Origin of the sequence: Halomonas sp. MES3-P3E, from assembly GCF_002836035.1 — a bacterium.
In the GTDB taxonomy this organism is placed as follows: Bacteria; Pseudomonadota; Gammaproteobacteria; order Pseudomonadales; family Halomonadaceae; genus Vreelandella; species Vreelandella arctica.
In genome coordinates, this window is sequence record NZ_PJBT01000190.1 from 1 (window position 1) to 57,671 (window position 57,671).

Consider the following 57,671-nt stretch of genomic DNA (forward strand, 5'->3'; position numbering starts at 1 on the left):
TTAGTGTTTAACTTTGCAGAAAAGTTTATGGAGCAAGGAGTTAAAAAGAAAGTTGCTAGGCTTGAAGCCCGTGTCGACTGGCTTTTCCCACGTATTCGTCCTGAAGAGCAATTAATAGAAATTGCTGCGCATGGAAAAGAATCTCGGGAGGTGCTTCAAGGTTTAGCCGAAAAGATAGGCGAAAAAATGCAGGAATCGCTGATTCAGGTTACGCAAAGCATCCAATCTGGCCTTGAACAAAGCCTTGAAAAGATCATGGCACCTGCAATCAATAAGCTGGTGGATGAAACCTCTGAAGGTAATCAAAAAGCACTGGAAGATCTAATAGGCAAGTTTATGGAAAGCTTCGGCCACCAAGGTGCTCAGCAGCGCCAAGCAATGGATTCTGCTTCAGCTAAAGTGAACGAGTCGATTGCCGATATGAGCACCGCTATGCAAGCTATGGTAAATCGTTTAGATTCTACGCAAACTAGCATGGTACAACAGCAATCCCAGTTTACCGACCAGCTAGAGCAGAAGCTAGCCAGTTTAGTTGCCGGAATGGAAGCTCAAAGCCAGAAAGTAGCGCAGGCAACACAAGGTCAGCTTGAACAGTTAAGCCAAAGCTTTTCAGAGCGCGACACTAAAGTACAAGCCGCTGAATTAGAACGTAATAAGTTGATTTCTGAGCAAAGCGAAGCGGTGAAAACGACGACAGAAGCCTTGGTTTCAGAAGTGCAAAAAACCTATGGTCAGCAAACAGAAACCGTTGCTGAGCTGTTGTCGCAAAGTCGCGAATTATACAAACAGGTTCACTTGTCGATGGATGCCAGTGATAAAGCCAGTACTGGTATGCTTGAAGCTGCTAAAGAACTAAAAGGCACGGCAAATACAATGAATGTGTTTGCCACTCAAATCCGAGATGCGGGCAACCAGTTGTCTGGCTCTGTTGAAAAAGCTGCTTCTACCACTGCTGGCTTGGCAAAACAAAATCAGGAAACCGCTGATCGTTTGAATACGCTACGTGATGAGCTGAACGGCAGCGTTACTCAATTCAATAGTTTAGCGGATAAGATTCAACAAATGTTTGACCAGTCTGCCTCTGTGTTTGATGAGCTTAGACGCCAGCAGAATGAGTACCTGACTGACCAAAAAAGTAATGTAGATAACTTGAGTGATAAAGTTGCGGTCCTGCTAAGTGACTATGCAGAACAAGCTAATGCCCAGACCTCAGAGCACTTAAAAGCTTGGTCTGAGGGCACGACCAAGTATGCTGCGCAAATGAACGAAGCCTACAAACAACTGGCTAGTATTGTTGAAAGTATCGAAGATGCAGCTGCAGGGGTTCGTTAATGGATGGGGGGCGGGGTCGGCGTAGTGCCAAGGTAGACGAGGAAAACCCATATTGGATGTCATTTTCCGACTTGATGTCTGGTTTGCTTGTGATTTTTATCTTGGCGGCAGTAGCTTTGATCATTGAGTTAACCCAAAAAACTATTGATGTAGATGAAGGTATCGAAGAACTGAAAAAAGCGGAGCAAGCACGTGAAGATATCCTGAATGAAGTTCGTCAAGAGCTTTCTGAGCAAGACATCGAAGTATTAATAGCAGATAACGATACTGTGATCCGCATCCCAGAATCGACGCTCTCATTTGAATCGGGTGAAGAAAGAATTCCCGCTGATCAACGTGTGCAAAATTCGGTTCGTCAAATTGGTTTGGTTTTGCACCAAGCCATTACTCGTGACGACCGCTTGCAGTACCTCGACACAGTATTTATTGAAGGCCATACAGATAGTGACGCCATATTTTATCGTGGCAAAGGAAACTGGGGCTTATCTACTGACCGAGCTATCTCTATTTGGAATACATGGTTAGTTGGATTGGAGGTGCTCCCAGCCTACTCCGAATTAGAAAACATCTACGGCCAAAGACTTTTCAGTGTCAGTGGCTATGCTGCCAGCCGCCGAGTGCAAGAATTGGAAGAGACCCCAAGGCAAAAAGCAGAAAATAGACGCATTGATATTCGCTTTACTGTGAAGCCACCATCGATTGCTGACTTAGAGCGCATTAAGCCTAATAGTTCTAAGGAATAATTATGATGAAGCGCTTGGAATTCAAAATTAATACTAACCGATCGGTTGAGCAGCTAGAAAAACTGATTCGGACGACTACTGATTTAAAACACCTTGCTAATCGAGTGGGCACTGGTAGCCACAGGTACCTAAAAGCGTTGAAGGAGCTAACTGAGGCCGCTCGCTATAAGCGTCCTTTACAGCATGAGATCACTAACAGAGTTTTGCTTCGGGCATTGCCCGCGGTATTGCGTGATTATCCTGATGTTCTAACTAAAGAAGTATTAGAAAAAGTAGATGCATTAGCACATAAACCTAGTTTCGCTTTGTTAGAAGCATTAACACAGTTCTTCTTCATGCGTTATTATGAAGCAATAAAAATTCCATCACTTACTGATTGGCTGAAAAAAAACAGGCAGCAGCGCGGTATTCAACAACCATATGACGAATTTTTGTTTTCTTCTTCTGGTGCAAAATGGGCGGCAACTTCGGCTATTGAAGCTGATATAGAATTAAACGCACGCTTAAAAGCTTTACGGTTAGATTTGCACGCAACTGGTGATTTTAAACAAGCATCACAAAATATTTATTATTTAGAGCAATTGAAAAAAATCGACGTAAACAGAGATCATAATTTACTGAAAGAAATTGTTAAGCCTTCAGTCGTAGAGGCACCTTATGCTGGGGGGGCTTTGCTGGGGCATGAAATTTTGTCAATTGTAATCGACCGTGCGAACGCCAATGCTCCTCATCAAGCTTGGCAAGATGTGGTGATCAAAATTGCTGGTGACCCGCGAGTATCTCCTTCGAGCTCCCGCTACCAAAAGTGGTGGCAACACATTGATAATAAATTGATAGCCAAAGTTCGAAGTTGGTTGTCGAAGTATGAACTGCGCTTATTTCTAGAAGCATTAAATGACTTCAAGGAATCAACAAACAATACAGAATTAATGAGAATGTACCCAGCACGTAAGAAGTTTATGGAAGGACTTCTCGACAAAGAATTAGTACTGCATACACGTTTATTTTTAAGCCGGCGGGCTGACCAATATCTCAAGAAAAACTATGAGCAAAGTGCATTGACGCAATATGAGGTAATTGATCAGCAGGATAAGTCATTAATTTATATTCAATTGGATGGTGCCCATCTAATAGAGGGTAGCCATAGCTGTTATTTATGGATTTATAAGAATTTAATTAGTACCGCCTGTGTCTATAACTACTCTCGTAAAAAATTTGCATACTTCGAATTAACGCAGGCACTAGCTGCACAGCAGGTTAGGGAGGGAATGCCTAAACCCGCTAATATTACCCATAGCCCCAATAGCTGGCAGCGACATGCTGTAGCAGAACTAAGAAATTGTGGTGTTGATATTGTATTAAAAGATGTAATAGATGCTCGTGAGTATGATATTCAGCGGCGACTGTATGGAGTGAGTTAATGGCGTTATTAGACCACATTAAAAAGATTATGGGCAATACGCCAAAAGATAAGTCTTTTAAGTGGGAGCTTAATCCCGGCGTTGTTTCATTTTATCTTCCAAAAAATGTTTTTGTAAAAATAAGTGAGCAGTCGGAAGTAGTTCTTTTACAATTCTCAACGCTAAAAATTCTTTTAGAACAAGGGCAAGCTGAGCTATTGCCAAATGGATTTGATGTGGCAAATGAAGTGGTTGCAGCATTTGATGAAAGCTCGCGCACTTTACTCAATTTACCAAGTAAGTGGCGAGGTGAGATTGTAGCTGATATTGCAGGCAATACTCGAGAGGATAAGTTTTCTGTAAAGATAAAAGTGAGCTCACCAACAGGTAAACTTACTAATTACTATGAAATTGATGGTCCACTTATTTGTTTTGGTGACACGCAGAAATACCTGTTAGGACCTAGTGAATACAAAGTATTTTCTGCGCAAAGTCGCTTCAAAGATCAAGGTGCATCTCAAGAATCGAAACTTCGTTACATTTATGCTATTCAACAAGCGCATTACGAATCCGAGTTGTGTACATATGAGCTTGGTCACTTTAATAAGCTTAAAATTACTGTTCCGGATAAAATTACAGTTACAATCGATCAACATTCAAATGGTAGTTTGATATTGACACCAGGTATGCAGCAAGATGCTACGCCTGAGCAGTTAAACCGAACCTTGGGCCAGTTGCTAAGACCAGAAGCTAAAAGCCTTCGCGTGGGGAATGAGATTGTTTTGTTCAATGAAGAAAAATTAGCTGCTGTGCAAGAGATCATTCGTAACCGAATCGTAAAACCTAAAGATGTCGAAGACTTCTTAAAATACCCTACTAAATATCTTGATGCGACCCTTGTTGACCTTGACCTCGGTTTTTCAGCCAGAGTTCATGGGGTAACTGGATATTTACAGGCATATTTTGGCGATACTGATGAGTCCGGAGTCAGTTGGTTTGGTAGCTCTGATAGTACTATGACTCCCGAAGTGTTTGCCGCAGCTGATAAATTTATTAAAGACCCAGAAACTTTAGCGTCTGTTACTGAAAAGATAAATGATGCAATTAAAACTGGTGCAACCAGTTTTGAACATGATCATAAGCTATACGATATTTCCGATAAAGAGGCGACACTATTTTCATTAAAAACATTGCATGAGCGTGCAGAGGAACAAGGTTATAGTGGTGACGACGATAAACTAGGTGTCAGTGAAGAACGTGAAGAATCTATTCAGCTGGTTGTAGATGTTGACCTTAATGACGAAACCTTAGAAATTAAATCAGCTTCAATAGAAACTATACTTGAGAAAGTGCTGTATCCAGGTGACTTGGATTGGAAGAATTTTCTGCGAAATCCGTTTGTGCACCAGGAGTTTGCTGTGCGATGGGGACTTGGTTTGATTAACCAAGCGCTGGATACCTCTAATGAAGTGGCGGGGGCGCTATTCGCTGATGATATGGGGTTGGGCAAAACCTTCTCTGCGTTGGCTACTACTTATTTTTACTATGAGCAATGTAAGCATCAGGAGCGAACGCTAAAGCCTACCTTAATTGTTGCGCCACTTAGCTTGTTAGATAACTGGAAAGTAGAAGTAGGAAAAACATTTAATCAGAGCCCTTTCAGTGATATTGTTGTTTTGCAATCTGATGCCGAGATGAACCACTACCGAGAGGGTGGCATAGAGATTGTTAAAGTTTCCTCAGCAGATATGACCGCAGAACCTAAGTACTCATTAAAAGTGGGTAAAAACTTTGGTTCTAAACGTCTGGATATGCCGGGTAGGTTAGTTATTACCACTTATCAAACTCTTCGCGATTATCAGTTTTCAATGTGCCGTATCGACTGGGGCATGGTTGTATTCGATGAAGCGCAAAATATTAAGAATCCTAATGCATTGCAAACACGTGCAGCCAAGGGTCTAAAGGCTGATTTTAAGATGGTCACTACGGGTACACCCGTTGAGAACAGCTTGAAGGACTTTTGGTGCCTGATGGATACCGCTTGTCCAGGGTTGCTGGGTAGTTACCAAGAATTCCGTGAAACCTATGTGGCTCCAATTACTCAATCTGCGGGCGACGAAATTGATGCAAAGCGGGCTGAGTATGGTCGAATGCTGCGTAAAAAAGTTGGTGCGCTAATGTTGCGTCGCACCAAAGAAGATAATTTAGATGGTTTACCGTCTAAACGTTTATATGCTGGCTTAAAAGATACCAGTTGGAAATATATGGCTGAGCTTGAAAGTACTTTACACGGGCATCAGTTAGAAGTTTACGATTCGTTATTAAATCAGCAGATTAATGACAATGATGCCCATGCGCTGAGTACTATTCAGCAACTTAGAAATTGTTCGCTGCACCCTGATTTGGTGGGAGCAGGTAATATAGATGCAAATGTTACGGACTCACTTAAACAGTCGGCTAAGCTGGCATCACTGCTAGTAATAATTGACCAAATTAAGGGGCGAAATGAAAAGTGCATCATCTTTCTAGTAAATAAAAAACTGCAATGCTATTTAAGCGTGGCACTAGGTAAGTACTATGAACTTGGCCTAGTAGACGTGATTAACGGTGATACAAAGGCTGTAGCTAAAACATCTCAAACACAAACGCGCTCAAGCATCATTGAGGAATTTGAAGCTAAGCAAGGCTTTAACCTCATTATTATGTCACCGGTGGCAGCTGGTGTTGGATTGACAGTGGTGGGTGCAAATAACGTAATACATCTTGAGCGACACTGGAATCCAGCGAAAGAAGCGCAAGCAACGGATCGGGTTTACCGTATTGGCCAAAAACGCGATGTAAACGTATATGTACCTGTTGCGCTACATCCGGAGTTTGAATCATTTGATGCTAATTTACACAGTTTACTAAGCAAAAAAGTATTGCTGAAAAATGCGGTAGTTACCCCTGAGGAAGTAGTCCCACAGCCTGCTGGTATTTCAACCTTGCCGTTGGAAACTATTATTACCCCCGCTATAGTTAAACGCTTGACGTGGCAGCAGTTTGAAGCGCTAGCAGTGTTGCTAATAGCTAAAAAAATTGGAGCACAACGTTATTACCTCACATCCAATGGTAGCGACCATGGCGCCGATGGTGTGGCGATAGCAGGGGAGGTTATGCACTTAGTACAAGCTAAACATGTATCGGGTAGCTACAATGGGTATTCCGCTATACAGGAAGTATATTCGGCCACTAAAGTTTATGAGAAACTATTTGCACCTAGTGCTGGCACTCAACTTTATTTTATTAGTAATAGTCGAAGGTTAGTGAAAAAATGCCGTAAATTAGCATTAGACTACAATGTAGAGGTTATTGCAGCTAATGATTTTGAAGAACTGCTAGTCCAGAACACTATAAAAATTAATGATTTGCTGTTGTTGGAGAAGAGGGGTCGTGTGAAAGCGTAGGGTATCTATGCTCTCTGTCATATACAAGGCTGCTCAGCAATACTCGAACGAATCGGCCTGTCGTTCCCAGGAATCAGGAAGTAGCTGAGCCATTTTGCTTGGAAATGTGAATTAATATATCAATATATGAAAAATATCCATTTACGCATTGCAGTCGCAATCCTAATCCCAATGTTTTTTGGTTGCACTCATAATCTCCTGCTTTCTAAATATAGAAATTGTGGGTCCAGTAGGGCTTGAACCTACGGCCAAGGGATTATGAGTCCCTTGGTCGGCGGTAAACAAATTATTCGATTTTCTCCCTTCGCGTTTACTATCTTCCTATTTGTGCTTAACGACTAACTGCAAGAGCCTTCGCCCGCCGACTTTTATACAAACTCTTAATAGTCGGCTAAAAAATCGTTTAACTGAGTTAGGTAAGTAAGTGCTTACCGCCCAGGCTGTACATTAATGAAGTGCACATCAAACGCTTATCACATTTAGATCAAAGCGGTTATTGTGATTGTGAATAAAAATTCGTATCATTCGCTTTATCATAATGAAAACTTTCCTCTTACCGCTGAGGCTCTTCATGCTCCGTACTCCGATGTCTTTCCCCGTCACGCCGCTTTCTGCTGCTATGCGGCGTTCGCTTGTTCTGTCGCTGGGCGGCATGCTGAGCGTTGTTCCGCTCACGGTGCTTGCTCAAGAAGAAGCCACTTCCAACGACACCGTGGTAGTGACTGCCACGGCGCTAAAGGTGGACACGCCGCTGGTAGAAACGCCGCGTCCGGTTTCAAGCGTTGACCGTGAAGAGTTGGAAACCCGCAACGTTCAGCAGTTAGATGAAACGTTCCGCTATCGTGCGGGCGTACTTTCTGGCCACTATGGTAGTGATAACAACACCGATTGGCTCAAGGTGCGTGGCTTTGATCAGTCTACCTATCAAGATGGTCTGCGCATTTACCGGGAAGGGTTTTATCAGTGGCTACCCGAGCCTTATGGGTTGGAGCGTATTGAAGTCTTCAAAGGGCCGTCATCGATTCTCTACGGTGAGGCGCCTCCTGGTGGCTTGATCAATGCGGTGAGCAAACGTCCTACCGAAACGCCCCAAGGGGAAGTCAATTTGCAGCTTGGCAACCGCAACCATCGCCAAGTTGGGATTGATACCAGCGGGCCGCTGGGTGAATCAGACGATGTACGCTATCGCTTAGTGGGTATGTACAAAGAGCGTGATGGCGATTTAAACGCGACGGATAACGAGCGTTATTACTTTGCGCCTAGCCTAGCGGTTGATTTTAGCGAAGACACCACCGTTACTTTTTTAGCCAGTGTGCAAAAGGATGACGGCGTACCGGTCAACGGTTTTAAGCTACCTTACGGCACCGTCCAAAACACACCTTTCGGGCGTATTGATCCGCAAACCAATTTGAGCGAGCCAGGGTACGATAAGGACACACGTACCCAATGGGGGCTGGGTTATGAGCTACAACATAACATTAATGACACCTGGGCGTTTGAACAAGATTTACGCTACAGCGAGTTAGATTTAGAGCTGCGCAGCAGCTATGCGCTGTCTATGGTCGATGATCGCCGCGCCTCACGCGGGTTGGTATATCGTGATGGCTCTATCGATAGCTGGACTGTCGATAACCGCATGGTGGGTACTTGGTACGGTGATCGTACCGAGAATACGCTGCTGCTAGGGGTTGATTACCAGAACCTAAGCCTGAGTGGTCAGGAAGGGGACGATTACGCATTCGGTGATCCGATCGATATTTTCGACCCAGTTTATGGTAACTACACACCAATTGCTCAAGATGATCTGTTGAGTCGGGAAATCGATAAAGAGCAAACTGGTTTATATGCCCAAAACCAACTGCGCATAGATGACCGTTGGGTGCTGCTGGGTGGTGTGCGTTACGACCAGGCCGAAACGGATAATAGCAACCTAACGGCGGGCACGACCCAGCGTTCAGACGATGACCAGGTATCTTGGTCAGGTGGCGCAATGTACCTGGGTGAAAACGGTGTTAACCCCTATATCAGCTATACCGAGTCGTTCGACCCAGTGGGTCGCGTTGACAGTGATGGCGAGCTTTACGACCCCCGTGAAGGGCGGCAGTGGGAAGCCGGTGTGAAGGTGGCTCCCTTTGGCTGGGATGGCTATGTAACGGCTGCCGTTTTTGATTTGCAAGAAAGCAACACGCTGGTGAACTCACCGGCAGGCTTCCAGGTACAAGAAGGGGAGCGCACCTCTCAAGGTTTCGAGCTGGAAGGTGTTGGCTATGTGACCGATAACCTTCGAGTGACAGCGGCATACACCTACAACGATTCGCGCTTGGAAGAAGATGAACGCGCGCCGTTGATTCCGCGTCACCAAGCTTCCACCTGGTTAGACTACGCCTTTACCGGCGGTGCGTTAAATGGCGTTACCCTGGGCGGTGGCGTGCGTTATGTGGGCAGTACCGTTGATACCAGTGTCGCAGATAACACAGAAGTGGATAGCTATACCCTGGTGGATGCCATGGTGGGTTACGAATTTGCCGATGGCTGGGAAGCTCAGGTCAACGTTAATAACCTCACCGATAAAGAGTATGTCGCAAGCTGTGAATACTGGTGCTACTACGGCGAATCCCGCAGTGTGATCGGCAGTGTGAAATATAGCTGGTAAGACAATTATCCGATGCTAAGCCCTAAGCCCGGCGACTCGCCGGGCTTTTTTGTGCCTGCAGTAAAATCACCAACCATGGCTAACTGCAAACATCGCTACTGAATAAGCGCTTCTGTTTCAGTAGCGTGCTGGCGCCGTTTTCGCGGTACACAAATTGGTATACCGCTTTCAGAGTCGTGGATCACGTGGGCATCCAGGTCAAAAACGCGCTTAAGGTTAGCAGCGGTAAACACCTCAGTGGGTGCGCCGCTGGTGACGATTTGGCCATCACACATCATTACTAAATGGTCAGCGTAGGCGGCGGCCAGGTTCAGGTCGTGGAGCACTAGTAGAAGTGTACGGCCATGTTCGTGGGCGAGACTTGAAAGGAGTTCCAGTAGGTCAACCTGTACCTTTAGATCCAGAAAAGTGGTCGGTTCATCAAGCAGAATCAGGTCGGTTTGTTGCGCCAGCACCATAGCAATCCAGCAGCGTTGGCGCTGCCCACCGGAAAGCGCATCCACGCTGCGCTCGGCAAAATCAGTGACGTTGGTAAACGCCATCGCTTCACGAATGGCATTGGCGTCCTGCTGCGCATTTTTCTGCCACAACCCCTGATGTGGAAAGCGGCCCATTCCCACTAACTGCCTTACGCTCAGCCCCTCCGGCGCCACTGGCCCTTGGGGAAGAATACCCAGACGTTTTGCGACCTCCCGCGTATTACTGCGATGGATATCTTTGCCATCCAGGTACACGTGCCCGCTACTCGGCGAAAGCGTGCGGGCTAGGGTTTTAAGTAGTGTCGATTTACCGCTTCCGTTGGGCCCCAAGAGAACCGTGAGTTTGCCTTCCGCAATAGCGATATCCACACCGTTCAATACCTGCCGGGCGTCATAGCCAGCATGCAGTGCTTCGCCCGTTAGGCGGGGCGGCGGGGTTGGTGGGTATGGCATGAGGCGCTCATAGGGGTTATCGAAACAGCTAGCACCGTAAGGCAAAACATTCTCATTTTCAATAATTACTGCTAGCTAATCGATAACCATTCCCTGCTGGAAGTGGTCTAGAGAATTTCGTTATATCGAACGGTTTGTTCCATGGCAGTAGATCTTGCTGTTATTATATGCATAATATAATAATTATCATTTAGATCTGCATTACGTTTTGAAGGGGGCGTCCACTTAAACGCAGGGGATAAAAAGAAGATGTACATTAAGAAACACTCGGTATTTTGGCCCACGTTGACGCTTGCCGGTTTAGTGACTGCTAGCCAAGCCTATGGGCAGGCACCCGCAATCACTAATCCAGAGTCGCAAAGTAGCCGTGGGGACGCTAATCAAACCATGGTCGTCACTGCTTCACGCACCAATGCCACAAAAGAAGATTCACCTCAAACGGTGCGCATAATCAGCGAGGAAGAGATCAATCAGCAGCTGCAAATTTCCAGCGATTCCTCGCAGATATTAAGCAATCTGTTGCCTTCCTATTCACCCAGCCGTCAAAAGATGAGCGGTAGCGGTGAAACCCTACGGGGTCGAACACCGCTGATTCTTATCGACGGTATTCCACAATCAAATCCGCTACGGCCCACTGGTCGTGAAGCGCACGCTATCGATTTTTCGATGGTCGAGCAGATTGAAGTCATTCAGGGGGCGAACGCCACCAACGGGGTAGGGGCTGCGGGTGGCGTTATCAATTTGATTACCAAACGCCCAGAGCCCGGCTCGCTCAACCAGCATGCTGAGGTAAAGGTGACGACTCCCACCAGCGAGCTGGACAGCGATACATTAAGCTACGAAACCAATTATGGGGTGAGTGGCAACAGCGGCAATATTGATTATCTATTCTCAATGAGTTTTGAGGATCAAGGTCTTTTCCTGGATGGCAATAGCGACCCTGTGGGCGTTGATAACACTCAGGGTGACCTGATGGATTCACGCTCTTATGACTTTTTGGGCAAGGTGGCCTATTGGCTTGATGATGATCAACGTCTTCAATTAACGCTCAATCATTACGATATTGAAAATCATAATAACTATGTCAGCGTAACGGGGGATCGTGCCAATGGTGTGGTGACGACGTCTGAACGTGGTTCACCCGAAGGTGACGCGCCCTATAACCGCGTTTGGACCACTGGGCTAAGCTACGATCATTACGACCTTGCCGGAATGCGTTTAAGTGCCCAGGCGTTTTACCAGGATTATGAAGCGCTGTTTGGTGCCACCAACTCGGCAACTTTCCAAGATCCCACCATTGCGCCAGTAGGGACTTTTTATGACCAAACGATGGCGGCGACCAGCAAGTTTGGCACCAAGGTGTCTCTAACCAAAGATGATCTGTTGGATGATCGGCTTAAACTGACCGCTGGCTTTGATACGCTGCTTGATGAAACAGAGCAGTACTTATATCAGTCAAGCCGGACCTATGTGCCTTCCACTGAATATACTGATCTTTCACCCTTCCTCCAGGCAGACTTTCGTCCGGTTGATTCGTTGCTGCTTTCTGCTGGTGTGCGTTATGAGTATGCCAAGCTGGATATCGGTGATTATCAGACCGTAGCGGCAAACAATGGCGTTAACGTTGAGGGAGGCGATCCCAGTTTCAATGAAACGCTTTATAACCTGGGGGCTGTGTGGAGTCCCGTTGATAATTGGAGCCTGTTTGCCAATTACTCTGAGGGGTTCTCGATTCCCGATGTGGGCCGTGCATTGAGGGGCATCAGTACTCCAGGGCAGTCGGTCAATAACATCGAGAATCTAAGCCCTATCGTGACCGATAATGTCGAGACAGGTGTGCGTTTTGAAAACGGGCGCTTAGCCGCTGAGCTTAGCTATTATGAGTCGTCTTCTGACTTTGGTAGCCGCTTAACAGAAGTGGATGATGTCTTCTATATGCAGCGCCAGGAGACCGAAATCAAAGGCTTTGAGGCCGCGGTAGATTATCAGTTTACCGATCAACATGCTGGTCGCTTAGCCTATTCACGCATGGAAGGGCGCTACGATAGCGACGATAACGGTAGCCTGGATTCTAAGCTATCTGGATTGGATGTATCGCCGGATCGCCTGGTAGCCAGTTGGTCGGCTAATTGGACCGATGAGCTCTCAACCTTTGTGCAGGCTAACTACGCCTTCGATGAAACCTTTGATGAGACGAATCGCGAGTTTGATGGCTATTTATTGATGGACGCGGCGGTGGGCTATCAACTGCCTGTCGGTCAGGTGAATGTTGGGGTGGCCAACTTATTAGATGAACAGTACGTCACTTACTACTCGCAAAGTGCCCTGGTGAATGACGAGCGCTACTTCGCTGGTCGAGGCAGAACAGTCACCTTTGGGTATCGCGTCGATTTCTAATCTTTGTAGCGCGCCCTATGCAGTAAATAAACGAAGAAGGGCGCGCCTATCCCAGCGACAAAGATACCCGCAGGTAAATCTTTGGGTAGAAACGCTACTCGTCCCAGCAGGTCAGCATTTAGCACTATCAATGCACCGACCAGCGCAGAGGCGGGTACTAGCCGCGCCAGATTACGCCCCACTAGCTTGGCAGCCAAGTGCGGTGCAATTAATCCCACAAAGCTGATGCCGCCCGCAAAGGCAACGGCGGCCCCTGCCAGTACAACACTGCAAGCCAGCAATACTAATCGGCTACGCAGAAGCGGTACCCCAAGCCCTTCAGCAACGTTATCGCCCAGTGCCATGGCATCCGCATGGCGGGCGAAAATCAAGCAGATAGGCGCCGCTACCAATACCCACGGCAACAGGCCTTTTACATCGTTCCACTGCGCAGCATATAGGCTGCCGGTTAGCCAAACATAGGCCGTCATGGCGGCGGCGTCATCGCTAATCACGATTAACAGTGTGGTGCCCGCTCCCATGGCTGCCGCAAGGCCGATACCGACGAGCACCATGCGCGATGGGCTGATGCCATCTTTCCACGCTAAGCTGACCACCAGAAGCGCCGACGCCAATGCGCCAGTCATGGCGGCAATGGGTAACCAGTGAATGCTCACCGTCGCGCTTAACAGCGATAGAAACAGCACTGCCGCCAGTGCAGCACCGCTGGTGATGCCAATGACATCCGGGGACGCCAGCGGGTTACGCACAATGCTTTGTAGAATAGCCCCCGCTATCGCCAAAGCAGCGCCAACCACCAGCGCTAGCGCAATGCGGGGTAGCCGCAGCTCCCAAATGATAAACGCGATATCACTGTTTTGCGGAGCGGCCAGCGCACGCAATACCTGAAACGGTGTGGTGGGAAAACTTCCCAAACAGAGCGATAGACCAGCACTAACTAAAAGTAGAAGGCTTAACAGAAGCAGCTTGGGAATAAAGCGTAGGCGGGGCGCTGAATTGGTAAGGGTCAATGCTGCTACCGGTCTCATTGGCTGGTCATCTTGCGTCGTGCTAGATAAATAAAGAAGGGCGTACCAATCAGCGCTGTCATTACCCCCACCGGTATTTCTTGCGGCGGGATGATAAACCGCGAGGCCACATCGGCTAATAGCAGTAAACAGGCACCTAGCAGAGCGCAGGCAGGGAGTAGCCAGCGATGGTCAATACCAAACAGCCCACGCGCCATATGGGGCACAATCAGTCCCACAAAACCAATCATACCTGCCAGCGCCACAGAGCTACCTGCCAGAACAATCACCACTATGCCCAGCAGTAGCTTAATCGTTGTAGCCTGCATGCCAAGCCCGGTAACCATGTCATCCCCCAGTAAAAGCGCGTTGGCATGACGCACCAAAAACGCACTGAGCAGAAGCGCTCCACCAAAAAGGGGCAATAAAGGTAGGATTAACGCGAGGTCACGTCCAGATACGGAGCCTGCCAGCCAGTAAAGAACGCTTTCAAAACTCTGCTGATCAATAACTAAAAGCCCTTGGCTGAAGGATACAAACATGGCTGTGACGGCAACGCCTGCCAACACAACACGTAATGGCGAGAGTTCACCATGGCGGCCACGGCTAAGGAGCACGACGAGTATGGCGGCCACCAGTGCGCCCAAAAGCGCCGCCCACACGTAGTGGGCAGGGGTATGCAGGGGGAGCAGCGACACGGCGACCACCACAAAAAACATCGCGCCAGCGTTAATCCCCAAAATACCTGGCGAGGCAAGGGGGTTGCGCGTCATCGTTTGCATTAACGCACCGGCAATAGCCAAGCTAGCGCCCACCAAGGCGGCAATCAGCGCTCGCGGCAGGCGTTCGGTGAGCAGGATAATATGGGCTATCTTGCTTGGGTCGTAGTGATTAAATGCTGACAGCAACGATGACCAAGCAATATCGGTCGTGCCCAGCATGATGCTGGCAAGAAAAGCACCGAGCGCTGCCAAACCTCCTAGTAGAAGCCCCGCCATTTTAGCGCTCGCGCTGTTTAGCATATGCCTTGATCCACTTGGCGATAGGCATCAAGGGAACACGCGTCGCGGTTAGCCACTATGGTCTCATCAAGCCCATAATGACTGTAGAGATCATCCAGCATGGCGTTAGCCGCGAGGATGCCGCCCCCCATCATCCAACTGACTGGGTCGACTTCAAACACGCGCCCGCTTTGCACGGCGGCAAGCTGCTGCCAAAGGGGGTGAGCCGTCCAGTGCTGGTAATTATCCACAATGGCTGGGTCGTTCGGCTCAAGCAGCACGAAGATGACATCGGCATCCAGTACGGGAATGTTCTCGGTACTGGAAAGCTTCATTCCCCAACTCTGGCTTTGTAGTGTTTCCGGCTGTTCGAAACCCAGTTCAGTTAAAATTGAGCCCGCAAAGCCGCTGGTATAAATGCGCACGTGGTCGCTTTTAAACCGAACGACGGCTACTTTTTGCGGCCAATGATGGCCAAGCTCTGTAGCAATTTGCTGGCGAAAATCGGCAGCTCGGGCCTCCCAGCGCTGGAGTAACTCGCGGGCCTCTGCTGTGTGGTCAGTGGCTTTCGCCAAAAGCGTCAGCGTGGTTTTAAAATCAAATACGCTATTGGCCGAAACGGTCGGAGCAATGGCGGTGAGTAGCGGTGCTATGCGCGCGTGGCGAAAATCGCTGGCCATCACCAGGTCCGGTTGAAGCCAGGCAATTTTTTCCAGGTTGGGCTGGGTTTCGAGCCCAACGTGCTCGACCCCCTCAAGCGGAGCTCGCAAGTAACGGTAGGTAGGTTTTTCAAGCCATGAATCAACCACGCCGACAGGTGTCAGTCCGAGCGCCACAGCGCTATCGGTAGCCCCCTGGTATAGCGTCACTATGCGCGGTGATGTGGTGAAAAAAGTGGGGTTATTTTGGGAAGGAAGCGCTTGGCCCCAACTGGGCACCGCATTTAAAAAAAGTAGCGCGATCATGGCCGTCAGTAGCACACGTATTAATACGTTAAGGTGATAGGTGTGTGCTTTAAACATTGATGTCACTTTACGATTAACATAGGTTGCAGAGCCAAGATGATGGCATGACGCAAAAGCTAATGCAAAGCATTATCAAATGTAAGCTATCACCTGCACTAGCCCAAAAACGGCTACCCCAGCCGCCACTGGCCAGCCCAATGAGCGTAATTTCCACCATACCAATAGTGTCACAGAGAGTCCGACAGCCGTTGCGAACCAGGAGATCGCGCTTGGGTTGACCGGCATGATGGAGACACCCAGTACCGCCGCAATCATCAGCGGGCCAAGAATGCCGAGCCACTGGGGCATGTTATTAATCCCGGTCGCGCTGTTTAAACGGCGTTGCATCCAGAGGAAAGGCACTACGCGCATGAGTAGCGTCCCCAATGCCGAAACCACAACGGCTAGCCAGAGTGCAGTGCTCATGGGTTACACCTTCTCGTTTGAAACTTCACCATATAGAAACAGATCGCGCCGCAGGCGGCTGCGAGCGGAATGGCCACGTTGCTCCAACCGTAAAAGGTAAACAGCAGCGCGGCGATAATGGTGCAGCTCAGCGCCAGCGCCCAGCGTTTGTCGGTAAAGCGCGGCGCGACCATGGTCAGAAACAGCGCGGGCAGGGCGAAGGGCATCACTTCACCGAGCAGTGGCCAGCGGGCGGTTAACGTTTCCCCTGCCGTTGCGCCGACCATGGTGCCGACAATCCACACCCCCCAAGCCAGCAGCGAGGCGCCGACAAACCAGCCAAAACGCTCAGGGGCAGGCAACTGAGGCAGCCGCGTAAGCGCCAGGGCAAACACCTGGTCTGTCAGGCCATGCATCAGCCAGGGCCAGTGGCGGCTGCGCGGTAATAAGGCTGCTAGGTTCGGCCCGTAAACCACATGGCGTACGTTTATGAGTAGTGTCATCGCTACCACCAGCCAAAGCGGAGAGCCCGCCGCCACCATGCCTACGAACAAAAACTGTGAGGCGCCGGCGTAAATCAGCGCTGAAATAGCGGCGGCTTCCCACATGCTAAACCCCGCCTGGGTGGCGACTACTCCAAACGAGAGTGAAACAGGAACATAGCCGCCCAGCAGAGGAATGGCTTCCCGCACGCCTTTGAAGGCGTTGCGGATTGGGGAGTGGTTGGCAGGCTGGTTCATGGCGTGTCGCCTTTTATGCCGTAGGTGATGGTCATCATCAAGGTGGCTTCTGCTTCTTGGGTACGATAAAGATGCGGCTGGTCAGCGGCGAAGGTGATCGTATCCCCTGGCCCAAGCTGGGTAGTGTCGCCTGCTGGCCCCGCTTCAAGCGAGCCGCTAATCAACGTCAGCGACTCGCGAGTGCCAGCGGTATGGGCCTCGGCATGGCGCAGGGTGTGGGGCGCGCAGCGCATCCAATAGGCGTCCACTTGGGGAGTATCTTTACCCTGATCAATTAAACGCACCTGCACGCCATCTTCGCCTAGCGGTACGGTAATGGGCGCCACTAATGTACCGAAAGGGACGTTGAGCTGCACCGCCAACCGCCAAATAGTATCCAGCGTTGGATTACCGTTCCCTTGCTCCAGGCGGCACAAATTGGATTTGGCAATGCCCGCGTCATTGGCTAACTGCGAAAGTGACCAACCCCGGGCTAATCGCAGTGACTGTAAATGTTGACCTAAGGTGCTTAGGGAGAGCTGATCCATAATGGGGTGTCCGGCTGTTCTTTATATAGAACGTTCTATATAAAGAACGTTAGCCTGTCAACGGTGGTAGCGAAAGCTTTCAGTGGCACTCTTTATGCACCTACTTTCTGCATGAACTTTTTTGATGGCCTTTTTTGATGAACTTTAAGTTGTCTGCTACGAGGAAACGCAATGCGTTCATTGGCAATGCTCAAACCGGTTAAATCGATACTGCAGAGCGTGGCGTTGTTGCTGCTGGGCAATGGCTTATTGAATACGCTGCTAACGCTGCGGGGGACTGATGAAGGCTTTTCCAGCGCAGTGCTGGGGTTGATTATGTCCGGTTACTTTGTCGGCTTTATTTGCGGCACCTGGGTGAGCGGGCGATTGATCCGCCGTATGGGTCACATCCGTACCTTTGGCTTCTGTGCCTCTATTTGTGCATCGGTAGCGCTGTTGCACCTTATTTTTGTTAGCCCTTGGGTATGGTTACCGTTGCGAGTGGTCTATGGGCTTTCGTTTATTACCTTAATCACCGTGATTGAGAGCTGGCTGAATAGCCAAGCCGCCAGCCATGAGCGGGGGCGTATTTTCGCGGTTTATATGGTGGTTAACTTGGGCGCTTTAGCCACTGCTCAGCAGTTACTGCGGCTCTCCTCACCGCAAGGCTTTTTGCTTTTCGTGGTCATCGCTATTTTGATCAGTTGGGCGCTGCTACCGATTACCCTGACACGCCGCGTGCAGCCTAAAATCCCTGAGCGCCCTAAAAGCAGCTTAAGGGCGCTTTTGAGCTTTGCACCGTTGGCCGTGGCTTCAGCGGCATTATCGGGGCTCGCCATGGGGGCTTTTTGGTCGATGACCCCGGTCTATGCGACACAGCTGGGGTTTGATATTGGCGGCGTTGGGCTGGTGATGAGCGTGGCAATTATTGGCGGTGCGTTGCTGCAAATCCCGATTGGGCGTTTCTCTGATAAGCATGACCGCCCTCGGGTGATGACCTGGGTGGTGCTCTTGGCGGCGCTGATCGCAGCGGGTATGCCCTTTGCGCCCAGCCATGAAGTGCTGCTGGGGCTCTATTTTATCTGGGGTGGCCTGGCGTTTTCGCTCTATCCGCTGGCGGTGGCCCAGTTGATCGACCAACTGCACCCGGATGAAATTGTTTCCGGCTCGGCGGATATGCTGGTGATGCATGGCGCTGGCTGTGCAGTGGCACCGATTGCGGCGGGTTCACTAATGACGGCGGTGGGGAGCCAAGGCCTGCCAATCTATATCGCCTGCGTATTTGCACTATTGGGGTTGTACGCCATTTATCGTCGTCGCCACGTGACGGCATTGATTACCCACACCGCGCATTTTGAGCCGATGGTACAAAGCAGTGCAGGGGCATTAGAAATGATCTTCGATGATACTCAGCGTGATCTATTCGATGATCCGAGTTTTTATGAAGAGGATGAGCGTGAGCGATTGGCTGGGCTTTTTAAGCCATCCAATAGTTAATGTGGGCAGCGACCGGGAGTGGCTATTATAAAAACCACTCCCGCTAGTGGGCATTTATGAACGCTTCGACTCTTGTGACTGGCAGGCGGCAGCGGTGAAGAGTACATCCGTAGAGGAGTTGAGTGCGGTTTCGGTAGAGTCCTGCACCACGCTAATCACAAAGCCAATCGCCACTGCCTGCATGGCTACTTCGGTGGGAATGCCAAACAGGTTGGCAGCCATGGGAATCAGCATCAGTGAGCCGCCCGCTACGCCTGAAACGCCGCAGGCCGCCAGCGCTGAAACCACGCACAGCAGCAGCGCCGTGGCGAAATCAACATTAATCCCCAGGGTATGAGTCGTGGCCAGGGTGATCACCGTAATCGTAATGGCCGCCCCGCACATATTGATCGTTGCGCCCAGTGGAATCGAAATAGAGTAGGTGTCAGGGTCGAGCTTCAGGCGACGGCAAAGTTCTAGGTTGACCGGAATATTTGCTGCTGAACTGCGGGTGAAAAAGGCGGTAATCGCGCTCCCCCGCAGGCACGTAAATACCAGTGGATAAGGGTTTTGTCGGGTAGCGACGTACACCAGTAGCGGATTGCTCACCAGCGCGACAAACAGCATGCAGCCCACGATTACACCTAACAGCTGTGCGTAGTTGAGCAGTGCTTCAACGCCAGACTCTGCCAGCGTGCCTGCCACCAAACCCAGGATGCCCAGCGGTGCTAAACGAATGACCAGGGTAACGATGCGGGTAATTGCTGCGGATAAATCGCTCAATGCCTGGCGGGTGGTGTCGCTGGCTTGGCGCAGCGTTAAACCCAGGCCGATGGCCCAGGCCAAAATAGCGATAAAGTTAGCCTCCATCAATGCACTAACGGGGTTGGCCACGGCGTTCAACAGCAGATCGCGCAGGACGCTAAAGATATCCCCAGGTGGGGTGCCTTCCACTTCACCTGCATTCAATGAAAGCTCTGTAGGAAAAAGAAAACTGGCCGCCACCGCAATGAATGCGACGATCAACGTGCCAACCACATACAGCACCAGCACAGGGCGCATGTGGGTAGGTTGACCTTTTTGATGAGCAGAGATGGCTGCCGCCACCAGTACAAACACCAAAATAGGTGCCACTGCCTGTAAAGCGGCAATAAATAGCTGGCCCAGTAAAGACACATCGCTGGCAACGCCCGGTGCAAACAGGGCGAGCAATACCCCGGCCACGATACCGATTAAAATCTGCGGGATAAGGCCCAGCCGTATGAGCGGCTGGAAAACTGCGTGGGCGGTGGCGAACATTGCGCAACTCTCAGGTAGTGAAAAGGAGGGCATTACGGCGATGGGCCACTAACGCACCTGAAAGGGGCGGTATTCTATCAGTTGCTTGTATGCTGCGGGCGGCTGTTTAGAAGACTCGCAGGCTATATACTGAAAATGTCGCCGAGTGTTTAAACTCAGCGGTGTTTTACTCGTAACTTGCTGTTTACCTAAAAAAGTCCAAGGAACTTCCCAATGCGTATTAGAACGGTGTTGGTTGCACTCGTGGCGCTAATAGCGTCATCACTGGCGGTAGCGGCAGATTACTATGTGGATATCACGAATCGAACCGGCTATACCATTTACTACATGTACGTGAGCCCGGGGAGCTCAAAAAGTTGGGAAGAGGATGTGTTGGGCAGTGATGTGTTGATGAACGGCGATACTCAACGGGTGACGTTAACCGGGTATACCAACCCCTATTTCGATATCCGCCTCGTCGATGAAGATAATGACAGCTACACCTTCTTGAACGTGGATGTCTCAACTGAAGACATTATCGTGACGCTGGATCATCTCGATTAACGCCTGCTGATGTAGATCAAAATGCCCCTGCCGAGAACGCGGCCAGGGGCATTGATAAAAGCTAAATTAGCGGGTCAAGCCGCAACAACGCGAACTTGTGCCGGTGCTGTTTTGGGTGCTTTGCGCATTGGTTCGTCATTCTCCGCGAGCAGTTCACTCCCGGTCATCTCTGACGTCATTTCAGCTTTCATTTCTGTATGGCCACGCTGCGTTAAGGCTAGAACGTCAGGGGAGGTGCCCCACTTGAGCAGCATCTCATCCAGCAGTTGTTCGGCTTTTTCAGCTTGGCCCCAGCGGTTAAGCAGTTGGGCAATCGCGTAGTCGCACTCGGGAGTGTCGAACAGATCATCCTTGATATCTTGAATGGCGATTTGAAGGCCCGCCAGGGAAAGGTCGTTTAACGTTTCGCTATGCATATCACGGCTCCGTGTGATTGCGACAGCGGTTAACCTGAGGTAACCGCCTGAATTTGAATGGTACCTGTCGGTACGCAACTGAGCTTAATATAGCCGTGAGTGAGAAGCAAATGAGAAAAGCCTGCGGAAAAAGACTACTTTTCGTCGACTGTGTTTGGCTTGATAAACACCTCTAACTGGTGCTGTTTACCATCCAGCGGAATGCGCACTTCGCCTTGCTGGCGTGTCAGTTGCCGGCCATCAAGCTGTGCGCTGGGCGCCTCATCGGTAGTGGTGATCTTAACCGCATAGTGCGTGCCAGCAATGGCCAGCATTGCACTAAATCCTGCCCAATCGTGGGGAAGGCAGGGAGCGATCACCAGCCAGCTCCCTTCCCGGCGGATGCCCAAGATGCCTTCAACCCCCGCGCGGTACATCCAACCTGCCGAGCCCGTGTACCATGTCCAGCCGCCGCGCCCGGTATGTGGCGCAACGGAGTAAACATCAGCGGCGACCACATAAGGCTCGACATGATAGCGAACCACTTCTTCAGCCGTGCGGGCATGATTGATGGGGTTCAGCAGCGAGAAAAGCGCGTGCGCCTTACCGCCTTCGCCTAACTTGGCAAATGCCAGTATCGCCCACATGGCAGCATGGCTATATTGGCCGCCGTTTTCGCGCATACCCGGTGGGTAGCCGCCGATATAACCAGGATCGCGCTGGGGTTGGTCAAAGGGAGGCCAGAACAGTAGCGCAAGTTGCTTATCGTGCAGGATGAGTTCGCGCTCTAGCGAACGCATGGCGAGCGCTGCCCGGTGGGGTTCTGCTGCGCCTGAAAGCACCGCCCATGACTGAGCAATCGAATCTATTCGGCACGCCTCGCTCTCTTTACTGCCCAGCCAATGACCGTCATCGTAGGTGGCCCGCCGATACCATTGGCCGTCCCATCCACTGCTTTCCAGCGCACTACGAAGCGAGATCGCATGGGCCCGCCACCGCTCGGTACGTGTTGTTTCCTGCTCATCCGAAGGGGAGGCACTAGATAGCGACTGTTCACGCTGTTCTGCAAAGGGTAAAAACAGCTCCAGAGTATGCACCAGTAGCCAACCGAGCCAGACACTCTCACCTTTACCTGCCTCGCCAACACGGTTCATGCCGTCGTTCCAATCGCCGCCACCGATCAATGGCAAGCCGTGCTCGCCGGTCAGCGTTAAGCTTTGGTCCAAGCCTCGGGCGCAGTGCTCAAAGAGTGACGCCGTTTCCCCGGCAATCATGGGCTGAAAAAAGCAGTCGTGCTCATCAGGTGCCAATAACGCGCCTTCAAGAAAGCTGACGGGCTCGTCCAACACCGCTACGTCATGGGAGGTGGCTATATAACGAGCGCAGGCATAGGCGAGCCACACCCGATCATCGGATATGTGCGTACGCACCCCTTGGCCGGAGTGGGGCAGCCACCAGTGCTGGACATCCCCTTCGACAAACTGGCGAGAAGCCGCACGTAACAAATGTTGACGGGTGGTGTCTGGGCTGGTGAACGTCAACGCCATGCCGTCTTGCAACTGGTCGCGGAAACCATAGGCGCCACTGGCCTGGTAGAACCCTGAGCGCGCAGTGATCCGGCAGGCAATGGTTTGGTAAAGCAGCCAGCCGTTAAGCATGATATCCATGGCGCGGTCGGGCGTTGTCACCTGCACGGCATTGAGCTGCGTTTGCCAGTGTGCGTTTATCGTGGCCAGTTCAGCGTCAATATCGGCTTCTCTATAGCGGGCAATGAGCGTCTGGGCTTCGGCCATTGAGCTTGCTTGACCCAGCAGGACGATCATCTCAACGCTTTCATCTGCAGCGAGCGTTACGCTGCGCTGTAGTGCGGCACAGGGATCCAGTCCCGCACCGTGAGTACCGGAAAGCGGCGTATTGCTGCGTAACCCCAAGGGCGCAGCCAAGCTACTCCCGTGGCCGATGAATTCGCACCGATCGGCTGTCCAATGGGTGGGTTGAGCACCGATATCCAGAAACGCCACCCGGCCAGGGAAGGCGATATTCCAAGGGTTTTCTACCATTAGCGCGCCACTTTCAGCGTCGGGTCGTGAGATAAGAAACGGCGCTGATCCACTGCGCGAAGTGCCCAATACCCACTCGGCATAGGCCGTCACGGAAAGCTTGCGGGGACGCCCTGAGTGATTGCTAAGGCGTAGCCGCGATACTCTAAGCGGGGCATCTAACGGCACCAAGTGCAGTAGCTCAAGGCCGATACCATCTGACTGATGCTCAAACTGGCTGTAGCCGAAGCCGTGCCGGGCTATATAGCGACCATGATCGCGCAGGGGGTGTGCGGTCGCGGTGAAGAGCGCCAGCGACTCTTCATCACGAATATAAATCACATCGCCGCTGGGGTCTGCCACTGGGTCGTTAGACCACGGAGTAAGCTGATTTTCACGGCTATTGTCTGCCCATACATAGCCCGCGCCCTCCGCCGATACTTGAAAACCAAAGCCTGGGTTGGCAATCACGTTAATCCACGGTGCAGGCGTAGCGTTGCCTGCATCAAGTACGGTCACATACTCACGGCCTTGCTCAGCAAAGCCCCCCAGCCCATTGAAAAACTCAAGCGCTGGAAGGGGGGGCAGGGCAGTCTCACTGGGTTTTGTGGGAGTGTGCTTGGGCAGATGGCGTCTGATAAAAGAGCGTGATGGCAAAGAGCGCTGTTCGGGCAGCGTAAGGGCTAATTGGTTAGCAAGGTTGCCACGATGTGCCATGAACGCAACGCATGCAATCGACTGCAGCTGTGTTCGCATTTCCAGGCTCATTAGGTCCGCGCGCAGCGAAATAACAGCGCCCTGAATATGATCTTTTTTAAACCGCGGTTGGGTTTGGCTGCTGAGAATGGCCGTTTCAATTGCTTGCTGCAGATCCTGAACATAAGAGGCGCCTCGCTCATTAATAATCACCACATCGACGCCTAACCGTTTCATGCGCCAGTACTCATGGGCGCGCAATAGTTGGCGTACCTGGGCAATGTCATCGAGGGTGTCGATACGCATCAAAATAATCGGTAGATCACCGGAGATGCCGTGTTGCCATAGCCGTGACTGCGGCCCTGCGCCGCGCTCGATGGCATCGGCTGGCGCTCTGAAGCGTGGGTCTGGATATAAGATAGGCGCGGCTAGACGCTGAAAATCGGCCGCCTCTTCAGGCTGAATACCCAAGTGGCGAAGCTGAACCTGCGCCTGTGTCCAGGCGAGTGTTTTGGCACGCTCAAAAGCGCTACGGTCATGGTGCTTATCGATTAGATCCATCAATGCTTCGCGGGTTGAGGCTACTACCGTCCAGAAAGCGATGCGGGTGGCCTTGCCGGGGGCGACCCGCAGTCGGTAGCGCAATGCAAACACGGGATCCAGTACGCTACCCACGGTGCCCGATAAGCGTTGGTCTTTGTTCAGCGCTGCAGCGTTCAGCGTACGCCTTCCGCGGCCCAAGAACCTAGCTCGGTCAGTCTCGTACTGCAGCTCACCCACGGTTTCGCCTTCTACCACGGCAAAGTAGGCCACCCAAACCTGGTCTTCGTCAGGCGAGCGCCGTCGCCTTGTCGCAATCAGCGCGTTGAACGCTTCTAAGTATTCGGTCACCACGAACATTTTGGCGAAGGCAGGGTGCGCATTGTCGGCACTGGGTGTGGTCAACACTAATTCAGAGTAGGAGGTAATATCGATATCACGGGCATGCCGGCTGCTATTGGTGAGCGAGAGGTGGCGCACTTCACAATCATCTTCCCCTGACACCAATACCTCCATGTGACTGGTGATATCGTCGTGGCGATGCATATAGCGAGCGTAATCCTCGGCGAATATCACATGATTGTGGTCATCGGTAGCGTCGGGCGAATGTCCGACAGTCTGGCCGGTTGCCGTCCATACGCCGGGGAGCTGGGTGTCGCGTAGAAAAATAAAGCTACCCAGATGGTCACGGGTGGCGTCGGGCTGCCATCGACTAATCGCAATATTGCGCCACCGACTGTAGCCACCGCCGGTAGCCGTTAACATCACGGAATAACAGCCGTTAGAGAGCAAGTGGGTCACGGGCGGGCCACTGGCTATCGTTGCTGCACGGCGAATGGTTTGTGCCTCGTTAATAATCTGGCTGGCGTTTGACTTCACCTCTTCCGCGCGGGGGTGAACAATTGCCACATCGCGCGGCACACGCTCTTGCAGCAGTAGCTCACTGGCTTGAATCATCGGCTCACGGTGAAAGCGCGCGCGCATTTGACCATGGTGCAGGGTATTCGCGATAGCGACGATCGTCATGCCCTGATGGTGGGCCATAAAGCTGCGTACTATGACCACGCTTTCCCCCGCAGGCAGACGCGAGCGGGTAAAGTCGAGCGCTTCATAAAATCCGTAGCGGCCTAGCGCGCCCATTTCCGCTAAGCGCTCAAAGTTACGGCAAGCGCCGTTGGGGTCGACCATCGTGGCTAGACCGGTGGCGTAAGGGGCAATCACCAGATCCGCAGAGAGCCCCCGCTTGAGTCCTAAGCCAGGCACGCCAAAATTGGAGTACTGATAGGTGAACTCCATATCACGGGCGTTATAGGCGGATTCGGAGATACCCCACGGAGCAGAGAGCTGTGTGGCATAGATCTCTTGACGCTTCACGACGAGCCGGTTGGTTTGTTCAAGCAGGCTTCCGCCCGGAGCGCGCATCACTAGGGACGGCATGAGGTACTCAAACATCGAACCCGACCAGGAGATCAGAGCCGAGCCAAAGGAAAGCGGCGTTGCCGCCCGGCCCAACCTAAACCAGTGACGAGTAGGGATGTCCCCTTTGGCAATGGCGAACAGGCTGGCGAGCCGCGCCTCAGACGCCAGCAGGTCATAGCAACTGGTATCCAGGCAGTTGTCGTCAAGGGAGTAACCAATCGACAGCAGTTGGCGTTCGCTGTTGAGTAGAAAGGCGAAATCCATGTTCATCGCCAGGCGTCGCGCTGACGCTGCGATCTGTTGCAAGCGCAGTGAGGGCTCAATCTCGTTTGCGCTTGCCTGACTATCGCGGTCATCGCGGTGTTGGGCCACTGAAGAGTGCAATGCTTCGACCCAAAACAGGACATCTTCGCTGTACGTGTCGGTCTTTTCATTCAGCGCTGCGCGGACCAGGCTCAGGGCTTTATGGGTGAGCTCAGCGATATCGGCCAGGCACTCCGAGGACATCAATGCCCCGTTTAACTGCGCGTCGATAGCTTTAAACTGCAAGGCCAGCTGAACCGTTAACTTCTCTGACAGTGTTGAAGCGTGTTGGAGTGCCTGACACGCAAGGTTCAGCGTGTCGGCAATACCCACACGGGGATCCGCTAAACAGCGTTCCGCCTGCCAGCTCTCGCAGGCATTGGCGATAACGATAAGATGTCCTGCCAGATTGCCGCTATCCACCGTGGAGACATAGCGGGGGTCGAGCGGGCGCAAATCGTGGGTGGCGTACCAATTATAGAAGTGCCCCCTGTAGCGCGGCAGTCCTTGCATGACCTCAAGGGTAGCCTCAAGACGTTCCAGGGCAGCTTGAGTGCCCACCCAGCCAAAATCACGCGCTGCCAAGGTCGAAAGTAGGTAAAGCCCCATGTTGGTCGGCGAGGTGCGCTGGGCAAGCACGGGTTGAGGATCTTCCTGAAAATTATCGGGCGGCAAACGGTTGTCTGTGGCGGTCACGAACGTTTCGAAATAGCGCCAGGTTCTCCGTGCAATCAGCCGTAGCTCGCGTGCCTCGTCCACCGAAATGGTCGGCTGGACAACAGCGCTTTTGCTGCTGCTTAACCATGACGCCACGGCCGGTGCGGCCAACCAAAGTAGCGCCATCGGTAGCGCAATGGGCCAGGCGCTAGTGGCTGTCCAGAGCGTACCGATCGTCACCGCTAGACCCAACGCAGTGCCGGGAGCCATCCGCTGGTAGAACCCTATAACGGATAGCGCAGGGCTTTTCATCGACTGAGCGGCAGACGTCCACTCAAGCAGTCGACGATGGGTAAGCAAAACTCGAACCAAGGTTCGGGCAATGGCGTCCAGCATGCGCCACGCTTGGTCGGGTAAAAAGATGACCAGCAGCAGAATTTGCACGCTGCCTAGCTTCAGCTCATCAAACCAGAGGTGGTAATGGTGGCGCAGTTTAGTTGTGGCCCGGAAGGGGATAAGCGAGGTGGCTAGGGATAATAGAACCGGCGCTCCCACCACGGCTAAGAGCAACAGCGTACTGGCGATGGCCATACTGAGCGGGAACTGCCAACTGACCGCCAGGCTGGCGAGTACTAAGGGTGGCAATACTGAGCGGCGTAAATTGCCGAGCATTTTCATGCGCCCCGTTAGTGGCAGCGCGGGCGCAAGTAGCCAGGGCAGCAACTGCCAATCGCCGCGGGTCCAGCGGTGTTGACGCTTGGCGGCCACGTCATAGCGGGCGGGAAAATCCTCAATCACTTCGATATCGGAGGCGAGCCCCGCTCGGGCAAACACCCCTTCAAATAAGTCGTGGCTGAGCAGGCTGTTTTCAGGCACTCGGTCCGCCAACGATGCTTCAAATGCATCCACGGCATAGATCCCTTTGCCCGCGAATGAGCCTTCTCCGATCAAATCCTGATAAAGGTCTGAAATAGCGGCGGCGTAAGGGTCCAGCCCGCCAGGCGCAGAGAATACCCGCTGATAGATAGAGCCTTCCCCACCGGTAGGCAATGACGGTGTGACGCGAGGCTGCAAAATGGCGTAACCCTGCACCACGCGACGTTGCTGTTCATCCATCAGCGGCTGGTTCAGCGGATGTGCCATCTTGCCTACCAACCGGCTGGCTGCGCCTCTGGGAAGGCGAGTGTCGGCATCCAGGGTAATGACATAGCGAACATCCCCAGGCAGCGGGGGTGGATCGATAAAGGTGGTGTCCTGCGCGCCGCGTAGCAAGCGGTTTAGCTCATGGAGCTTGCCACGCTTACGCTCCCAGCCCATCCAGGTGTTTTCACTGGGGTTAAATATCCGACGACGGTGCAGCAGAAAGAAGCGTTTATCGCTGCCCAGCGCGTGTTGACCGGAGGCTTGTGAATCGCCTGGGGTTTGTAAACCGCCTGGAGCGTGTAGACGGTAACGTTCATTTAACTGCTCAATGGCGGCGTGGGCGGCCGAGAGAAGCGCTGCCTCATGGGGTAATTCCGCTTGGGGAGCATCAACGCCGTCAAGAAGAAGGACGTAGGAAAGGGCACCCTCGCCACTCGATAAGTGGTGCACTTCAAGCCGTTCGATCTGTTCCTGTAAGTCATCTTCACTGGTCAGCAGCGTAGGAACGGCAATCAGCGTGCGTAGATGGTTTGGTATTCCCTTGGCAAGGTCGAGACTGGGCAGCGGCTGGGCATCGATGCAATAGATGATCAGACGGTTAACGATCAGCGTCGCCACTTCAATAATCGGTAGAAAGCCAAATAAGCCCAGCAACATTAGCCAAGGTAAAGGCACCTCGCCTATTTCAAGCGGCAATGAAAGCAGTAGCACGGCCGCCAACGTCATCAAGCTAAGCGTCACTACCGCCATCATTACGATATAGCTGCGAATGCCGTGGTGAATAAGCGTTCGACGCAGGCGCTGACGAAGGGTAGGCGTAAATCCCAGCGTTTGTTCAAGGGTGGTGCGGCCTGAGCCGATTAGAAAGTAGCCGGGGTCGCCCATACGGGCCGCTTCAACCGGGTTACCGTTGCTGGCGAAAGCATGTCGACATAGCGAAAGCACGGTATCCACCACTTCAAGCTCGGCACGCCGTGATCCACGGGCGAGTTGTTCTACCGCACTGCGGTACTGGTTGCGGGTGGGGAAATCCAATTGCGCAAAATGGCTGTGCTGATTCAAGCGCTCGTCCACCAGGCTGACGCCTTCAAACAGCTCTGCCCAGTCGATGCTGGAGACAAAACGCATGCTGGTAATGATATTGCGGACGGTAACGTTTGCGGCGCCTTGGCGCTGCTGTGCGTGTTGAACCATCTCGTCAATGGTTTCACCCTGGAAGCTAAGCTGTTCATCAAGCCAGCCGACCAGAGGGCTGCTACGTGGGTCTAAGCCACGTAAGCGCTTTGCCAATTGGGCGGTGAAGGGCTCAGCCAGTGGCCCTTGGTGAAAATTTAGCGTGTTGGTCTCTACGCTAAAGGTGTGGCGCTCTAGCGCTGATTGCTGATCGGCGGGTTTTAGCCATTTAGCGGCTAAAGCATCCGCTTCATCCCTTGCCGTTTGCTCACTGATAATTTGGTCAGCAAGGCGCCGAAGGTTCTCAATCAGTACAATGCGCAGGGTAATAGCAACGGCCCAAAGCTCACCAATGGTAAGCGGCTGAACGCGTTGATAGGCCATAATAAAAGTTTGCAGATTATCCAGGTCAACATGGCTATCGGTATGTGCCACAAATGCCCAGGCAATGCCGAGCACCCTTGGGTAACCGGCAAAAGGGCCTTTGGCTAATTTGGGTAACTGGCGATAATAACCGGGAGGAAGGTCGCTGCGAATCTCACGAATTTGGGCTTCAACCAGGTGGTAATTATCGAGCAGCCAAGCGGCCGCAGGGACAATGTCGCGACCTTCGGCCAGCGCAGCGGCACTGGCTCGGTAAACACTCAACAGAGTTTTCGCGTTATCGTTGAGTCGCCGCGTTAACGACACTACCTTGGGTGGGCTGCTGGTCACCGTCTGGGCTAGCGCCAGACTGCCTGCGTGCTGCTCAAGTCGTTCCGGGCTGAAGAGCTCTTCTCTTACGGGAATAGTCGAGTCCCACAGCGCTGCAAACGCATGGTGCGGACGCACAAAACGGAGAAATTGATTCACAGATTCCATCCTGGTGAAAGTGCGCTTTTATGGCCGCACAAACGATGCTTCCTTACCAGAACAATGGTCGTGCAGAGGGTTGGCGTCCGTGCGCTAGCGCACATTGCGTGTTTTATTTGCCTACGGTGGGCGAATTTAAGCGCTTTTAGTTAGCGTTAAACGCTACGAGCTAGTTGTTGGATTTGGTAAGGCATTAAGCGATCACTTTCGCTTTTGACCACGGCATAACACTCTCAGCTCAACGGTTCTAATCGCGCTCTATTCACAGCACTAATATTCTACTGTTCTTGAGAGCACATCACTTTATTTATCCGTCAGCATTCGCAATGTTAGTGGGATTCATGCCGACGCAGTGTCCAGTAACCTCCCCATAATCTTGTTGCCGTGGTGATGAGACAGGCAATTGAGAACAGTATAGCCAGTATTGAAAAGTGCTTCGGGAATAGGCAAAAAACCACCAGCGCCATCACCGTTTCGGTGCCTTCGGTCAAACCTTCTAAATAGTAGAACGCTTTATTGGGGAAGTGAGGGCGCTCTATTGCCTGCTGTTTGGCCGCAATCGCAAACGCCAAAAACGAGGTGCCGGTGCCGATAAAAGCAAATAGCAGCAAGGCAGCAGCGAGTGCGTTTTGGGCAGGGTTTGCCAGCGCGAACCCCAGCACCACGGCCGCGTAGAAAACAAAATCGAGTCCGATATCCAGAAAACCGCCAGCGTCGCTAGTGCGGCCACTCAACCGTGCCAAGACCCCGTCCACGCCGTCACCGAGTCTGTTAAGCACAATGACCAGCAGGGCCAACCCATACTGCTCGTATGCCAACAGCGGTAATGCGGAAATGCCGATTAAAAAAGCAGTTAGCGTCACTTGGTCAGGCGTTATGCCTACTTGCTGCAAGGGGCGTGCGATGCATTTTAAGGGGCGATGGGTAAGCGGCATTGTCCAGCGGTCGAGCACTCAATTCTCCTTAATCTTAATGCGTCACTATTTATTTAATAGTAGCGCTAACTTACGTGGGCAATGCACTTATGTCACTGTTAGTAAGCGCTAATAATAAAACTAAAGTCGTTAGACTTTAGTGGCAATTTTGGGCAAATGACTGGACTAATTGCCTATTGCAGTTAATAAAGGGCGCCAAAGGAGAACCAGTATGGCCCTTGGGGCGGCTCATTTATCGCAAAGCTGCCTCCGACCTTTTCTTTTCACTCTGAACGCAAGTGGCGCTTACGTTATGCATAAAACAGCCCTGATGACGGTATGGGATCAGCTATGGCACTCCCACTACCAAGCCAAAAAACTATTGATGTGCGCGCTGCCCACGGGCGGTGCCGCGAAGGCAGCGGCTCCCAGTGCCAAGCGCGAGCCATCTCATCAACCTAAGCCACCTGCCTATACCAACCCACAGAAAATTGGATTGCTGCTTGGACCGCTGCTGTTCGCTTTTGTGGTGATGTTCTTTCACCCTGAAGATTTAAGCTTTGAAGGGCGTATGGTGTTGGCTACTACGTTGTGGGTGGCGGTTTGGTGGATCACCGAAGCTATCCCCATTCCTGCTACCTCGCTACTGCCCATTGTACTATTACCCATTACCGGCGCACTGGATGGCAATACGGTAACGGCGGCGTACGGCAACCCGATTATTTTCCTGTTTCTGGGCGGTTTTATGATCGCCTTGGCGATGGAAAAGTGGGATTTGCATAAGCGTATCGCCCTGTCGATTATTGCCGTATTGGGCACCAGTATTAATAGCATTGTGTTCGGCTTTATGGCCGCGACCGGCTTTTTATCGATGTGGGTATCCAATACAGCGTCGGTGATGATGATGCTGCCTATCGGTACCGCGATTGTTTACCAGGTTAGCCAGGAACTTGAAAAAAGTGATGGGGACCACAGTGACGAAATCGAAAAATTCAGTAAGGCATTGATTTTTGGTATTGGCTACGGCGGTACCATTGGTGGCCTCGGCACACTGATTGGCACGCCACCGAACATTATCCTGGCGGCGATTGTTAATGAGCTGTTTGGTATCGAAATCTCTTTTGCTGGCTGGTTAATGTTTGCTTTCCCTGTCGTGCTGGTGCTGCTGTTTAGCGCGTGGCTGCTACTGACACGGGTATTTTTCAGAATTGAATTTAGTCACTTGCCGGGTGGGCGGGAGCTAATTCACAAAGAAAAAGAGGCCCTGGGTAAAACCAGTTTTGAAGAGAAAGCGGTGCTGGTGGTCTTCCTGTTTGCGGCCTTTATGTGGATTACCCGCTCGTTTTTATGGCAAGGCCAGATCATTAATATCCCCGGCATCAATGACACCATGATTGCGGTGGTCGCGGCCCTGCTGCTGTTTTTGATCCCTTCCAAAAGTAAAGGCGGCTGCCTGTTGGGTTGGGATATTGCCAAAGATGTGCCCTGGGGCATTTTGTTACTGTTCGGCGGTGGTTTAGCGATTGCCGCAGGGTTTGGCTCTTCGGGCCTGGCCGAGTGGATCGGTGGGCAAATGAGCGTGCTGGAAGGCGTTAACTTCTTGCTGGTTATCCTGATAGCGACCGGTATGGTGTTGTTCTTAACTGAAATCACCTCGAATACCGCCACGGCCACGATGATTCTGCCGGTGCTAGCGTCGTTGGCCCTTGCACTGGATATTCATCCCTTTGTACTGATGGTGCCCGCCGCCATGGCCGCCAATTGTGCCTTTATGCTCCCGGTGGGTACGCCGCCTAACGCGATTATCTTCGCCACTGGTAAACTCAAAATCATTGAGATGGTGCGCACCGGTTTTTGGATCAACATTATTGCCATGCTACTCATCGTCGCGGCGGTTTATTTCTTGTTGCCGGTGTTATGGAACGTGGATCTAACCAACTATCCCGATGCATTTCGGCGCTAATATAACCCATTAGCAAATCACAGCCTCGCCTTCGGGCGGGGCTTTTTTATAGCTGTTTTGCCGTTAATTCACGCACATAAACAATGTTAATAATGGCGACAGGCTTTAGACAAATAACGGTGCTTAACTATAGTGCCTCAAAGGTGTAAATGGAGTCAGAGGTATGACGTTATAAGGAGATAAGCAATGGAACTGCTTGAAAATATTAGTGAATATCTAAAAAAGCACGAGCTCAAAATGGCTACGGCGGAATCGTGCACGGCGGGGTTGATTGTTTCAGAGCTAGCGGGCATACCAGGTAGCGGGCAATCGATCGATTGTGGATTGGCTGTTTACTCGCCCGAGGCCAAAAATCGCTATTTATCCGTCAGTTTTGACACCATTGATACGTATGGCCTGACTAGCGAAGTCACCTCGCGCGAAATGGCGTTAGGCGCTTTAAACAATAACGATGCCAATGTTGCCATAGCGAACACCGGTATTGCGGGCCCGAAGCCTCATGATGATATACCGGTGGGAACCGTTTGCTTTGCCTGGGCGTTTCGACATGCCCAAGAGGAATACATAATAGTGGAGACGAAACGCTTTTCAGGTGATCGTAATGAGGTACGTCTTGCCGCTGCGCACTATGCGCTAGAAATGGTGCCAAAGCATCATGGTGATGTATTGGCAGGCAAAGCGCCCCGCGTTGATGAATCTTAATGATGAAATCTCTATCCGTAACCGGGAGGCAGGAAGCCACATGACTGACCAAGTAACTCAGCAGCGTATCCAGGCAGATTTGCAGGTAAAAGCATCGATTGAGCCGCAGTATGAAATTGAGGCGCGCGTCGATTTTCTGTGCAGCCAGATGATAGAGACAGGACAGAACGCGCTTGTGTTGGGGATTAGCGGCGGGGTGGACTCCACCGTTGCTGGTCGTTTAGCTCAACTGGCCGTCGAAAAGGCCCGCGATAAAGGGGTTGAGGCACGCTTTTATGCCATCCGGCTGCCTTACGGCGAGCAGAAAGATGAGGATCATGCTCAACAGGCACTAATGTTTATTACCCCTGATGAAGTGCTTGATATTAATGTGAAGCCAGCCAGTGACGCCTTGCTAGCGTCCTTGGAGGAGGGTGGATTAACGTTTCAAGATGCCGCCCAACGCGACTTTGTATTAGGCAATATTAAGGCGCGTCAACGAATGGTGGCGCAGTACGCGGTTGCTGGCGCCAAGTCGGGTTTAGTGGTGGGGACCGACCAAGCAGCAGAAGCATTGATGGGCTTTTTCACCAAGTATGGTGATGGCGCCTGCGATCTGGTGCCGCTGACAGGACTTACCAAAGGACAGGTGAGAGAGGTCGGTGCTGCGTTAGGAGCGCCCGCTATACTGGTAGAGAAACAGCCCACTGCAGATTTAGAGTCGCTTAAACCTCAATTGGCTGATGAAGAGGCATTAGGCGTCACTTACACCGAAATCGATGCCTTTCTTACCGGTCAGCAGGTTAGCGAACAGGCCTACACCACCATTACCAACACCTATCAACGCACCGATCATAAACGCCAGCTCCCCAGAACGCCGTAGCGGCATTTTTTACAAGCTCAACGCCAGCGCTAAACGCAGCGCCAATAGGTTGCTATGATGCCGCGACACTATTGGCTGTTGAGCTTGTTATGCGTTTACTCCACACCGCTGATTGGCACCTGGGTCGGCTATTTCACAACCTTTCGTTGCTGGAAGACCAGCGCCATGTGCTTAACCAGCTCATCGAGATAATCGACCGGGAAAACGTCGATGCGGTGCTGATTGCGGGCGATATCTATGACCGCTCGGTTCCGCCTTCGGCGGCGGTAACGCTGCTCGACGAGGTGCTACATGCGCTATGCGAGGTGCGCAAGCTGCCGGTCATCATGATTTCAGGCAACCATGATGGCGCCGAGCGGTTGCGCTTTGGCGCGCGCCACCTGCGCCAAGCCGGGCTGCATATTCTCTCCGATTTAGCTGAGTTCGCCACGCCCGTCACGCTGACCATTGACGGCATCGAAGTGGATATATTCGGCATTCCTTACGCCGACCCTGAGCATGTGCGCAGCCAGTTTAACGTGGAAGTGCGCGACTTTGACGCTGCCCATCGCTATTTGGTCGAGCAGATTAGCGAGCGCCGCCATGCAACACGCCCCTGCCTACTGATGAGCCACTGCTTTGTAGATGGCGGCAGCGCGTCTGATTCGGAGCGCCCGCTAACGTTAGGCGGTGCCGAAAGCGTGGCCTGGGAGCCTATGCGGCACTTTGATTACGTGGCGCTTGGTCACCTGCACGGCCCCCAGTATCGCGGCGGTGAACATATTCGCTATAGCGGCTCCTTGCTCAAATACAGCTTCTCAGAAGCCAGTCAGAGCAAAGGCGTCACGCTGGTGGAAGTAGGCGCGAGCGGGATAAAGCACATTGAACAGATTCCGCTAATACCCAGCCGTGAAGTGCGCGTATTAGAGGATGAGATTGATACGCTAATCGCCCAGGGAAGAACGGACGCACAAGCAGATGACTACTTGCTAGTGCGGTTGACCGATCGCCACGCCATTCTCGACCCTATGGGCAAGCTGCGTGAGGTGTATCCCAATGTGCTGCATCTGGAAAAGCCCGGCATGCTGGAAGCACGAGGCACTCAGCAACTTGACCGCGAGCGGTTACGCTTTGATGCCCTAGATATGTTTAGTGACTTCTTTACTCAGACCAGCGGTGATGCCATGAGCGATAAGCAGGCTAGTGCCATGGCCGAGTTGATTAGCCAGCTGCAGCGCGATGAGGCCCAAGAATGACGCCGTTAACCCTTACCATGCAGGCCTTTGGCCCTTTCGCGGGTACGGAAACTATTGATTTCACCGTGCTTGGTAGAAGCCCGTTGTTTTTGATTAACGGGCCCACCGGGGCGGGCAAGAGCTCGATTCTCGATGCGTTATGTTTTGCGCTCTATGGCCAAACGACGGGTAATGAGCGTGAACCTTCTCAGATGCGCTGTGACCAAGCGAACGCCACGCTGCTAACGGAAGTTACGCTTGATTTTCGCTTGCGCGGGGCGGATTACCGAGTGCGCCGCGTACCTCAACAGGAGCGCCCCAAGGCACGTGGCGAAGGCACCACTACGCATAACGCGGAAGCGCAGCTATGGCGCTTAAACGCGGATGGCGAGGTAGAGACCTGCTTGGTGGCGCGCAAAGTCAACGATGCCACCGCTGAGCTGCAAACCTTGATAGGCCTGGATGCCAACCAGTTTCGCCAAGTGATGGTGCTGCCCCAAGGCAAGTTTCGCGAATTGCTGATCGCTGACTCCAAAAAGCGCGAGGAGATTTTTTCCCAGCTGTTTCAAACGCAAATCTTTCAGCGTATTGAAGAGCGTTTGCGCCTTCAGGCCAATCAGATAGAACGAGAAGTGAAAGAGCATCGCCAACATATCAGTGGCATTCTCGCCGGTGGTGAGCTGGAGAGTGAAGCTGCTTTAGAGCAAGAGCTGGAAGCGTTGACGCCCCAGGTTGAGCAAGCGCGAAAGGACTTCGAAACCGCCCAACTGCAGCGACGTAAAGCCGAAAAACAGCGTGATGATGCCCAGGCACTTCAGCGTCAGTTTGAAGCGCGGGAGAGCTTGGCGGCTGAAAAAACGCGTCATCTTGAACAGCAGGGCCAGGTCGTCAGCATTCAAGACCATTTGACCCAAAGTGAACACGCACAGGCGTTGCGCCCCCAGCGTACGGCGTTAACCCAAGCGCAGCAGGCGCTAAGCACCGCGCACGCGGAACAGCAGCAGGCAGACGCCGCACTGAGCAGCCAGCGCACTAGCGCGGAGCAGGCACAGCGTGCATTTGAGGCGGCCCGCGAGCGTCAGACAGGGCTCCCTGAGCTGCGCGAGCGTCATCGCCAGTTGAGCGAGTTTATTCAAAAAGGCCAACAATTAAGCGAACTACAGGCGCGATTCCAAACGGCACAGGCCGCTTGGCAACAAGCTGACGGTGCCCTCAAGCGCGATGAGGAGCAACTGGACACCATTCGCCAACAGGGCGAGGCGGCAGGCGTTAATCTCGAACGGTTACAGGCGGAACGCCAGCAGCTGGCCAGCGCCCCTGTCGAGCTAAACCGCTATGAAACGCTGCTAACCCAACGTAAAGAGCTGGATGCGCTAATCGACCAGGGACGCGAGCTCACCACGCAACAACAGCAGGCAACGGCAGCACTAGACCAGCGGCGCAGCGAGTCAGAGCAGGCGGAACGCTTCGCTACCGAGCAGGAGATGCGGTGGCATCAAGGGCAGGCTGCGCTGTTAGCGCTCACTCTTGAGGACGATGCCCCTTGCCCTGTCTGCGGCAGCCTGGCGCATCCGACCCCGGCCGTTAATAACGCAGACATCGTCACCAAAGAGCAGGTGGAAAACGCGCGCTCAGCCCAGGCGCAGGCCCGTCAATCTTTCCAGGGCGCTGAACGCCATCACCAACAGCTAGCGCAGCAGATAAGCTACCACAGCGAGCAAGTGCAGCGACTCAATCAGCAATTAGGCGAGTGGGCTAGCCAACCGCTGAATGAGCTACAAAAAACCTGCGATGAGTTGCATCGCCAGGTCGCTCGGCAGTCAAGCATTGAGCGAGAGCTTCACCAACAAACCACTGCCCGTGATGCGCTACGGCGTGAGTGGGGCGCACTGGATAAACAGCTTAAAGCCCAGCGGCCCGCGGTTGAAAAAGCCAAAGAGGACGCGTTAAGGCTAGAAAGCCAGCGCGATCAGTTGAGTCAGTCGCTGCCTGACGACGCTCGTGATCCTGCCGCAATGCAAAAAATGCTCACGGAACTCGAGCGCCAAGTTACCCAAATTGAACAAGCCTGGGATAGTGCTCAGCTGGCGCTGACGAACAGCCAAACCCAACTGGCACGAGCAGACGAGCAGCTAAGGGGAGCCAGCGAGCGAGTCGAGCAGGCTAAACAAACACTTGAACAGACCCAAGCAGAGTGGCAGGCAGCGCTTCTGGCCAGCCCCTTTGAGGATGAGGCTGCCTTTCAGGCAGCCCAACTGGATGACGCTCAGCGTCAGGAGCTCATTCATCAGGTAGACACGTACCAGCGTCGTTTGGCCGAATTAGAAGGGGCGCTGCAGAATTACCACGCTCAACTGGCTGAAAAAACGCCCCCCGATTTGGCTGCGCTTTCTAGTCAAACCGAGGCCGCCCAAGCGGAAGAAAACTCCCAGCTAGAGGCGTGGCGGACGCTGGATGGACGCTTAACCACACTGCATGGCATCCGCCAAAAACTGGCTAAGGCTCACACGGCTCAGGCTGAACTTGAAGCCCAGTATCAGGTGTGGGGCACGCTAAGCGAAGTCGCTAACGGTCGCACCGGGCATCGCATTAGCCTGCAACGCTTCGTGCTCGGCGTGCTGCTGGATGACGTACTGATTCAGGCTTCTGAACGGCTAGTACGCATGAGCCGCGGGCGTTATCAGTTGGTGCGCCGCGAGGACCCCACTAAGGGCAATAAAGCGTCAGGCCTTGAGCTAGATGTGGCTGACACTTACACCGGCAAGAACCGTTCGGTAGCAACGCTTTCCGGCGGGGAGTCTTTCATGGCAGCTCTGTCGTTAGCGCTGGGCCTTTCGGATGTAGTGCAGGCTTACGCTGGCGGTATTCAACTGGATACGCTATTTATCGATGAAGGGTTTGGTAGCCTCGATCAGGATGCTCTGGATCAAGCCATTAACATGCTGAGCGAACTGCAAATGGGCGGGCGTATGATTGGCGTAATCTCCCATGTCAGCGAACTCAAAGAGCAAATGCCAGTCCGTATAGACGTGCGTGCCAGCCGGCACGGGAGCTCGGTGGAAGTGAAGGGCGCACTTCTTTAATTTCTAAGGTATTTAAAGACTCAGGCATTTAAAGGCTATGACATTTAAAGCCCAAGCCAGCGTTAGTTCATGCTGCGTTCATATAGAATGATTTATAAAGTGTGTTAATCGACAAACGAGCTCTAAAGATAATATCAACTTAGGAGTGCAAGGATGAACGCAAGCAAGATTTTACAGCAGCTGATGCAGCAAGCCGGCGGCAGCCAGAAGGGCGGCAGTAGCAGCGGTGTCGATGTTAAAGGCATGCTGAGTGGGCTTTCTAAGCAATTAGGCGGCGGTAGCAGTGGCCAAGGAAGCGGCTCTTCTAGCGGCTTCGATGTTAAAAGCCTGCTCGGTGGCGGCGCCATGGGCATGTTAGTAGGCTCTAAGCGCGGCCGCAGCATGGGTGGCAAAGCGCTTAAATATGGCGCCATTGCCGGGGTAGGCATGCTGGCGTGGAAAGCTTGGCAAAGCTCTCAGGCGGCAAAAACTGACAGTGGCCAGCAGAATACTACCCAAAATGCGTCAGAGGGCGAACGGGTTGAAGTGCTCAGCGGTGAGATCCAAGAGCGCCGCAGCCTGGAGCTACTGCAGGCTATGATTATGGCGGCACGCGCCGACGGTCACATCGATGAGCAGGAACAGGCGTTGATCACCGAACAGATCGATGCCTTAGGTGCCGATCAAGAGATGCACAACTGGGTAGAGCGGCAGCTAAAAGCACCGCTGGATGCTCAGGCCCTGGCACGTGAAGCGGACTCTCCCCAGGCAGCACGCGAGATGTACCTGATCAGTGTGGCCGTGACCGATGACCAAAATCCTATGGAACGTGCCTGGCTGGATCAGTTGGCTAGCGCGCTTAATTTACCTAAAGAAATGACAACTGAACTTGAGCGCCAAGCCGAGCAGGCGGGTTAATGCTGGATACGTTTAATTTTTGGTTAGCGACGGGCTTTGGACTAGGGCTAGCGCCGATTGCACCCGGTACGTTTGGCTCTCTGTTGGGGATTCCCTTGGCGTGGTGGTTATTGAGCCGCCCATTGGGCCAGCAAGGGATCGTTATGGCGGTTCTGTTGGTGCTGGCAGTGCCGGTTTGCCACGTTGCCGCCTGGCATTATGATGGGTTGGATCATGGCAGTATTGTCGCCGACGAGTATGTCGCCTTTCCGCTCGCGGTGTTTGGGTTAGCGGCAGCGCGGCATCCCGTGGTAATGGCGCTCGGGTTTGGTGTTTACCGCTTCTTTGATGCGTTAAAGCCGCCACCGATTCACCTTACTGAGCAGTTGCATGGCGGTTTTGGTATTGTGATGGACGATGTGGTGGCTGCCTTGGTGACGTGGGTAGTGATGGCGATAGGGCTAAAAATTTGGCAGCGCCGTCTCTCTCAACAAAGCGTCGATTAACCAGTAAAAGCGCCGCAAGCCTGGGAAAACAAGGTTTGCGGCGCTATTTTTTTACTGCTTATAGGCTAACGAATTAGCGCATTACTCTTGAACGACAATCACCGACTTAGCATTAACGAACTCAAGCATGCCAAAGCCGCCGTGTTCACGCCCATAGCCGGAGTTTTTCACCCCGCCGAAGGGCATTTCCGGTGTGGCGACACCAAAGCCGTTGATAAACACCATGCCAGTATCGAAGTACTTGCTGGCAAGCTCTGTCGCGCGCTTAACGTCTTTAGAGATGATGCCGCCACCCAGGCCGTAACGGCTGTCGTTGGCGATACGCATCGCATCTTCATCATCTTTGGCGCGAATCAGCGCTGCAACCGGTCCAAACAGTTCGTCGTCGTATGCTGGCTGACCAGGGGTCACGTTATCCAGCACGGTGACCGGGTAAAACGCGCCTTTACCGGATGGCTTTTCACCACCGCAGAGAATCTTCGCGCCTTTGCGAACGCTCTCTTCCACTTGGTCGTGAAGACCATCGCGCAGGTCAACGCGGGCCATGGGGCCAAGGTCGCTACCTTCTTGGGTCGGGTCACCGGCCTTTAGCGACTGCATGCGAGCTACATAGCGCTCTTTAAACGCTTCATAGTTCTTTTCAGTCACTACAAAACGCTTGGCAGCTACACAGGTTTGGCCGCCGTTGTAGACACGCCCCTGAACGCAGGTGTCGATCGCTACATCCATGTCGGCATCATCAAGCACCAGATAAGCATCGTTAGATCCCAGCTCAAGCACGGTCTTTTTGAGGTGCTCAGCGGCTTTAACGGCCACTTTACGACCCGCGCCGTCGCTGCCTGTGAGCGTAACACCGCGCACTGCAGAGTGAGCGATGACTTCGTCGGAAGTGTCATGAGAGATCACGAGCGTGCGGAAAACGTTCTCGGGAAGTCCCGCTTCACGATAGATCTTTTCCAACAGCAGTCCGCTACCCGTCACGTTTTCTGCGTGCTTCAACAGGACGCCGTTACCCGCCATAATATTGGCAATAGAGTAGCGAACTACTTGATAAGCGGGGAAGTTCCAGGGCTGAATGCCGTAAATGACGCCCATGGGTGAATAGGTCACAAAGCCACGCTCGCCATTGCCCGGCTGACGCTCTTCATCGGCTAGCTTCTTAGGACCGTGTTCCGCGGTGTAGTCACAAATAGCGGTACACAGATCGACTTCCTGACGCGCTTGTTCAGGTAGTTTGCCCATCTCTTTGACCATCAGGTCAGCAAGCTCTTCTTTGTGCGCTTGCATCGCTTGGCCAATCGCCTTCACCGTTTTGGCGCGGCTTTCGAGTGACTCCAGGCGCCAATCGAGAAAAGCATCGTAGCAGGCATCGACTACTTGCTTGGCTTCAACACTGCTCATGAGTGCGTAAGTATCGAGTGCTTCACCGTTAGTCGGGTTAATCGTCGTGATGCTGTTGCTCATAAGATCTCCTATCTATAGATCAATGTGTTGGTCATGACGTCCAGCTCCTGGACGCTTAATCGACCGGTCTATTTCTAATACAGGACCACTCTAGTACAAACTGAGCGCCTCTGCATAATAGAGGTACTCAGTGTCGGGCATTGATTTAGTCAATCAGTTCCTTTTATTGCTCATTGAATTTTTATAAGTCTATTTTGTTTCTCCGAGGTGTAATGGTGATTTTAAAAATATTCGGCGTAATCAATAGTTTTAGCTACGCATGCGGGCCGCTTTGGTAATGGCGCGGGCACACTCCATTAACGAGGGCGCGAGCTGTTCCAGGGCGCGGTCGAGGGTCCACCGGCTGCTAGGGGTGGTGATGTGCACGGCAGCGACGGGAGTACCCGCAGCGTTGCGTATCGGCGCGGCAATATTGATATCGCCGAGAAAGTATTCGGCGTCGTTCCAGGCGACCCCGCGTGAGCGGCATTCACGGATCAGCTCGCTAAGGGTGTCGATATCGGTAATCGTATTGGGCGTATGGGCCTTTAGCTCACAGGCGGTTAAATAGTCGTGAACGCGGGTGTCGTCCATCGCCGATAAGTATGCTCTTCCGGAGGCGGAGCAGTACATTGGCACGCTGCTGCCCACCGGCATATGAATGGGAATGTAGTGGCGGCTGGTAAAACGGGCCATGTAGATCATATCGAGCCCGCAGGGTTCGGTGAGCGACACGGTTTCCAGGCAGCTGTTGCTCAGTTCCGAGAGGTAGGGGTTGGCGCAATCGACCAGTAAATCGGCTTCCAAATAGTTGGCGGAGAGGGTCATCAGGCGGATGCCGAGCCGGTATTTGCGGCTGGAGGGGGCTTTGACCAGGTAGCCGAGCTGTTCGAGCGTGTGGGTGATGCGCTGCACCGAGCCCATGCTCAACCCTGAAAACTTGGCAATTTCTGAGAGGCTGAGCTCGCTGTGCTGGGCGTCAAACAGCTCAAGCAGGTCAAACGCTTTCGCAAGGGATTGATTGAACTGCGGCGAGCGTGGTTCGTTGGCGTTGGCGTGCTTCATGCTTTTATAGGGTTCCTTACGTGTTCCCCTTGGGGGCGAGGCCGCAAGGGGAGCGTATCAACATCTTGTGTGTTGGTGTGGAAGCGTCTGGGCGGTTTAGCGCTCCAGCCAGTCTCTGGCCCGATAGTAATTGACCACCGTTTCAACATACAGCCTTTGTAGGCCGTGCAGGGGAATCGGCTTGATGGGGGTTATGGGAAAAGGTAGGGCTTCCTCCAGCGAATGTTCACCGAGGTGTTCTCCCAGTAATTTACCCAGATGGCTACCCATGGCAACACCTCGGCCGTTATAGCCCAGCGCCACGGTGAGCCCTGGCTGGGGTTCGTGTACATGTGGAAGCGAATCCTGGGTGATGGCGATACGGCCTGCCCAGCGAAAGGCGATCTCTACGTCCTTTAGCTGTGGGTAGAGTTTGATAATGGCGTTTTCGAGGTGCCGAAAGTCGTTGGGCTTACGCGGGTCGTTGAAGGAGCCTCGACCGCCCATCAGCAGGCGGCCGTCTCGGTCGCGGCGAAAATAGAGCAGCAGCTTGCGGGCATCCGACGCCACTTCGCCTCCGGGCAATATTTGGCTGCCTTCCTCTGCCGTGAGGGGGCGGGTGGCGATCTGATAACTGTTGGCGGCGATCAGGCTGCTGGCAAGCTTGGGTTGCAGGGCGTCGCTGTAGCCGTTGGTGCAGAGTAGAACCCGTTCTGCCTGAATTTCCGCACCGCCTTCCGCCGTGACGCGCCAGCGCCCTTCGGTGCGGGTCAGCGAGGTGACGCGGGTGTGTTCATGCAGCCTTGCTCCATGTTCATGCGCTGCCTGTGCCAGCCCGCGGGCGTAGGCGAGCGGATTTAGCCCGCCGGCCCTGGGGTCTACCCAGCCGCCAAGATACTCTGAGGTGCCGAGACGCTCCGCGCACTGCTGCTGGTTTAACCAGGCGATCTCTACGCCGCGTGATTGCCATTGGCGGGCGCGGGATTCAATCGCTTTCAGGCTGGCGTGGGTAACGGCGGGTTGAATCCAGCCGCGCTGTTGGGCGTCGCAGTCAATGTTGTGCTGCTTTATCAGGTCAAACACCACATCGGCATTGTGGGCTGAGAGCGCGATCATGCGTTCTCCGCGTTCTTCGCCATAGCGTGTGATCAGTTCATCCGGGTCGTATTTGAGGCCGGGGATGACTTGGCCGCCGTTACGGCCGGAGGCGCCCCAGCCGATGCTTTCGGCTTCCAGTAACACTGTGCTGATGCCGCGCTTGGCGAGGGCCAGGGCGGCGGAAAGGCCGGTAAAACCGCCGCCGATGATCACCACATCGCTGCGCTGAGCGCCCTGCAACGCTGGGTAGTCTCTGCCCGCGGAGGCTGTGTCAGCCCACAGGGAGGGGGGGCATATGAGATGAGTTTGCCATCCTTGGTCTCCGTTAATGGTTTAGCACACGACGCAGGAAATCCTGGGTGCGCTCGTGGGTAGGCTGGGTAAGCAGCGTGTGGGCATCGCCGGATTCGACAATCTGTCCGCCATACAAAAAGCAGACGCGGTCGGCGACTTCCTTGGCAAAGCCCATTTCATGGGTGACGACCACCATGGTCATGCCTTCATTGGCCAGGTCGCGCATGACGGTTAACACATCGCCCACCAGTTCGGGGTCGAGGGCGGAGGTGGGTTCATCGAACAGAATGGCTTCCGGTTGCATGGCCAGGGCGCGGGCAATGGCGACACGCTGCTGTTGGCCGCCGGATAGCTGCTGCGGGTAGGCTTCGACTTTGTCACCCAGCCCGACTTTCTCCAACAGCGCGATGGCGTTGGCGTGGGCGGTTTCACGGGGTTCGTTTTTGACGAAGATCGGCCCTTCCATCACGTTTTCGACCACCGTGCGGTGGGGGAACAGGTTGAAGCGCTGGAAAACCATGCCGACTTGGGTGCGCAGGTCGTTTATATCCTTGCTGGCCACATCAACCTGACGGTCGTTGATCGTAATGCTGCCTTGGTCATAGGACTCCAGCCCGTTGATACAGCGAAGCACCGTCGATTTGCCAGAGCCCGAGGGGCCAATCAGACACACCACTTCCCCCTTGGCGACGGTTAGACTGACCCCTTTGAGCACTTCTACATCGCCGAAGGATTTGTGAATAGCGTTGATGTTGATCATGCTTTACCTCCTTTCGCCGACTTTCCGAAATAGCGCTCTAGGCGGTTAACCCCAAAAATCAGCGGTAGGCTAAGGCAGAGGTAGAGCAGGGCGACCAGAGTGTAGACCGTGGTGTTCTGAAAGGTGGAGGCGGCAATTAACTGCCCGGCCCGGGTCATTTCGGCGACAGTGATGGTGGAGGCTAGCGATGAGTCTTTCAGAATCATGACGGCCGTATTGCCATAGGGTGGCAGCGCAATGCGTATCGCCTGGGGCAGTACGACGCGGCGCATGATGAGCTTGCTTTTCATGCCGATGGATCTGGCGGCTTCAATTTGCCCTGCTTCAATCGCTTCGATACCGGCGCGGAAGTTTTCCGCCTGGTAGGCGCTATAGGCGACGCCAAGCCCGATAATACTTGCCTGGAAGGCGCTAAGTTGTATGCCGAGTTCGGGGAGTACGAAGTAGATATAAAACAGTTGAACGATAATCGGTAGGCCGCGCACCACATTGATGAAGGTGCCTGCAGTGAGCGACAGCGCCCGCACGGGCGAGAGCTTCATCAGGGCTAAGAGCAGGCCGAGCAGGGTGCTTAGCAGTAGGGCGCCAATGGTGATCTGCACCGTAATCAGAGCACCTTTTAATAGAATGGGTAGAAAGGCGGTGATGTCCGAAAACTCCATGGGAAGCCTTTATTTTGCATGCACTTCTTCAACTACCCCCGAAGAGGCAGTGAAGCAGTGCTGGGGTGATCATTAGCAGGCTGTTTCGTTAACGCTGCCGGTGGGTTACCTGGGTGTGGTTTACAAGCCCCACTCTTCGAAGATGGCATCGAGAGTGCCATTCTCTTTCAGGTGAGCAAGCGAGGTGTTCACTTGTTCCAGCAGTTCGGTGTTTTCCTGGTCAACCGCAAAGCCGATATGGCCAACCATTTCCTGCTCGTAGTTGTCTGCTAGCTGGAGTTCTGGAAAGCGGTCTTGGCTGAGGTGGTAGCTCATGATGGGGGCATCACCGACACCCGCCACGATGCGGCCTAACGAGATGTCACGCATCATGTCTGCCCAAGAGTCGTAATTGCGGATCTCTGGAAAAATGCCCATGTTGTTGAGCTGTTCGACGTAGGTGGTACCGACCTGGGCGCCAGTCACTTCGCCTGAGAGGTCTTCCAGTGTGTTGATCTCGCCATCGTAGTCCTGACGGGTAACGACCCCTTCGCCATAGGGGTAGACATCATCGCTGAACGCGACCTGTTTGGCGCGCTCTTCGGTCTTCAGCATTGCGGCGGAAATTATGTCGATATGCCCAGCGGTCAGCGAGGGTATCAAGGCGTTGAACTGAGACTCCTGAATAGTGACCTCATAGCCCATATCTTCGCCCAGTGCATTGACCAGATCGACCATCGCGCCGGTGATCTCATTGGTTTGCACGTCCAGGAACGTAAACGGAATCCCGCTTGGCGTTCCGCCTGCTTTTAGCACTTCCTGTGCGTTTGCCGTAGTAGCACCAAGCGATAAGGCTGCGCCCAGTACCGCCGGTAACAGCATCGCTTTTTTAAAGTGAAGAAGAGGTTGGCTGTTGGATGTGCGTTTCATTGGGTCACCATTGAGAGTGTTGGGGATTGTTATTTACGCCTTGTTAAAAGCTATTCGGTAACGTCATTTCAGAGCCTAGGTGAGTTTTATTTATCGGCAAGAGTTATTATTTATCGCATAGCGATAAAAATATCTGACATGTTTGTTTGAAGGGCGTAGTTACCTTGCTCGGGCCAATATGTGGTTACGTTGATGAATTAAGTCATCAAAATGTCGCTATTCGATGATTTTTTGCATCCCATATACCTGCATGATTTTATCTTTAATTTTTTTATCAATTAAATCAGTTGGTTGTTTGTTTTTTTTGGTTGGCATGGCGTTTGCTAAGTAAAAAATAGCCAGCGTTATTCTCGGTTTGATAATTGAGCTGGTAAAACCACCAATAAAAGCTAATAGGAAGCGCCATATGCAGTTAACTAGCTTTAATCAAGTGAGTAGCTTTAAAAGCGCCGGGAAGCTGATTACCGGCCATGGGGCCGCTCAGCAGTTGCAGCCTTATGTTCAATCGTTGGGTATGCAGCGCCCCTTAATCGTTACCGATAGTGGTGTGGTGGCTTCAGGCACGCTGGATATGATTACTGAGCAGCTCACGGCACTAAAGGTGACCTATGAGGTGTTTGATCAGGTAACGCCCGAGCCGGAAGTAGAAATAGTCGAAATGTGCACCCGTGCTTTCAATGCTGGCAAGCACGACAGCGTCATCGCTGTAGGCGGCGGGAGTGCCATGGACATCGCTAAGTGTGTAGCGGTATATGCGCACTACGAAGGTCCGCTGGAGGCGTTGTTTGGCGAGAACAAGGTTGACCAACGCACAATACCTTTGATCGCCATGCCCACCACGGCGGGCACCGGTTCTGAAGTGACCAATATCGCGATTCTGTCGGATAAAGCCCAACAGATGAAAAAGGGCATCGTCAGTGACTGCTTATTACCGGATGTCGCGATTGTCGCCCCTGAGCTTACGTTGAGTTGCCCACGTTCTGTGACAGCGGCCAGCGGGGTGGATGCGTTAGTCCATGCAGTGGAGGCGTATCTATCTAACTTTGCCACGCCGATTACCGATGCACTGGCGGTTAAGGCAATGAACCTCATTGTGCATTCGCTCCCCAAGGCGTTTGCCAATCCCAACAATCTCCAGGCCCGTGAAGATATGGCCACCGGTAGCCTGCTGGCAGGCCTTGCCTTTGGTAATGCTGGCGTGGGCGCAGTCCATGCATTGGCGTATCCGTTAGGTGGGCGCTACCACTTGGCCCATGGGGTGACGAATGCGCTGTTACTGCCCTTCGTAATGGAGTGGAACAAGCTGGCCTGCGTCGAGCGCTTTCGGGGCATTGCGGTGGCCTTTGATGAACCCGTGGCTGGGCTTTCGGATGATGCTGTCGCCCAAGCGGTTATCCAGCGCATGCATAAGCTGTGTGCTGATGTGGAGATTCCTTCCGGTTTACGCTCGTTTGATATTCCTGAATCCGCCATTCCTGAGTTGGCCGCCGAGGCCATTAAGGTGGAACGTTTGCTGCGTAATAACCCGCGGGTATTAACGCTTGCGGATGTTGAGGCGATTTACCACGCCGCTTATTAATTCGTCGCTAATTAAAACGCTATAACGACAAAACGTTTATTAAAAATACTAACAACTTTAAACAGGAGTCCATGCCATGAGCGCTTGGAAGCAACGCGTTGACGGTGAAGAAAGCCCGTACACACCATTAGGGCCGTTTAAGCTACGCCTGCCGTTTTACCATTATCGTTTTGAACTGCCCGATTACCTGCAAGGGCTTTTGATGTGCGCGGTGGATCTTGCCGCGATCCCATTGATGATGCAGCTACTGGGCATGCCGTTTGAAGCGGCGTTGGCCATCGTCATTTTAAATGGCTTGCTTTATTTGCTGCATCACCTGTTGGGTGACCCTGTCATTCCAGGGTGGATCACACCTGCTATTCCGCTGTTGATGGCTTATGTGTCGACCTTTCCCGAGGGGGTAGACAGGGTGCATGCGCTGATTGCCTTTCAGATGATGTTGGGGGTACTGGCACTGGGCCTGGGGGTAACGGGTATGGCCAGTAAAGTGGTGCGGCTCATTCCTTCCGCCATTAAAGCGGGGGTCATTATGGGCGCGGGCTTAGCCGCCATAGTGGTGGTGTTTGATGAAGGCGGTCGTTTTGAGCAGTACCCCTTTACCATTGCGATTGCCGTAGGTGTCGCGTTTTATCTGATTTTCTCTCGCCATTTCAACAAGCTGAAAGCGCAGGGCGGCCTGTGGGGTGCCGTGGGTAAACTGGGTATTTTCCCGATTATCGTGCTGGCGATTGTGGTGGCTCCACTGTTTGGTGAAGCGCCCTGGCCAGACGTTGAGTGGGGCTTTAGTCAGCCTGATTTCGCGCTGATGTTCAGTGAATACACGGTATTTGGCGTTGGTTTACCTCCGTTGATGATGTTTTTAACGGCCATTCCGACCGTTATTGCGGCCTACATTGTGCTATTTGGCGATGTGCTTCAAAGCAAGGCACTTTTGGAAGAAGCTGATGAGAAGCGCCAGGATGAAAAAATCGACTATAACCCTAACCGCGCTCATATGATTTTTGGTGGGCGTAACTTTGGGATGAGTATTTTTGGCCCTGATGTGGTGATGTGTGGTCCGCTCTGGGCAGCGATGCATGTGGTAACGGTTGAGCGTTACAAGCAGGGCAAAGCGGCGATGAACTCTATCTTCGGTGGTTCTGGTTCATTTCGCTGGGGGACGAATACGGGGCTGTTGTTGCTGCCGATCGTGAGCCTGGTGGAGCCTATTCTAGGAATTGCGCTGGCGCTGACGCTGTTGATTCAAGGCTATGTCAGTGTGCGCATCGGCATTATGGAAGCGCGCAGCCAACGGGACTTGGGTATCGCGGGCATTATCGCGGCCATGCTGGTGATAAAGGGCGCTACCTGGGCCTTTGGGGTGGGCATTTTGCTTTGCGCGTTAATTTACGGTAAGCGCTTCTTCTCCGGTGAGGTGGATAAAACTTTCGTTAAGGATTGGGATGAGGCATCCCAGCCCGTTGAGGATCCTGAGCCGGAAGTGCCATTGCGCAAATAACAGTCTCTGCCTTTATAGTGGTTTAATCGCCAAAAGGTTGGAAAACCAGTGTTCACCGCTTAGGCGGTGGACCTGGCCTGTGAGAGGAACTGTTATGCAACGGATCGAAGAGGGGCTTTCACTGGAAACCGCACTGCCGTTATTTGATTTACACGGCACTGATGCGGTGGAAGTCTTTGATACCCAAGGTCAGGTCATTGGGGTGTTGACCCGTACCGATATCGAAAAGGCGCAGTGTGATGCGACGTTGGGCCAGTTGGTGGGCGAGTGTATTCGCTACCGTGTCACCGGTATTAAACCGCCGGTGGAAGCTGAAAGCGTAGATGCGTTTGGTTTTGACCAAGAGCCGATGCGTTCACTGTTGGATGCTTTGCATGACGGGGTTTATATCACCGATGCCAACGGTATTACGGTAACGATCAATAAAGCCTATGAACGTATCACCGGCATTTCGCGCGCTGAGGTAGTGGGCTTTCATATGGCGGATTTGGTGAAGGCAGGGTTTATTTCCAAATCCGCGTCGTTGGAAGTCATCCGTGAACGCCGCCCGATTACGCTGGCGCAGACTATCCATAACAGCCGCAAGATCGTAGTCACTGGAACGCCTATGTTCAGTGCCGATGGCTCGATTGCTTATGTGGTTACCAGTGTTCGGGATATCACTGAGTTGCTACTGGCGAAACATGCCCAAGAGCAGCTAGAGCAAATTCAGCGCATCCGCGAGGCATATAAAGTGCCCGAGGTTATGGCGCTAAGCGCGCCGGGGGTGATCACCAGCCAACAAACGGAGCCCTGCTTTGCGCTTGCCAGTCGAGTCGCGAAAACAACGGCGAAGATTCTGATTCAAGGTGAAACAGGCACCGGTAAAACGCTATTGGCCCGCTATATACATCAGCAAAGCGACCGTGCGGATGGACCTTTTATGGAGCTTAACTGTACGGCATTTCCTGAAGGGTTGCTGGAAGCGGAGCTGTTTGGTTACACCGCAGGCGCATTTACCGGGGCGTCCCCTAGAGGCAAACAGGGGCTATTGGATGTGGCTCATGGCGGTACGCTTTTTCTGGATGAAATTGGCGATTTACCTCTCGCACTGCAGGTAAAACTACTCAAAGTGGTGGAAGAGAATCGCTACTTGCCGGTAGGTGGGACAGCTTTTCGTCATGCCAACGTACGTCTGATTACCGCTACTCACCAGGATTTGAATGAACGAGTCAAGCAAGGGCTTTTTCGCGAGGATCTGTTTTATCGCATTAGCGTGGTGCCGCTATGGCTGCCCCCTTTGCGGCAACGGCGCGATGAGGTGATTCCATTGCTGAACTATTACCTAGACCATTTTAATCAGTTGCATGGGGTAGAAAGGGGTTGGAACCCCGAGGCGTTGGAGTTGCTTTCTAGCTATTCGTGGCCTGGCAATATTCGTGAGCTGATCAACTTAACCGAACGTTTATCCGTCACGGTTTTAGACGATGAGATAACCGCAACGGCACTGCCGAACGAGATATTCCCAAGCACTCTGTTTAGCCAACCGCCCGTGAGTGGTGATCTTCGCCAGCAGGTAATGCAGTTTGAACAGCAAGTCATTCAACAGGCGCTTACTCGCCATGGCACGACCCGAGCGGCAGCCGCTGCATTGGGCATCGATCAATCTACGCTGGTCAAAAAACAGCGACGTTGGCGTCAAGAACTTATCTAACCTTCACTTTGAAAGGAAAAATAATGTCTATCTCCAAGCAAACGTTTTTTAAACAAAACGCGTACATCAACGGCCAGTGGGTGGCCGCAACGGATGGCAGTAGTGTCGCGGTCACCGACCCTGCTAGCGGTGAGACGCTTGGCCATGTCCCTAGCTTGAGTGCGGAGCAAGTCAGTCAGGCTATTGAAGCTGCTAACGCCGCATTGCCTGCTTGGCGTGCTAAAACCGCAGCGGAACGTTCGCAGCTTTTAAAACGCTGGCATGCACTGATTATGGAAAATGAGGCGGCGCTAGGCGAGCTGATGACCTTGGAGCAAGGAAAGCCGTTAAAAGAGGCACGCGGTGAAATCGGCTATGCGGCCAGCTTTATCGAGTGGTTCGCTGAGGAGGCGAAGCGCTTATACGGCGATACTATTCCCGGTCATGCGACTGATAAACGCATCATTGTTACCCGCGAGCCGGTGGGCGTTTGTGCGGCGATTACGCCGTGGAACTTCCCTGCGGCCATGATTACCCGCAAGGTGGCGCCTGCCTTGGCGGCGGGTTGTACGATTATCGTTAAGCCCGCTATGGAAACCCCGTTGACGGCGCTTGCGCTAGCGGCGTTAGCCGAGCAAGCGGGCATTCCTGCCGGGGTGATTAATATTGTTACCGGTGATGCCAAAACGATTGGCCCCGTGCTGACAGATAGCCCGATTGTGCGCAAACTGAGCTTTACCGGTTCTACCCCAGTGGGCGCGCATTTAATGGCTGCCTGTGCTCCAACGGTCAAAAAGGTGTCTCTTGAGCTTGGCGGTAATGCGCCCTTTATTGTGTTTGACGATGCCGATATTGAAGATGCTGTCACCGGGGCGCTGGACAGTAAGTTCCGTAATGCCGGGCAAACCTGTGTCTGCGCTAATCGTATTTATGTGCAAAGCGGTGTTTACGATGCATTTGTTGAACGTTTGGCCCAGCGCACCAGTGAACTGAGTGTCGGTAAAGGTAGCGATGAAGGCGTAGAGGTGGGGCCACTCATCTCTGAAAAGGCGGTAGAGAAAGTTGAATCCCATTTGCAGGATGCACTCGATAAAGGTGGTCGCTTAATCACCGGTGGTAAGCGACACGCCTTAGGCGGTACCTGGTTTGAGCCAACGGTCGTGGCTGACGTAACCGCTGACATGGCATGTGCTCGCGAGGAAACCTTTGGGCCACTGGCGCCGGTGTTCAGGTTTGAGACGGAAGCGGAGGTTATTCGTCAGGCCAATGATACGGAGTATGGGTTGGCGGCGTATTTCTATGCTGAAAGCGTGTCACGGATCTGGCGCGTATCGGAAGCGTTGGAGTATGGCATGGTGGGCATTAATACGGGGCTCATCTCGACCGCTTCGGCGCCTTTTGGGGGTGTCAAATCGTCGGGTATCGGTCGTGAGGGGTCACGCTATGGCATCGATGAATACACCGAGCTGAAGTATCTGTGCTTGGGTATTAAGCAAATGGCTGAGTAGCAAAATTTAGTCTGATTAGGTTAGCTTTGCGTGATTTCCACGAAAACGTAGTAGCGTTTAATGAAGCCCACAGACTTTTGATCTGTGGGCTTCATATTATGATGCTTACTACTAATAAGCTGCTGCGGCTATCAAAGTAGAAAGTTGCAAAATGCTAAAGAAGTTGTTTATTCAAACATAGGCCCACCAGCTTCTTCGCCCCACACCTCTTCCAGGCGTCCATCGCGCCCACAGCTGAAGCGATAGAATTTATAGCGAACGGGGTTCTTTTGATAATAATCCTGGTGGTACTCCTCGGCCGCCCAGAAGGTGGTGGCCGGTACTATTTGGGTGGCGATTTCCCGGTCGAAGCGTTCTTCCATTTCCGCTTTGGAGGCTTCGGCGAGTTCACGCTGGCTTTCGTCGTGATAGAAAATTGCCGAGCGGTATTGATCGCCCACATCGCAAAACTGACGATCTACCGCGAAGGGGTCGATGTTGCGCCAGAAAATATCCAACAATTGCTCGTAGCTGATCTGCTCTGAGTCATATTCGATTTGCACAACCTCCGCATGCCCCGTACCACCCCTGGAGATATCCTCGTAAGTGGGGTTCTCGAGTTCGCCGCCGATATAGCCGGAGATGGTGGCGTTAACACCGGGTTGGTTGTCGTAAGGGGGTTCCATACACCAGAAGCAGCCGCCTGCAAACGTGGCCTCCGCTTGAGTGGCCTGAGCTTGAAGCGAAGTGCTGGCGAGACCAGCGGCAGCCAACACGCTAAGCGTGAATGGACGAAGAAGGGACAATCGGGTCATTGCAAGCACTCCAGTGGCGGTGGCGAGTCATCGTTTATGTTGAGTCGATTAGTGGCTTGGCGTTCCCTTTCCTTACAACCCTTTTCTGACAACCTAGCTCAAGCGATGTGGCCATACTTCGTCCAGCGTGTTGAGTGCAGCGTTCACGGTCGATTCGGCAGTGCTGTCGTGTCGCCATACAAAGCTTAATGCGCAGGGCAGGCGGATGTTGTCTGCAACTGCCAGGCCACTCTCTTGGCGCTCAGTCATTGCCAGGGCGTCGCGGGCCAAGCTTAAGCCAACGCCTGCGCGGACCAAATCCAACATACAGGCTTCTTGGTCAACCTGGGCTACCCGGTTAGGCACTGCGCCGCTCTTGGCGAGTGCTTGCTTCAGCAGCCGATGGTGGGCGGAATCCTGTGGCGTCACAATCCAGGGCAGCGTGGCTAAGTGCTCCCAGCGGGTATCAATGAGTCGGTTTTCCCAGCCCGCAGGGGCAATCACATGATAATCAAAGTGGGTCAGTTCGCGCCAAGCCAGTGCCTCATGGCCCTGGTTCAATCCAGGGCCTTCACCAGGTGGTGCCAGATAAAAGCCGACATCCAGGTCACCCTGTGCGATGCGGTTTAGCACGCTGCCGCTCATTCCATGCTGCAGTTCGGTTTCTAATTGAGGTGCCCGTGCCATCAGGCGACTTAAAAAGGCGCCTAACCGAAGAAATTCCGGGTCAACGATGGTGCCAATGGAGAGCTTGCCGCGTAGCGTGCTGTGCAGCGTTCCAGCGGTTTGCTCAAACGCCTGGGCGCTGGCCAGAGCTTTTTCAGCGGCTGGGAGCAGGGCATGGCCATCGGATGTCAGCGCTAGGCCCTGGGGGCGGCGACTAAACAGCGTGAGACCTAAATTGGCCTGTAACTGCTTCAACTTTAGGCTGATCGCAGGTTGCGTCAAATGTAACTGTTCAGCGGCGCGCGAGACGCTGCCCGTTCTTGCAACGGCCACGAAGGCGCGGAGTGTCGCGTAGTCTTGCATGATGGGCCTCAACGCATGCCAATGATATTAGCAAAGCTTATAACTGGCTTTTAAATAACTCAATTGATCTGTTCCCAGCGCCCAGTAGGCTAGGCTAAACGCAGGCTCTTTTTCGTAAGCATTTAACATATGCTCTTAAAACCACGCTCTTAAAATAGGTACTCCCATGACAACAACAGCGATTCAGCACTTTATTAATGGCCAGGTCACCGCTGGCGAGTCTTCAAACTCGCAGGACGTTTTTAACCCCGCCACCGGTAGCGTGACTGGCCGTGTATCGCTCGCTTCATCAAAAGATGTGAACACCGCCGTTGAAGCGGCTCAAGCTGCCTTTCCGGCCTGGGCCGACACACCGCCCATTCGCCGTGCCCGTGTGATGTTCAAGTTTCTAGAGCTGTTAAATGTTCACAAAGACGAGCTAGCCGAAGCGATTACCAAAGAGCACGGTAAAGTATTTACCGATGCCCAGGGTGAAGTGGCACGCGGTATTGATATTGTCGAGTTTGCTTGCGGAATTCCCCAGTTGCTCAAGGGTGACTATACCGAGCAGGTAAGTACCGGCATCGATAACTGGACGATGCGCCAGCCCCTAGGCGTGGTCGCGGGTATAACGCCATTTAATTTCCCGGCCATGGTGCCGATGTGGATGTTCCCACTCGCCATTGCGGCGGGTAATACGTTTATCTTGAAGCCAAGCCCGCTTGACCCAAGCGCCTCACTGTTGATGGCCGATCTGCTAAAGCAGGCGGGTCTGCCCGACGGCGTTTTCAACGTCGTCCAGGGCGACAAGGATTCGGTGGAAGCGCTGCTCGACCATCCGCACGTTAAGGCGTTGTCGTTTGTGGGTTCTACGCCGATTGCCAATTTGATCTACGAGCGCGGCGCACGAAATGGCAAGCGTATTCAAGCGCTCGGCGGGGCTAAAAATCACATGGTGGTGATGCCGGATGCCCACCTTGATAAAGCAGTCGATGCGCTGATCGGCGCCGCCTACGGCTCTGCCGGTGAGCGTTGCATGGCGATTAGTGTGGCGGTGTTGGTCGGCGACGTGGCGGATAAAGTCGTCCCGGCACTGGCTGAGCGGGCTAAAGCGCTAAAAGTAAAAGACGGTATGCATCTTGATGCGGAAATGGGCCCCATTGTGACCCGCCAAGCCCACCAGCGGATTACCGCCTATATCGAAAAAGGCGTGGCGGAAGGCGCTGAACTGGTCGTCGATGGCCGCACCTTTGAGGCCTCTGCGGCGGGTGAGAGCTGCGCCGAAGGCTTCTGGATGGGCGGCACGCTGTTCGACAACGTTACCCCCGAGATGACGATCTATAAAGAGGAGATCTTTGGCCCCGTATTGGTCTGTGTGCGAGTGCCGGATATCGCCACCGCGATCCAGTTGATTAACGATCACGAGTTTGGCAACGGCGTCAGTTGCTTCACTGAAAGCGGTACGGTGGCGCGGGAGTTTGGTCGCCGTATTCAGGTTGGCATGGTGGGGATCAATGTGCCTATCCCGGTGCCGATGGCGTGGCACGGCTTTGGCGGCTGGAAGCGCTCCTTGTTTGGCGATACTCATGCCTACGGTGAAGAGGGCGTGCGTTTTTACACCAAGCAGAAATCAATTATGCAGCGCTGGTCGGACTCAATTGATGCCGGTGCTGAGTTCGTCATGCCGACCGCGAAGTAAGCTCAGCGGAGATAACAATAATGGCTCAACAACAATCACAAGCAGCGCCGAATGCGGGTTTAGAGTTTGACTATATCGTGGTGGGAGCAGGCACCGCCGGGTGCCTGCTAGCGAATCGGCTGAGTGCCGACCCCAACCACCGTGTACTGCTGATAGAGGCGGGCGGGCGCGATAATTACCACTGGATTCATATTCCGGTGGGCTACCTCTACTGCATCAATAACCCACGTACCGACTGGCTGTTTCGGACTGAACCCGACAAAGGCCTTAACGGCCGCTCGTTGATCTATCCGCGGGGCAAGACGCTGGGCGGCTGTTCCAGCATCAATGGCATGATTTACATGCGTGGGCAGGCCCGGGATTACGACCACTGGGCTGAGGTGGCGGGCGACGATGCCTGGAGGTGGGAGAACTGCTTACCCGATTTCATCAAGCACGAAGATCACTATCGTCTTGACGGCGGCGGTGATGCCGATGCGAAGCATCGAGATTTCCACGGCCACGGTGGCGAATGGCGGATTGAAAAGCAGCGCCTCAAATGGCAGGTGCTGGATGATTTTGCCGAGGCTGCCGTCCAGGCAGGCATTCCGCGTACCGAGGACTTTAACCGTGGTTCTAACGAAGGCGTGGCCTATTTTGAAGTAAATCAGCGCTCGGGCTGGCGCTGGAATACAGCCAAGGCGTTTTTACGTCCCGCGCTGAAGCGCGACAACTTAACGCTCTGGCACTCCACTCAGGTCAATCGACTGCTATTTGAAAAGCGTGGGGAGGCGCTGCGCTGCGCAGGTGTGGAGGTGGAGCGGAATGGTCAGGTGCAGCGTGCCATGGTGAGCGGCGAGGTGGTGCTGTGCGCAGGCGCTATTGGTACGCCGCATCTACTTCAGCTTTCCGGCATAGGGTCGGGGGGATTGCTAGACGAACATGGCGTTGAGTTAGTGCATGAATTGCCCGGGGTGGGGGAGAACCTGCAGGATCATCTGCAGATTCGCTCGATATATAAAATCACCAATGGCAAAACCCTGAATGCCATTGCAAGCACCCTGTTAGGTAAAGCGGGGATTGGCTTGGAGTACCTGCTTAAGCGCTCTGGGCCTATGAGTATGGCGCCTTCACAGTTAGGGGCATTTACCCGCAGCTCTAAGGAACAAACGTACCCCAATATTCAATACCATGTGCAACCGCTGAGCCTGGAGGCTTTTGGCCAACCACTGCACCCGTACCCGGCGATTACCGCTAGCGTGTGTAACTTGAATCCGACCAGTCGTGGCACGGTGCGGCTAAAAAGCAGCGACCCCCGACAGGCACCGGCTATTTCGCCCAATTACCTGAGCACACCCGAGGATCGAAAGGTGGCCGCGGATTCTCTGCGTGTCACCCGGCGGATCGCCGAACAGACCGCGTTTGCCAAGTACGCTCCAGAAGAAGTGAAGCCCGGTGTTGAGTACCAAACCGATGACGAGCTAACCCGGCTGGCGGGGGATATAGGCACGACGATTTTTCATC

Annotated in this window: 40 protein-coding genes and 1 tRNA gene (1 of these 41 running past the window's edge); 21 read left to right on the forward strand and 20 right to left on the reverse strand. The window is 53.0% G+C overall.

Annotated features, from left to right (window positions below):
- From zorA to CXF87_RS18430, 4 genes are all read left to right on the forward strand, one after another.
- A partial coding sequence (gene zorA / locus CXF87_RS18415; protein WP_157826571.1) for an anti-phage ZorAB system protein ZorA occupies nt 1–1,332 on the forward strand: 1,332 nt, incomplete at its 5' end.
- A gap of 56 nt (nt 1,333–1,388) precedes the next feature.
- Nucleotides 1,389–2,075, forward strand: coding sequence for an OmpA/MotB family protein (locus CXF87_RS18420; RefSeq protein WP_232774964.1), 687 nt, complete (start codon nt 1,389–1,391; stop codon nt 2,073–2,075).
- Between the two features lie 2 nt (nt 2,076–2,077).
- Nucleotides 2,078–3,496 (forward strand): EH signature domain-containing protein, encoded by a 1,419-nt coding sequence (locus CXF87_RS18425; protein ID WP_101147696.1) that lies wholly within the window; start codon nt 2,078–2,080, stop codon nt 3,494–3,496.
- Entirely contained in the window at nt 3,496–6,921 is a 3,426-nt protein-coding gene (locus CXF87_RS18430) for an SNF2-related protein (protein WP_198556140.1), read from the forward strand. Before CXF87_RS18425 ends, CXF87_RS18430 begins: the two co-directional genes overlap by 1 nt.
- A 221-nt stretch (nt 6,922–7,142) precedes the next feature.
- Here CXF87_RS18430 and CXF87_RS21695 read toward each other — a convergent pair.
- Nucleotides 7,143–7,246: transfer RNA gene (locus CXF87_RS21695), tRNA-Met, on the reverse strand.
- Nucleotides 7,247–7,573: 327 nt separating this feature from the next.
- Here CXF87_RS21695 and CXF87_RS18435 point away from each other — a divergent pair.
- Entirely contained in the window at nt 7,574–9,574 is a 2,001-nt protein-coding gene (locus tag CXF87_RS18435) for a TonB-dependent siderophore receptor (protein WP_101147773.1), read from the forward strand.
- A gap of 95 nt (nt 9,575–9,669) precedes the next feature.
- Here CXF87_RS18435 and CXF87_RS18440 read toward each other — a convergent pair whose 3' ends face one another.
- Nucleotides 9,670–10,506, reverse strand: a complete 837-nt coding sequence (locus CXF87_RS18440; protein ID WP_101147697.1) for an ABC transporter ATP-binding protein — start codon at nt 10,504–10,506, stop codon at nt 9,670–9,672.
- A gap of 249 nt (nt 10,507–10,755) precedes the next feature.
- Between CXF87_RS18440 and CXF87_RS18445 the strand changes: the two genes are divergently transcribed.
- A complete protein-coding gene (locus CXF87_RS18445; protein ID WP_101147698.1) occupies nt 10,756–12,903 on the forward strand; it encodes a TonB-dependent receptor in 2,148 nt (715 codons plus the stop codon).
- Here CXF87_RS18445 and CXF87_RS18450 read toward each other — a convergent pair.
- The 6 genes from CXF87_RS18450 to CXF87_RS18475 form a co-directional block, all read right to left on the reverse strand.
- The gene (locus CXF87_RS18450; protein ID WP_101147699.1) at nt 12,900–13,931 is read right to left on the reverse strand and encodes a FecCD family ABC transporter permease; all 1,032 of its coding nucleotides are present in this window, start codon (nt 13,929–13,931) and stop codon (nt 12,900–12,902) included. The two genes, CXF87_RS18445 and CXF87_RS18450, sit on opposite strands and share 4 nt — an antisense overlap.
- The gene (locus CXF87_RS18455) at nt 13,928–14,932 is read right to left on the reverse strand and encodes a FecCD family ABC transporter permease (protein WP_101147700.1); all 1,005 of its coding nucleotides are present in this window, start codon (nt 14,930–14,932) and stop codon (nt 13,928–13,930) included. The genes CXF87_RS18450 and CXF87_RS18455 overlap by 4 nt, the downstream gene beginning before the upstream one ends.
- Nucleotides 14,926–15,933, reverse strand: coding sequence for an ABC transporter substrate-binding protein (locus tag CXF87_RS18460; RefSeq protein WP_101147701.1), 1,008 nt, complete (start codon nt 15,931–15,933; stop codon nt 14,926–14,928). Before CXF87_RS18460 ends, CXF87_RS18455 begins: the two co-directional genes overlap by 7 nt.
- A gap of 75 nt (nt 15,934–16,008) precedes the next feature.
- Nucleotides 16,009–16,341: an AzlD domain-containing protein gene (locus CXF87_RS18465; RefSeq protein ID WP_101147702.1), complete on the reverse strand. Its 333-nt coding sequence runs from the start codon at nt 16,339–16,341 to the stop codon at nt 16,009–16,011.
- The gene (locus CXF87_RS18470) at nt 16,338–17,060 is read right to left on the reverse strand and encodes an AzlC family ABC transporter permease (protein ID WP_101147703.1); all 723 of its coding nucleotides are present in this window, start codon (nt 17,058–17,060) and stop codon (nt 16,338–16,340) included. Before CXF87_RS18470 ends, CXF87_RS18465 begins: the two co-directional genes overlap by 4 nt.
- The gene (locus CXF87_RS18475) at nt 17,057–17,587 is read right to left on the reverse strand and encodes a helix-turn-helix domain-containing protein (RefSeq protein ID WP_101147704.1); all 531 of its coding nucleotides are present in this window, start codon (nt 17,585–17,587) and stop codon (nt 17,057–17,059) included. The genes CXF87_RS18470 and CXF87_RS18475 overlap by 4 nt, the downstream gene beginning before the upstream one ends.
- A gap of 171 nt (nt 17,588–17,758) precedes the next feature.
- On the opposite strand from CXF87_RS18475, the gene CXF87_RS18480 reads away from it, so the two are divergent.
- Nucleotides 17,759–19,063: an MFS transporter gene (locus tag CXF87_RS18480; RefSeq protein WP_101147705.1), complete on the forward strand. Its 1,305-nt coding sequence runs from the start codon at nt 17,759–17,761 to the stop codon at nt 19,061–19,063.
- A 54-nt stretch (nt 19,064–19,117) separates the two neighbouring features.
- Here CXF87_RS18480 and sstT read toward each other — a convergent pair whose 3' ends face one another.
- Entirely contained in the window at nt 19,118–20,341 is a 1,224-nt protein-coding gene (sstT, locus tag CXF87_RS18485) for a serine/threonine transporter SstT (RefSeq protein WP_101147706.1), read from the reverse strand.
- 213 nt (nt 20,342–20,554) lie between these two features.
- Here sstT and CXF87_RS18490 point away from each other — a divergent pair, with 213 nt between their 5' ends.
- Nucleotides 20,555–20,884 carry a hypothetical protein gene (locus CXF87_RS18490; RefSeq protein WP_008958143.1) on the forward strand — a complete coding sequence of 110 codons (330 nt, stop codon included), beginning with the start codon at nt 20,555–20,557 and terminating at the stop codon, nt 20,882–20,884.
- A 74-nt stretch (nt 20,885–20,958) separates the two neighbouring features.
- Here CXF87_RS18490 and CXF87_RS18495 read toward each other — a convergent pair whose 3' ends face one another.
- From CXF87_RS18495 to CXF87_RS18505, 3 genes are all read right to left on the reverse strand, one after another.
- Nucleotides 20,959–21,300 carry a hypothetical protein gene (locus CXF87_RS18495; RefSeq protein WP_008958142.1) on the reverse strand — a complete coding sequence of 114 codons (342 nt, stop codon included), beginning with the start codon at nt 21,298–21,300 and terminating at the stop codon, nt 20,959–20,961.
- Between the two features lie 134 nt (nt 21,301–21,434).
- Nucleotides 21,435–30,110, reverse strand: a complete 8,676-nt coding sequence (locus CXF87_RS18500; RefSeq protein ID WP_198556141.1) for a GH36-type glycosyl hydrolase domain-containing protein — start codon at nt 30,108–30,110, stop codon at nt 21,435–21,437.
- 320 nt (nt 30,111–30,430) lie between these two features.
- The gene (locus CXF87_RS18505; RefSeq protein ID WP_101147708.1) at nt 30,431–31,054 is read right to left on the reverse strand and encodes a CDP-alcohol phosphatidyltransferase family protein; all 624 of its coding nucleotides are present in this window, start codon (nt 31,052–31,054) and stop codon (nt 30,431–30,433) included.
- Between the two features lie 274 nt (nt 31,055–31,328).
- On the opposite strand from CXF87_RS18505, the gene CXF87_RS18510 reads away from it, so the two are divergent.
- From CXF87_RS18510 to CXF87_RS18540, 7 genes are all read left to right on the forward strand, one after another.
- A complete protein-coding gene (locus CXF87_RS18510; protein WP_232774965.1) occupies nt 31,329–32,978 on the forward strand; it encodes a DASS family sodium-coupled anion symporter in 1,650 nt (549 codons plus the stop codon).
- A 186-nt stretch (nt 32,979–33,164) separates the two neighbouring features.
- The gene (locus CXF87_RS18515; RefSeq protein ID WP_101147709.1) at nt 33,165–33,680 is read left to right on the forward strand and encodes a CinA family protein; all 516 of its coding nucleotides are present in this window, start codon (nt 33,165–33,167) and stop codon (nt 33,678–33,680) included.
- A 40-nt stretch (nt 33,681–33,720) separates the two neighbouring features.
- The gene (gene nadE / locus CXF87_RS18520) at nt 33,721–34,542 is read left to right on the forward strand and encodes an ammonia-dependent NAD(+) synthetase (RefSeq protein ID WP_101147710.1); all 822 of its coding nucleotides are present in this window, start codon (nt 33,721–33,723) and stop codon (nt 34,540–34,542) included.
- An 89-nt stretch (nt 34,543–34,631) separates the two neighbouring features.
- Complete coding sequence (locus tag CXF87_RS18525; RefSeq protein ID WP_101147711.1) at nt 34,632–35,777, forward strand: exonuclease SbcCD subunit D; 1,146 nt, start codon at nt 34,632–34,634, stop codon at nt 35,775–35,777.
- A complete protein-coding gene (locus CXF87_RS18530) occupies nt 35,774–38,839 on the forward strand; it encodes an AAA family ATPase (protein WP_101147712.1) in 3,066 nt (1,021 codons plus the stop codon). The genes CXF87_RS18525 and CXF87_RS18530 overlap by 4 nt, the downstream gene beginning before the upstream one ends.
- Nucleotides 38,840–38,992: 153 nt before the next feature.
- Entirely contained in the window at nt 38,993–39,736 is a 744-nt protein-coding gene (locus CXF87_RS18535) for a tellurite resistance TerB family protein (protein ID WP_101147713.1), read from the forward strand.
- The gene (locus CXF87_RS18540) at nt 39,736–40,221 is read left to right on the forward strand and encodes a phosphatidylglycerophosphatase A family protein (RefSeq protein WP_101147714.1); all 486 of its coding nucleotides are present in this window, start codon (nt 39,736–39,738) and stop codon (nt 40,219–40,221) included. The genes CXF87_RS18535 and CXF87_RS18540 overlap by 1 nt, the downstream gene beginning before the upstream one ends.
- Nucleotides 40,222–40,302: 81 nt before the next feature.
- Here the strand turns inward: CXF87_RS18540 and CXF87_RS18545 are convergent, their stop codons facing one another.
- The 6 genes from CXF87_RS18545 to CXF87_RS18570 all read right to left on the reverse strand — a co-directional run bounded on the left by CXF87_RS18545 (nt 40,303) and on the right by CXF87_RS18570 (nt 46,431).
- Nucleotides 40,303–41,685 carry an NAD-dependent succinate-semialdehyde dehydrogenase gene (locus CXF87_RS18545; protein WP_101147715.1) on the reverse strand — a complete coding sequence of 461 codons (1,383 nt, stop codon included), beginning with the start codon at nt 41,683–41,685 and terminating at the stop codon, nt 40,303–40,305.
- Nucleotides 41,686–41,934: 249 nt separating this feature from the next.
- Nucleotides 41,935–42,729, reverse strand: a complete 795-nt coding sequence (locus CXF87_RS18550; RefSeq protein ID WP_101147716.1) for an IclR family transcriptional regulator — start codon at nt 42,727–42,729, stop codon at nt 41,935–41,937.
- A 96-nt stretch (nt 42,730–42,825) separates the two neighbouring features.
- A complete protein-coding gene (locus CXF87_RS18555; RefSeq protein ID WP_198556142.1) occupies nt 42,826–44,046 on the reverse strand; it encodes an NAD(P)/FAD-dependent oxidoreductase in 1,221 nt (406 codons plus the stop codon).
- An 85-nt stretch (nt 44,047–44,131) separates the two neighbouring features.
- On the reverse strand, nt 44,132–44,860 hold the full coding sequence (locus CXF87_RS18560; RefSeq protein ID WP_101147718.1) for an amino acid ABC transporter ATP-binding protein: 729 nt from the start codon (nt 44,858–44,860) through the stop codon (nt 44,132–44,134).
- Nucleotides 44,857–45,522, reverse strand: a complete 666-nt coding sequence (locus tag CXF87_RS18565) for an amino acid ABC transporter permease (RefSeq protein WP_101147719.1) — start codon at nt 45,520–45,522, stop codon at nt 44,857–44,859. The genes CXF87_RS18560 and CXF87_RS18565 overlap by 4 nt, the downstream gene beginning before the upstream one ends.
- Before the next feature lie 120 nt (nt 45,523–45,642).
- Nucleotides 45,643–46,431, reverse strand: a complete 789-nt coding sequence (locus CXF87_RS18570; RefSeq protein ID WP_198556143.1) for an ABC transporter substrate-binding protein — start codon at nt 46,429–46,431, stop codon at nt 45,643–45,645.
- A gap of 406 nt (nt 46,432–46,837) precedes the next feature.
- On the opposite strand from CXF87_RS18570, the gene CXF87_RS18575 reads away from it, so the two are divergent.
- The 4 genes from CXF87_RS18575 to CXF87_RS18590 all read left to right on the forward strand — a co-directional run bounded on the left by CXF87_RS18575 (nt 46,838) and on the right by CXF87_RS18590 (nt 52,688).
- The gene (locus tag CXF87_RS18575) at nt 46,838–48,010 is read left to right on the forward strand and encodes an iron-containing alcohol dehydrogenase (RefSeq protein WP_101147720.1); all 1,173 of its coding nucleotides are present in this window, start codon (nt 46,838–46,840) and stop codon (nt 48,008–48,010) included.
- A 76-nt stretch (nt 48,011–48,086) separates the two neighbouring features.
- Nucleotides 48,087–49,508 (forward strand): hypothetical protein, encoded by a 1,422-nt coding sequence (locus CXF87_RS18580; RefSeq protein ID WP_101147721.1) that lies wholly within the window; start codon nt 48,087–48,089, stop codon nt 49,506–49,508.
- Between the two features lie 94 nt (nt 49,509–49,602).
- Nucleotides 49,603–51,201 (forward strand): sigma 54-interacting transcriptional regulator, encoded by a 1,599-nt coding sequence (locus CXF87_RS18585; RefSeq protein WP_101147722.1) that lies wholly within the window; start codon nt 49,603–49,605, stop codon nt 51,199–51,201.
- A gap of 23 nt (nt 51,202–51,224) precedes the next feature.
- The gene (locus tag CXF87_RS18590; protein ID WP_101147723.1) at nt 51,225–52,688 is read left to right on the forward strand and encodes an NAD-dependent succinate-semialdehyde dehydrogenase; all 1,464 of its coding nucleotides are present in this window, start codon (nt 51,225–51,227) and stop codon (nt 52,686–52,688) included.
- Between the two features lie 167 nt (nt 52,689–52,855).
- Here CXF87_RS18590 and msrA read toward each other — a convergent pair whose 3' ends face one another.
- Together msrA and CXF87_RS18600 are read right to left on the reverse strand one after the other, a co-directional pair.
- Nucleotides 52,856–53,482 carry a peptide-methionine (S)-S-oxide reductase MsrA gene (gene msrA / locus CXF87_RS18595; protein ID WP_101147724.1) on the reverse strand — a complete coding sequence of 209 codons (627 nt, stop codon included), beginning with the start codon at nt 53,480–53,482 and terminating at the stop codon, nt 52,856–52,858.
- 93 nt (nt 53,483–53,575) lie between these two features.
- The gene (locus CXF87_RS18600) at nt 53,576–54,490 is read right to left on the reverse strand and encodes a LysR family transcriptional regulator (protein WP_101147725.1); all 915 of its coding nucleotides are present in this window, start codon (nt 54,488–54,490) and stop codon (nt 53,576–53,578) included.
- A gap of 166 nt (nt 54,491–54,656) precedes the next feature.
- Here CXF87_RS18600 and CXF87_RS18605 point away from each other — a divergent pair, with 166 nt between their 5' ends.
- Nucleotides 54,657–56,168, forward strand: a complete 1,512-nt coding sequence (locus CXF87_RS18605) for a CoA-acylating methylmalonate-semialdehyde dehydrogenase (RefSeq protein WP_101147726.1) — start codon at nt 54,657–54,659, stop codon at nt 56,166–56,168.
- A gap of 20 nt (nt 56,169–56,188) precedes the next feature.
- Nucleotides 56,189–57,671, forward strand: the 5' portion of a protein-coding gene (locus CXF87_RS18610; protein ID WP_101147727.1) for a GMC family oxidoreductase. Its footprint extends 200 nt past the window's final position; the window shows 1,483 of its 1,683 coding nt (coding positions 1–1,483); it begins with the start codon at nt 56,189–56,191; the stop codon falls past the right edge of the window.

What these genes read in the sequence shown, in the direction of transcription:
- CXF87_RS18420 (WP_232774964.1), top strand. Translation starts at nt 1,389, where the DNA reads ATGTCATTTTCCGACTTGATGTCTGGTTTGCTTGTGATTTTTATCTTG.
- CXF87_RS18425 (WP_101147696.1), top strand. Translation starts at nt 2,078, where the DNA reads ATGATGAAGCGCTTGGAATTCAAAATTAATACTAACCGATCGGTTGAG.
- CXF87_RS18430 (WP_198556140.1), top strand. Translation starts at nt 3,496, where the DNA reads ATGGCGTTATTAGACCACATTAAAAAGATTATGGGCAATACGCCAAAA.
- CXF87_RS18435 (WP_101147773.1), top strand. Translation starts at nt 7,574, where the DNA reads ATGCTGAGCGTTGTTCCGCTCACGGTGCTTGCTCAAGAAGAAGCCACT.
- CXF87_RS18440 (WP_101147697.1), bottom strand. Translation starts at nt 10,506, where the DNA reads ATGCCATACCCACCAACCCCGCCGCCCCGCCTAACGGGCGAAGCACTG.
- CXF87_RS18445 (WP_101147698.1), top strand. Translation starts at nt 10,756, where the DNA reads ATGTACATTAAGAAACACTCGGTATTTTGGCCCACGTTGACGCTTGCC.
- CXF87_RS18450 (WP_101147699.1), bottom strand. Translation starts at nt 13,931, where the DNA reads ATGAGACCGGTAGCAGCATTGACCCTTACCAATTCAGCGCCCCGCCTA.
- CXF87_RS18455 (WP_101147700.1), bottom strand. Translation starts at nt 14,932, where the DNA reads ATGCTAAACAGCGCGAGCGCTAAAATGGCGGGGCTTCTACTAGGAGGT.
- CXF87_RS18460 (WP_101147701.1), bottom strand. Translation starts at nt 15,933, where the DNA reads ATGTTTAAAGCACACACCTATCACCTTAACGTATTAATACGTGTGCTA.
- CXF87_RS18465 (WP_101147702.1), bottom strand. Translation starts at nt 16,341, where the DNA reads ATGAGCACTGCACTCTGGCTAGCCGTTGTGGTTTCGGCATTGGGGACG.
- CXF87_RS18470 (WP_101147703.1), bottom strand. Translation starts at nt 17,060, where the DNA reads ATGAACCAGCCTGCCAACCACTCCCCAATCCGCAACGCCTTCAAAGGC.
- CXF87_RS18475 (WP_101147704.1), bottom strand. Translation starts at nt 17,587, where the DNA reads ATGGATCAGCTCTCCCTAAGCACCTTAGGTCAACATTTACAGTCACTG.
- CXF87_RS18480 (WP_101147705.1), top strand. Translation starts at nt 17,759, where the DNA reads ATGCGTTCATTGGCAATGCTCAAACCGGTTAAATCGATACTGCAGAGC.
- sstT (WP_101147706.1), bottom strand. Translation starts at nt 20,341, where the DNA reads ATGTTCGCCACCGCCCACGCAGTTTTCCAGCCGCTCATACGGCTGGGC.
- CXF87_RS18490 (WP_008958143.1), top strand. Translation starts at nt 20,555, where the DNA reads ATGCGTATTAGAACGGTGTTGGTTGCACTCGTGGCGCTAATAGCGTCA.
- CXF87_RS18495 (WP_008958142.1), bottom strand. Translation starts at nt 21,300, where the DNA reads ATGCATAGCGAAACGTTAAACGACCTTTCCCTGGCGGGCCTTCAAATC.
- CXF87_RS18500 (WP_198556141.1), bottom strand. Translation starts at nt 30,110, where the DNA reads ATGGAATCTGTGAATCAATTTCTCCGTTTTGTGCGTCCGCACCATGCG.
- CXF87_RS18510 (WP_232774965.1), top strand. Translation starts at nt 31,329, where the DNA reads ATGCATAAAACAGCCCTGATGACGGTATGGGATCAGCTATGGCACTCC.
- CXF87_RS18515 (WP_101147709.1), top strand. Translation starts at nt 33,165, where the DNA reads ATGGAACTGCTTGAAAATATTAGTGAATATCTAAAAAAGCACGAGCTC.
- nadE (WP_101147710.1), top strand. Translation starts at nt 33,721, where the DNA reads ATGACTGACCAAGTAACTCAGCAGCGTATCCAGGCAGATTTGCAGGTA.
- CXF87_RS18525 (WP_101147711.1), top strand. Translation starts at nt 34,632, where the DNA reads ATGCGTTTACTCCACACCGCTGATTGGCACCTGGGTCGGCTATTTCAC.
- CXF87_RS18530 (WP_101147712.1), top strand. Translation starts at nt 35,774, where the DNA reads ATGACGCCGTTAACCCTTACCATGCAGGCCTTTGGCCCTTTCGCGGGT.
- CXF87_RS18535 (WP_101147713.1), top strand. Translation starts at nt 38,993, where the DNA reads ATGAACGCAAGCAAGATTTTACAGCAGCTGATGCAGCAAGCCGGCGGC.
- CXF87_RS18540 (WP_101147714.1), top strand. Translation starts at nt 39,736, where the DNA reads ATGCTGGATACGTTTAATTTTTGGTTAGCGACGGGCTTTGGACTAGGG.
- CXF87_RS18545 (WP_101147715.1), bottom strand. Translation starts at nt 41,685, where the DNA reads ATGAGCAACAGCATCACGACGATTAACCCGACTAACGGTGAAGCACTC.
- CXF87_RS18550 (WP_101147716.1), bottom strand. Translation starts at nt 42,729, where the DNA reads ATGAAGCACGCCAACGCCAACGAACCACGCTCGCCGCAGTTCAATCAA.
- CXF87_RS18560 (WP_101147718.1), bottom strand. Translation starts at nt 44,860, where the DNA reads ATGATCAACATCAACGCTATTCACAAATCCTTCGGCGATGTAGAAGTG.
- CXF87_RS18565 (WP_101147719.1), bottom strand. Translation starts at nt 45,522, where the DNA reads ATGGAGTTTTCGGACATCACCGCCTTTCTACCCATTCTATTAAAAGGT.
- CXF87_RS18570 (WP_198556143.1), bottom strand. Translation starts at nt 46,431, where the DNA reads ATGAAACGCACATCCAACAGCCAACCTCTTCTTCACTTTAAAAAAGCG.
- CXF87_RS18575 (WP_101147720.1), top strand. Translation starts at nt 46,838, where the DNA reads ATGCAGTTAACTAGCTTTAATCAAGTGAGTAGCTTTAAAAGCGCCGGG.
- CXF87_RS18580 (WP_101147721.1), top strand. Translation starts at nt 48,087, where the DNA reads ATGAGCGCTTGGAAGCAACGCGTTGACGGTGAAGAAAGCCCGTACACA.
- CXF87_RS18585 (WP_101147722.1), top strand. Translation starts at nt 49,603, where the DNA reads ATGCAACGGATCGAAGAGGGGCTTTCACTGGAAACCGCACTGCCGTTA.
- CXF87_RS18590 (WP_101147723.1), top strand. Translation starts at nt 51,225, where the DNA reads ATGTCTATCTCCAAGCAAACGTTTTTTAAACAAAACGCGTACATCAAC.
- msrA (WP_101147724.1), bottom strand. Translation starts at nt 53,482, where the DNA reads ATGACCCGATTGTCCCTTCTTCGTCCATTCACGCTTAGCGTGTTGGCT.
- CXF87_RS18600 (WP_101147725.1), bottom strand. Translation starts at nt 54,490, where the DNA reads ATGCAAGACTACGCGACACTCCGCGCCTTCGTGGCCGTTGCAAGAACG.
- CXF87_RS18605 (WP_101147726.1), top strand. Translation starts at nt 54,657, where the DNA reads ATGACAACAACAGCGATTCAGCACTTTATTAATGGCCAGGTCACCGCT.